This window comes from Cupriavidus taiwanensis (assembly GCF_900250115.1).
Classification (GTDB): Bacteria; Pseudomonadota; Gammaproteobacteria; order Burkholderiales; family Burkholderiaceae; genus Cupriavidus; species Cupriavidus taiwanensis_B.
Genome location: NZ_LT984803.1, coordinates 444668 through 499302 on the forward strand (window position 1 = coordinate 444668; position 54635 = coordinate 499302).

Genomic DNA, 54635 nt, shown 5'->3' on the forward strand with positions numbered 1-54635 from the left:
TACGCCGGGCCCCTCGATGACGTGCGCGCGCTGCCGGCCTACCAGTCGCTGGCGCATAGCGCGCGCCGCCACGGCGTCGAGCTGATGCTGGCGCCGATGAGCCTGACGGTGGCACTGAATGTCGGCGCGCGCGCGTTCGGGCTCAGCTATCTGGCCGAGTCGCCGCCGCCTTTCGAATAACTCCCACAGACGAGGACACCATGAGCATTCGCACCAGCATCGAGCAGGGCATCCTGACGCTCGAATTCGACCGCATCGACAAGAAAAACGCCATCACCGCGGCGATGTACCAGTCGCTGGCCGACGCGCTGCGCGCGGCCGGGACCGATCCCGCCGTGCGCGCCATCCTGCTGCGCGGCAAGCCCGAAGTCTTCACCGCCGGCAATGACCTCGAGGATTTCATGCAGCGCCCTCCCGGCGCGGGCGAAGGCGCCGAAGCGGCTCCGGTGTTCCAGTTCCTGTACCAGATCAGCCATGCCAGCAAGCCGGTGGTGGCGGCGGTCAGCGGCGCGGCGGTTGGCGTGGGCACCACCATGCTGTTGCATTGCGACCTGGTCTATGCGTCCGACACCGCCAGGCTGTCGCTGCCGTTCGTGCAGCTTGGGCTGTGCCCCGAGGCCGCCTCCAGCCTGCTGCTGCCACGGCTGGTCGGCTACCAGCGCGCGGCCGAGAAGCTGCTGCTGGGCGAGGCCTTCAACGCGCAGGAAGCACTCGAGATCGGGCTGGTGACGCGGGTGCTGCCGGTGGCCGAGCTGCATGACTTCGCCCTGGCGCAGGCGCGCAAGCTGGCGGCCTTGCCGGCGTCGTCGCTGCGCGAGACCAAGCGCCTGATGAAGGCCGGCGCGATGGCCGAAGTGGAGAAGCAGATGGCCGACGAGGGCGCGGTGTTCCGGCGCATGCTGGTGGCGCCGGAGGCGAAGGAGGCGTTCAGCGCGTTCTTTGAAAAGCGGAAGCCGGATTTCACGAAGTTTGAGTGAGAAACCGGAAAACTTCCTCTACCGCTTGATTGCTCCCCTCTCCCGCTTGCGGGAGAGGGGTTGGGGGAGAGGGCAGGCGCTCGGCAAGCACGCTCACGCCTCACTACGTAAAGACTCCCGCCCTCACCCCAACCCTCTCCCGCAAGCGGGAGAGGGAGCACACCGATCGATGAGCGATAGCCTCTGGGACCTCAAGCCGTCGGCAACACCCGCGGCTGCCGCGACTCATCCGTCGCCACGTACGTCAACGTCGCCTCGGTCACCTTGACGATCTCGTTGCTATGCCGCATCCGCTGCGCATAGACTTCCACCGCGACCGTGATCGAGGTACGCCCGGTCTTGACGATATCGGCGTAGAAGCTCACCAGGTCGCCGACAAATACCGGGTGCTTGAACAGGAAAGAATTGACCGCCACGGTCGCGACACGTCCCTGCGCGCGCTCGACCGCCGGGATCGACCCTGCAATATCCACTTGCGCCATGATCCAGCCGCCGAACACGTCGCCGTGCACGTTGGCGTCGGCGGGCATCGGCACCACGCGCAGCGCGGGATTCTTGCCGGCGGGCAGGGCGGGGACGGTATGGGGAGCGTTCATGACGGTATGCGGCTGGACTTCCGATGGGGGCGCCGGCCGCGACGAAAAACCCTTCGCCAGCCGCGCAACGCGATCTCTGCGACAATCGCGCATTGGCCCGGATTCTAACGTATGCGCCGCTATTCCACGACCGCCGAGCAGGCCCCCGACACTGCCTCGGTCAAGCTCTTTCCCGGCCAGCGCGCCCCCCGCAGCGACTGGCAGACCGTCCGCAACCTGTTGCCCTATGTCTGGCACTACAAGTGGCGCGTAATGCTGGCGCTGGCGTGCCTGGTGGCGGCCAAGGTGGCCAACCTGGGCGTGCCGGTGCTGATGAAGCGGCTGATCGACAGCATGAACATCACCGCCGGCGACCCGCGTGCGCTGCTGGCGGTGCCGGTCGGACTGATCGTCGCCTACGGCCTGCTGCGCCTGTCCGCGACGCTGTTCACCGAGTTGCGGGAAATCCTCTTTTCCAAGGTCACGCAGAGCGCCGTGCGCGAGATCGCGCTGCAGGTGTTCCGCCACCTGCATGCGCTGTCGCTGCGCTTCCACCTCGACCGCCAGACCGGCGGCATGAGCCGCGACATCGAGCGCGGCACGCGCGGCATCCAGTCGCTGATCTCGTATTCGCTGTACAGCATCCTGCCCACCCTGGTGGAAATGGCGCTGGTGATCGGCTTCTTCGTGCTGCACTACGACATCTGGTTCGCCGCCATCACCGGCTGCGCGCTGGTGGGCTATATCGTCTTCACCATCGTGGTGACGGAATGGCGCACGCACTTCCGCCGCCGCATGAACGAGCTCGATTCGCGCGCCAACCAGAAGGCGATCGATTCGCTGCTGAACTTCGAGACCGTCAAGTACTTCGGCAATGAAGCCTACGAGGCGCAGCGCTACGACGAGAACCTGCGCAAGTACCGCACCGCGGCGATCCGCTCGCAGAACTCGCTGTCGTTCCTCAACTTCGGCCAGCAGGCCATCATCGCCATCGGCCTGATCCTGATCCTGTGGCGCGCCACGGTGGGGGTGGTCGACGGCAAGCTCACGCTGGGCGACCTGGTGCTGGTCAACACGCTGATGATCCAGCTCTATATCCCGCTGAACTTCCTCGGCGTGATCTACCGCGAGATCAAGCAGGCCACCACCGACATGGACCGCATGTTCGTGCTGCTGGGCACGCACCAGGAGGTGGCCGACGCGCCGGGCGCGCCACCGCTGCGGGTCAGTGGCGCGCAGGTGCGCTTCCGCGACGTGCGCTTCAGCTACGAGGCCGACCGCCTGATCCTGGACGGCGTCGATTTCACCATTGCGGCGGGCAGCACCACCGCGGTGGTGGGGCACAGCGGCTCGGGCAAGTCGACGCTGGCGCGGCTGCTGTTCCGCTTCTACGACGTCGGCGGCGGCGCGATCGAGATCGACGGCCAGGACATCCGCGCCATCACCCAGGACAGCCTGCGCCGCGCCATCGGCATCGTGCCGCAGGACACCGTGCTGTTCAACGACAGCATCTACTACAACATCGCCTACGGCCGCCCGGACGCGACCCGCGACGAAGTCATCGCCGCGGCGCAGGCGGCGCAGATCGACGCCTTTATCCGCGAGCTGCCGCAGGGCTACGACACGCCCGTGGGCGAGCGCGGGCTCAAGCTGTCCGGCGGCGAGAAGCAGCGCGTGGCGATCGCGCGCACGCTGCTGAAGAATCCGCCGGTGCTGGTGTTCGACGAGGCGACTTCCGCGCTGGATTCGCGCACCGAGCAGGCGATCCAGGCCGAGCTGATGCGCCTGGCGCAGAACCGCACCACGCTGCTGATCGCGCACCGGCTCTCCACCGTGGTCCATGCCGACCAGATCCTGGTGATGGACCACGGCCGCATCGTCGAGCGCGGCACCCATGCGCAGCTGATGCGCGCGGGCGGGCGCTATGCCGAGATGTGGGACATCCAGGCGCGCGCCGCCGCCAGGGGCGGCGACGCGGTCGGCGCGGAGGCGCTGGCTCTCGACGTGGGCGACGCCACCCAGGACGCCTGAGCCCTTATCGGCCGCGCCGGCTTGCACCAGGGCGCGGCGCGGATTGTCGGCAATCGCTGCCGACGATGCCGCTGCGGCAATCGCCGCGCCCATTTCTGGTTCGACAATCGCGCGCGGGCACGCCCTGAAACGGGGCCGGAAAGGCTGGCACATCCCTTGCGGACGGATCCCTCCGAAATCACTATCCACGGAGAGATGCCATGCCCCAATCCCGCGCTGCGCAAGTGCCGCCCGGCGTTTTCACGGCTGCCGGCGAGAACGCCGCCAGCACCGCCAGCACCGCCAGCACCGCCAGCACCGCGGCACGTCCGGCCCCCGCTCCGGCGCGCCGCCGCCTGCTGAAGCTGGGCGCAATGCTCGGCACCGGGCTGGTGCTGTCGACACTATGCGCCGGCGTGGCCCACGCGCAGGCTGCGCCGACCAAGGTCAGGTTCCAGCTCGACTGGCGCTTCGAGGGGCCGGCGGCACTGTTCCTGCTCGGCGAGCAGAAGGGCTACTACATGGCCGAGAAGCTAGAAGTCTCGATCGATGCCGGCAATGGCTCGGGCAACGTGGTCAACCGGGTGGCCTCGGGCACCTATGACATGGGCTTCGCCGACATGTCGTCGGTGATGGAGTTCTACGGCAACAACCCCGACGCGAAGAACAAGCCGGTGGCGGTGATGATGGTCTACAACAACACGCCCGCGGCCATCCTGGCGCTGAAGAAGTCGGGCATCCGCGCGCCGAAGGACCTGGCCGGCAAGCGCCTGGGCGCGCCGGTGTTCGACGCCGGCCGCCGCGCCTTCCCGATCTTCGCCCGGGCCAACGGCCTGCAGGCATCGTCGTTCAACTGGCAGGCGATGGACCCGACGCTGCGCGAAACCATGCTGGTGCGCGGCGACCTCGATGCCATCACCGGGTTTTCGTTCACGTCGATCCTGAACCTGAACGCGCGCGGTGTGAGGGACGAGGACATCGTGGTGCTGCCGTACCCGCAGTTCGGCGTGAAGCTGTACGGCAACGCCGTGATCGCGTCGGAGGAATTCATCAAGAAGAACCCGGAGGCGGTGAAGGCGTTCCTGCGCGCCTTCATCAAGTCGGCGCGCGACGTGATCGCGCGTCCGGAGGAAGGCATCCGCGCGCTCAAGGCGCGCGACGGCATCATCGACGAGAAGCTGGAAACGCGCCGGCTGAAGCTGGCGCTGGACAGCGTGGTCAGGTCGCCCGACGCGAAGGCCGAGGGCTTTGGCCGCGTCAGCAAGCCGCGCCTGTCGCTGATGGCTTCGCAGGTGGCCGATGCCTTCGGCACCAAGGGCCGTATCAACGCCGATGCGCTGTGGACCGACGCGTACCTGCCGGGCGCGGCCGAACTGGACGTGCTGCGATGATGGCGCGCCTGGCTGAATCCATGCCGGCCGCCTCGACTAACGCGACTGCCGCGACTGCCGCGACCGCGCCGGTCGAGCCCTTTGTCGATTTCAACCGGGTCTGGCTGGCCTATGACGACACGCTCGCGCGCCAGGGCGAGTTCGCGGTGGAAGACCTGTCGCTGCAGGCCGCGCCGGGCGAGTTCATCGCCATCGTCGGCCCGTCCGGCTGCGGCAAGTCCACCTTCATGAAGCTGGCCACCGGCCTCAGGCCCGCCACGCGCGGCATGGTCAAGGTTGCCGGGCACAAGGTGAGCGGGCCGCTCAAGCAGGTCGGCATGGCGTTCCAGGCGCCGACGCTGCTGCCGTGGCGCACCACGCTCGACAACGTGATGCTGCCGCTGGAGATCGTCGAGCCCTACCGCTCGACCTTGCGGGCGCGCCGCGACGAGTACATTGATCGCGCCCGCCGGCTGCTGCATACCGTGGGCCTGGGCGGCTACGAGGACAAATACCCGTGGCAGCTCTCCGGCGGCATGCAGCAGCGCGCGTCGATCTGCCGCGCGCTGATCCACCAGCCGCGCATGCTGCTGCTCGACGAGCCCTTCGGCGCGCTCGACGCCTTCACCCGCGAAGAACTCTGGTGCGTGCTGCGCGACCTGTGGCAGGCGCAGCGCTTCAACGTGATCCTGGTCACGCACGACCTGCGCGAGGCCGTGTTCCTTGCCGACACGGTCTACGTGATGAGCCCGCGACCCGGCCGCATCGTGATGCGCAAGGAGATCGGCCTGCCGCGGCCGCGCGATCTGGAACTGACCTATACCGAGCCCTTCGCCGAGCTGGTGCACGCGCTGCGCGAGAAGATCGGCCATGTGCGCCAGCACTGAGCCACCACTGAGGCCAACTGAGAAGACCCGATGATGATGATGACTCTGACTTCGGCGCAGGAGCGCCGCGTGCAGCGCGTGGCGCCGTGGCTGCTGCTGGCCGCGGTGCTGCTGCTGTGGCAGGGCGCGTGCATGGCCTTCGACGTCTCCGACTTCATCCTGCCGACGCCGTCAGCCATCGTGGCCGCGCTGGCGGACTACGCGGACGTGATCGCCGGCCATGCCTGGCGCACCTTCTGGACCACCATGGTGGGTTTCGGCGTGGCCATCGGCGTGGGCGTGCTGCTCGGGCTGGCGATGGGCTCGTCGCGGCTGCTCTACGCCGCCAGCTACCCGCTGATGACCGCCTTCAACGCGCTGCCCAAGGCCGCCTTCGTGCCGATCCTGGTGGTGTGGTTCGGGCTCGGCGCCGGCCCGGCCATCCTGACCGCGTTCCTGATCTCGTTCTTCCCGATCATGGTCAATATCGCCACCGGGCTGGCCACGCTGGAGCCGGAACTGGAAGACGTGCTGCGCGTGCTCGGCGCCAAACGGCGCGACGTGCTGTTCAAGGTCGGCCTGCCGCGCGCGCTGCCGTACTTCTTTGCCTCGCTCAAGGTGGCGATCACGCTGGCCTTTGTCGGCACCACGGTGTCGGAGATGAATGCCGCCAACGAGGGCATCGGCTACCTGCTGGTGTCGGCCGGCTCCGCCATGAAGATGCCGCTGGCCTTCGCCGGGCTGGTGGTGATCGCGGTGATGGCGATGGCGATGTACGAGCTGTTCGCGGTGGTGGAGAAGCGCATGACCGGCTGGGCCCACCGGGGCTGAGGCGGGGCAGGTGGCGAAGCGCCGTGCGCCGATGGATAATCCGCGTCATGGAAATCAAATGGCTTGAAGACTTCGTCAGCCTGGCCGAGACGCACAGCTTCTCGCGCTCGGCCGAACTGCGCCACGTCACGCAGCCGGCGTTCTCGCGGCGGATCCAGTCGCTGGAGGCGTGGGTCGGCACCGAGCTGATCGACCGCTCGAGCTATCCCACCAGCCTGACCCCGGCCGGCAAGGTGTTCTACGAGCAGGCCCTGGCGATGCTGGCGCAGGTCAGCGAGACCCGCGCGCTGATGCGCGGCCAGCGCTCGGCCAATGCGCAGGTGCTGGAATTCGCGGTGCCGCACACGCTGTCGCTGACCTTCTTCCCGGAATGGCTCAAGGCGCTGGAGCGCAAGCTCGGCACGCTGCCGTGCCGGCTGCGCGCGCTCAATGTCCATGACGCGGTGCTGATGCTGGTCGAGGGCGGCTGCGACCTGGTGATGGTGTACCACCACGCGCGCCAGGCCATCCAGCTCGATCCGGCGCGGTACGACATGCTGGTGCTCGGTACCGAACGGCTCTCGCCCTACAGCGTGCCGGACCCCGCCGGCAAGCCCCAGTTCCGGCTGCCGGGCACCGACAAGAAGCCGGTGCCGTTCCTCAGCTATACGCCCAACGCCTTCCTCGGCCGCATGGTCGACCTGCTGCTGGCCGATACCGCGGAGGCGCTCAAGCTCGACAAATGCTACGAGACCGACATGGCCGAGGCGCTCAAGGTGATGGCGCTGTCGGGCCACGGCATGGCCTTCCTGCCCGAAAGCGCGGTGCGCGAAGACGTCGCGGCGGGGCGCCTGGTGCGGGCCGAGTCGGCGCGCGGCCTGCCGCTGTCGATCGACATGGAGATCCGGCTGTATCGGGAAAAGCCGGGCGAGAACGGCGGAGAACGGCGCGCCGGGGCGCGCCGCAAGCGCCAGCTGGTGGACCAGGTTTGGGGGACGCTGACCTCCACGTAGCGATGGCCTACGCAAACGTTATGCGCGTCTTGCATAACCCGATGAGCAAACGGCATTGGATTCCGAGCGGCCGCCAAGCCTAAGCTTGCGCCCATCTTCCACCCCGGAAACCATCCCGATGTCTTCTGCAGCACCGACCAACACTGCTGGCCAAAAGCACGCAATTCCGTCCTACCTCAACGCCGACAACCTCGGTCCCTGGGGCATCTACCTGCAGCAAGTCGACCGCGTCACGCCCTATCTGGGTTCGCTGGCGCGCTGGGTCGAGACCCTCAAGCGCCCCAAGCGCGCCCTCATCGTCGACGTGCCGATCGAGCTCGACAACGGCACCATCGCCCATTTCGAGGGCTACCGGGTGCAGCACAACCTGTCGCGTGGCCCGGGCAAGGGCGGCGTGCGCTTCCACCAGGACGTGACCCTGTCCGAAGTGATGGCGCTGTCGGCCTGGATGTCGGTGAAGAACGCGGCGGTCAACGTGCCGTACGGCGGTGCCAAGGGCGGCATCCGCGTCGACCCGCGCACGCTGTCGCAGGCCGAGCTGGAACGCCTGACGCGCCGCTACACCAGCGAAATCAACATCATCATCGGGCCGAGCAAGGACATCCCGGCACCGGACGTCAACACCAACGCACAGGTGATGGCGTGGATGATGGACACCTATTCGATGAACTCGGGCAGCACCTCGACCGGCGTCGTGACCGGCAAGCCGATCTCGCTGGGCGGCTCGCTGGGCCGCCACGAGGCCACCGGCCGCGGCGTGTTCGTGGTCGGCTCCGAGGCCGCGCGCAATATCGGCCTCGAGGTCAAGGGCGCGCGCGTGGCGGTGCAGGGCTTCGGCAACGTCGGCGCGGTCGCCGCCAAGCTGTTCCATGAGGCCGGCGCCAAGGTGGTGGCGGTGCAGGACCACCGCACCACGCTGTTCGACCCGGCCGGCCTGGACGTGCCGGCGATGATGGAATACGCCTCGCACAGCGGCACCATCGACGGCTTCCCCGGCGAAGTCCTGCGTACCGAGCAATTCTGGGAAGTCGATTGCGACATCCTGATCCCCGCCGCGCTGGAAGGCCAGATTACCGCGGAAAACGCGCCGAAGATCACGGCAAAGCTGGTGATCGAGGGCGCCAACGGCCCGACCACGCCGCAGGCCGACGACATCCTGCGCGAGCGCAATATCCTGGTCTGCCCCGACGTGATCGCCAACGCCGGCGGCGTGACCGTGTCCTACTTCGAATGGGTGCAGGACTTCTCCAGCTTCTTCTGGACCGAGGAAGAGATCAACCAGCGCCTGGTACGGATCATGCAAGAAGCCTTCCGGGCAATCTGGCAAGTGGCACAGGAAAACAAGGTGACGCTGCGCACGGCGGCGTTCATCGTGGCCTGTACGCGGATCCTGCAGGCGCGCGAGATGCGCGGCCTGTACCCCTGACCGGGGCAGGCAGGCCCGGGGCGAGGCACTGGCATGGTGCAGTGCAATAACCGTCCCGGATCCCGCGATCATGACCGTCAGACGCGGTCTCCGGCAAGCGCCGGAGACCGCGTTGTCGTATCCGGACGCGCTGCGCACGGATTGCCCCGAAGTGGGGTTCTAGGAGAAAACCCAGTTGTATTGCGGCGGATGCTGCGCAATACTGTTTCACCAGTGGGGGTTATATTCTTTGAATCCCGCTTTCTCTTCATGGTCAAGGAGATGTTATGAATTTCGCCAAGTTGGCTGCCCTGATGATTGCCGGGGGCGTAATGTGCGGGACGGCACAGGCAGCCGAACAACTGACGGGCACGCTGAAGAAGATCAAGGACACCGGCGTCATCACCCTGGGCGTGCGCGAGTCGTCGATTCCGTTCAACTACAACCTCGGCGGCGTGCGCCAGGTCGGCTATTCCTACGATATCAACATGAAGATCGTGGAAGCCATCAAGGACCAGTTGAAGCTGCCGAACCTGCAGGTCAAGGAAATCCCGATCACCTCGCAGAACCGCATCACGCTGCTGCAGAACGGCACCATCGACATCGAATGCGGCTCGACCACCAATAACCTGGAACGCCAGAAGCAGGTCGCCTTCACCAATTCCATCTTCATCATCGGCACGCGCATCATGGTGAAGAAGGATGCCGGCATCAAGGACTGGGCCGACCTGAAGGGCAAGAACGTCGTCACCACCGCCGGCACCACGTCGGAGCGCCTGCTGCGCAAGATGAACGACGACCAGAAGCTCGGCATGAACATCATCAGCACCAAGGACCACGGCCAGTCGTTCCTGACGCTTGAGTCGGGCCGCGCGGTGGCGTTCATGATGGACGACGCGCTGCTGTACGGCGAGCGCGCCAAGGCCAAGAATCCGGCCGACTGGATCGTGGTGGGCAAGCCCCAGTCGCGCGAATCCTACGGCTGCATGATCCGCAAGGACGACCCGCAATTCAAGAAGCTGTCCGACACCGTGATCTCCGGCATGATGAAGGATGGCTCGGTCAATACCCTGTACACCAAGTGGTTCATGCAACCGGTTCCGCCCAAGGGCCTGAACCTGGACTTCCCGCTGTCCGAAGACATGAAGACGCTGATCAAGGCGCCTAACGACAAGGCGCTGGACTGACCTGCCGTTGACAGCACTGCGAAACGGAAGGCTCGTCCTTCCGTTTCTTTTTGAGGACGCAACATGAACTACAACTGGCATTGGGGAGTTTTCCTCGAACAGGCCGCCCAGAACGAGACCTACCTGGACTGGATGATCTCCGGCCTGAAGGTCACGCTCGCGCTGGGGCTTTCGTCCTGGGTCATTGCGCTGGCCATCGGCTCGGTGCTCGGCGTGCTGCGCACGGTGCCGAACAAATGGCTGGCCGGCATTGCCGCCACCTATGTCGAGATTTTCCGCAACATCCCGCTGCTGGTGCAGCTGTTCATCTGGTATTTCGTCGCCCCCGAGCTGCTGCCCGGCGGCGAGGCGATCAAGCAGATGAACCCGTTCGCGCAGCAGTTCCTGGCCGCCATGCTGTGCCTGGGAACGTTTACCGCCGCGCGGGTCTGCGAGCAGGTGCGCTCGGGCATCAACTCGCTGGCGCGCGGGCAGAAGAACGCGGGCCTGGCAATGGGCTTCACGCTGCCGCAGACCTACCGCCACGTGCTGCTGCCGATGGCGTTCCGCGTGATCGTGCCGCCGCTGACTTCCGAATTCCTGAACATCTTCAAGAACTCGGCGGTGGCGTCGACAATCGGCCTGCTGGAACTGGCCGCGCAGGGGCGCCAGCTGGTGGACTACACCGCGCGTCCGTATGAATCGTTCATCGCGGTCACGCTGATGTACGCGCTGATCAACGTCACGGTGATGCTGCTGATGCGCTGGGTCGAGGCCCGCACGCGCGTGCCCGGCTTCATCGGCGGCAAGTAAGGGGGCGCCATGGCTTATTCCTTCGATTTCACCTCGATCAACCCGAGCACGCTGCACGTGCTGGGCGAGGGCATGATGGTCTCGCTCAAGATCACCGTCACCGCGGTGGTGGTCGGCATCGTCTGGGGCACCATCCTGGCGATGATGCGGCTGTCGTCGTTCAGGCTGCTGAACTGGTTCGCGCAGGGGTACGTGACCATCTTCCGCTCGATCCCGCTGGTGATGGTGCTGTTGTGGTTCTTCCTGATCATCCCGCAGGTGCTGCAGGGCATCTTCAACCTGTCGCCCGCGACCGACCTGCGCATGACCTCGGCGCTGGTGGCGTTCGCGCTGTTCGAGGCCGCGTACTACTCCGAGATCATCCGCGCGGGCATCCAGAGCGTGTCGCGCGGGCAGATGTTCGCGGCGCAGGCGCTGGGCATGACCTACGGGCAGTCGATGCGGCTGGTGATCCTGCCGCAGGCGTTCCGCAACATGGTGCCGCTGCTGCTGACGCAGGGCATCATCCTGTTCCAGGATACGTCGCTGGTATACGTGAGCGCGCTGGCCGACTTCTTCGGCCAGGCCTACGGCATCGGCGAGCGTGATGGCCGGATCGTCGAGATGCTGCTGTTCGCCGGCCTGGTGTACTTCATCATTTGTTTCTCCGCTTCGCTGCTGGTCAAGCGTTATCAGAAAAAGGTGGCTGTATGATCGAAATTAATAACGTTTCCAAGTGGTACGGCTCGTTCCAGGTGCTGACCGACTGCACCACCAAGGTTGCCAAGGGTGAAGTGGTGGTGGTGTGCGGCCCGTCGGGTTCGGGCAAGTCCACGCTGATCAAGACCGTCAATGCGCTCGAGCCGTTCCAGAAGGGCGACATCCTGGTCGACGGCACCTCGGTGGGCAACCCCAAGACCAACCTGCCCAAGCTGCGTTCGCGCGTCGGCATGGTGTTCCAGAACTTCGAGCTGTTCCCGCACCTGTCGATCACCGAGAACCTGACCATTGCGCAGATGAAGGTGCTGGGCCGCTCCAAGGACGAGGCCATGGCCAAGGGCCTGAAGTACCTGGAGCGCGTGGGCCTGAAGAGCCAGGCCGAGAAGTACCCCGGCCAGCTGTCGGGCGGCCAGCAGCAGCGCGTGGCGATCGCACGCGCGCTGTCGATGGATCCGATCTGCATGCTGTTCGATGAGCCCACTTCCGCGCTGGACCCGGAAATGGTCAATGAAGTGCTGGACGTGATGGTGCAGCTGGCGCAGGAAGGCATGACCATGATGTGCGTGACCCACGAAATGGGCTTCGCGCGCAAGGTGGCCAACCGGGTGATCTTCATGGACCAGGGCAAGATCGTCGAGGACGCCGACAAGGAAGAGTTCTTCGGCAATATCGACGCCCGCTCGGAGCGCGCGCGGCAGTTCCTGTCGAAGATCCTGCATCACTGAGCGGACTGCCGACCGCCAAGTAAAAAAGGGACGCCTGGGCGTCCCTTTTTTACTCGTGGCGGGAAGGGCTCAGGTACAGGCGGTATTGGCCGCGTTCTTGGCCTGGACCTCGGGCGGGATCGGCACGCTCAGCGTCATGGTCGGGCGCCCATGCTCGAACATGATCAGCTCGCCCGGGGCGAACTGGGTCCAGGTCTCGTTGTCGGTAAGCGGCGCGGTGGCGATCACGGCGACGCGGTCGTCCGGCGTGGTGACCTGCGCGAAGTCGATCGACAGGTCCGCATCGATCAGGTGCGCCGTCGAGAACGGCCACTCCCGCACGATGTAATAGAGGCGGGTAGAGCAGTGGGCAAACAGGGCCTGCCCGTTGCTCAGCAGGAAATTGAACACGCCGTGCAGCGTGATATCGCGGGTGATGTCGGCCAGCGCGTGGCCGAGTTCGTTCAACGGCGGCTGCGAGCCCGGGAAGCGCTTGCGCAGGCCCTGCATCAGCGTGCAGAAGGCCAGTTCGCTATCGGTATCGCCCACCGGCTGGTAGACGCCGGACAGGAACGGGGTGAAGCCGTGCAGGTCGCCGTTGTGGGCGAAGATCCAGTGCCGGCCCCACAGCTCGCGCATGAAGGGATGGCAGTTCTCCAGCAGCACGGTGCCCTGCGTGGCCTTGCGGATATGCGAGATGACGTTCTTGGACTTGATCGGATAGCGCTTGATCAGGTCCGCCACCGGCGAGGTGCCGGCGGACTGGTTGTCGATGAACAGGCGGCAGGCCTTGTCTTCGAAGAAGGCGACACCGAAGCCGTCGGCGTGGTGGTCGGTCACGCCGCCGCGCGCGGCAAAGCCGGTGAAGGAGAACGTCACGTCGGTCGGCGTGGCGCAGTTCATGCCTAGCAGCTGGCACATGTCGGGGCACCGGTCGGCAGGGGGCTGCCGCTTTGCAATAGAATGCAGGCATTATCCCGCGCGCCCGTGCCGCTGCCAAGCAACCGCGGACGCTCCCCCTGGTGCCAATGACGCCAGCCATGGCGCCACCATACCTGCTAGCAATCCCGAGAACGATGAGCCAATACAAGATTGCCGTGATTCCCGGAGACGGAATCGGCACGGAAGTCATGCCCGAGGGCATCCGCGTGATGGACGCCGCGGCGCGCCGCTTCGGCATCGACTTCCAGTGGGATCACTTCGATTTTTCCAGCTGCGACTACTACGCCCGCCACGGCAAGATGCTGCCGGACGACTGGTTCGACACGCTGGTGAAGTACGACGCCATCTACTTCGGCGCGGTCGGCTGGCCGGATACGGTGCCCGACCATGTCTCGCTGTGGGGTTCGCTGCTGCAGTTCCGCCGTTCGTTCGACCAGTACGTCAACCTGCGCCCGGTGCGGCTGATGCCCGGCATCCGCAGCCCTCTGGCCGGCCGCCAGCCCGGCGACATCGATTTCTACGTGGTGCGCGAGAACACCGAGGGCGAATACTCCAGCATCGGCGGGCGCATGTTTCCCGGCACCGAGCGCGAGATCGTGGTGCAGGAAACCGTGATGAGCCGAACCGGTGTCGACCGCATCCTGAAGTTCGCCTTTGAACTGGCCCGGAAGCGTCCGAAAAAGCACCTGTCCTCGGCGACCAAGTCCAACGGCATCTCGATCACGATGCCGTACTGGGACGAGCGGGTCGAGGCCATGGCCGCCAACTACCCCGGGATCAAGGTCGACAAGTACCACATCGACATCCTGACCGCGCATTTCGTACAGCATCCGGACTGGTTCGACGTGGTGGTGGCGAGCAACCTGTTCGGCGACATCCTGTCCGACCTGGGCCCGGCCTGCACCGGCACCATCGGCATCGCGCCGTCGGGCAATATCAATCCGGAGCGCACCTTCCCCAGCCTGTTCGAGCCGGTGCACGGCTCGGCCCCGGACATTGCCGGGCGCGGCGTGGCCAACCCGATCGGGCAGATCTGGTGCGGCGCCATGATGCTGGAGCATCTCGGCCATGACGAGGCCGGTGCCGCCGTGCTGCGAGCGATCGAGCAGGTGCTGGCCGCCGGGCCGGAGCACGCGCCACTGACGCGCGACATCGGCGGCAAGGCCGGGACCGCCGACCTGGGCCGCGCCATCGCGGAGGCGCTGTGAGCGCCGGGTTCGCGGGGGACGCCCGCGCACTGCTGCTCGAGACCTTCCACGCCGCGGTGGCGGCGGCCGACCCGCTGCAGATCGTCGCGCAGCACCTGCCGCCGCCGCACGCCGGCGGCCGCACGCTGGTGGTGGGCGCGGGCAAGGCCGCCGCGTCGATGGCCGCGGCGGTCGAGCGCGCCTACGCCGGCAAGGCCACGCTGGAAGGGCTGGTGGTCACGCGCTACGCGCACGGCATGCCGACCGACCATATCCGCGTGATCGAGGCCGGCCATCCGGTGCCCGACGAATCGGGCGAGCAGGCCGCGGCCGAGATCCTGGCCGCAGTGCAGTCACTGACGCCGCAGGACCGGCTGCTGGTGCTGGTCTCGGGAGGCGGTTCGAGCCTGCTGTCGCTGCCGGCCGAGGGCATTCCGATGGCCGACCTGAAGGCGACCACCAGGGAATTGCTGCGCTGTGGCGCGCCGATCACCGACATGAACATCGTGCGCAAGCACATCTCGCGCATCCAGGGCGGCCGGCTGGCGCAGGCAAGCCAGGCGCCGGTGACCACGCTGATCGTCTCGGACGTGGCCGGCGACGATCCCAGCGCGATCGCCTCGGGACCGACCGTGGCCGATCCCAGCACTTTCGCTGACGCGCTGCAGATCCTGCGCCGCTACGGCGCCCAGGTGCCGGCCAGCGTGCAGTCGCACCTGGAACGCGGCGCGCTTGGCGAGGTGGCGGAGACGCCCAAGCCGGGCGATCCGTTGTTCGATCGCGTCGACAACATCATGATCGCGACCGCCCATGGCAGCCTGGAAGCGGCCGCGGCGCTGTTCCGCGCCCGCGGCATCACGCCGGTGCTGCTGGGCGATACCGTGACCGGTGAGGCGCGTGAAGTGGCGCGCGTCTATGCGGCGCTGGTGCGTGAGATTCGCGCGTACAATGCGCCGTTCGCCGCGCCCGTGGCGCTGATCTCCGGGGGTGAGTGCACGGTCACTTTGCCGGCCGGCGGTGGCGCCAGCAAGGCGCGCGGCGGGCGCTGCTCGGAGTTCCTCCTGTCGCTGGCGGTCGAACTGGCAGGCATGCCCGGCGTGCACGCGATCGCGGCCGACACCGACGGCATCGATGGCTCGGAAGACAACGCCGGCGCGCTCGCCGACCCGACCACGCTGGCGCGCGCCGAGGCCGCCGGCTGGGCGGGCCAGCACCAGCTGGACGCGCACGATGCGTGGGGCCTGTTCGATGCCATCGGCGACCTCGTGGTTACCGGTCCGACGCGCACCAACGTCAACGACTATCGCGCCATCCTGATTCTCTGATTTCGACGAACGCCAGCCGCCAGCGGCCGGCCCCAAGCTAGCCATGACCCAGAAGCTCACCATCACCCGCCCGGACGACTGGCACCTGCACCTGCGCGACGGCGCGGCGCTGGCCGCCGTGCTGCCCGACACCGCCCGCCAGTTCGCCCGTGCCATCATCATGCCCAACCTGAAGCCGCCGGTGACCACGGTGGCGCAGGCCCAGGCCTATCGCGCCCGCATCCTGGCCGCGCTGCCGGCCGGCATGCAGTTCGAGCCGCTGATGACGCTGTACCTGACCGACAACACCAGCGCCGAGGAAATCGTCGCGGCCAAGGCCAGCGGCTTTGTGCACGGCGTCAAGCTGTACCCGGCGGGAGCCACCACCAACAGCGATGCCGGCGTGACCGACATCCGCCGTTGCTACCCGGCGCTGGAAGCGATGCAGCGCGAAGGCCTGCCGCTGCTGGTGCACGGCGAGGTCACCGACCCGGCCATCGATATCTTCGACCGCGAGGCCGTGTTCATCGAGAAGGTGATGACGCCGCTGCGCCGCGACATGCCCGAGCTGAAGGTGGTGTTCGAGCACATCACCACCAAGGACGCAGCGCAGTACGTGCGCGACGCGAGCGGCCCGGTCGGCGCCACCATCACCGCGCACCACCTGCTCTACAACCGCAACGCCATCTTCACCGGTGGCATCCGCCCGCACTACTACTGCCTGCCAGTGCTCAAGCGCGAAACCCACCGCGAGGCGCTGGTGGCGGCCGCCACCTCGGGCAGCGAGCGCTTCTTCCTGGGTACCGACAGCGCGCCGCACGCGCGCGGCCTGAAGGAGCACGCCTGCGGCTGCGCCGGCTGCTATACCGCGCTGCATGCGATGGAGCTGTATGCCGAAGCCTTCGACGCCGCGGGCGCGCTGGACAAGCTGGAAGCCTTCGCCAGCTTCAACGGCCCGGCCTTCTATGGCCTGCCACGCAACACTGGCACGCTTACGCTGGAGCGCGAAGACTGGCAACTGCCGGCCGAACTGCCGTATGGCGACACCACGCTGGTGCCGCTGCGCGGCGGCGAAACGCTGCGCTGGAAGGCGCGCTGACCACTGCGGCGTTGCAAGCCGGAGCAATTGCGGCGGGCGAATCCTTCACCGCCGTGCTGGCCGGGATCGACTGGTCCCGGCCATGGTTCCAACCCTTTGCCGCACGCGGCGCAGCGCTGGCCGCGGCAGTGCAGCGCGGTGCGGACCTGCGCGCATTGCTCGATGCCGAGTCTGGCGCGCTGGGCCTGCGCAACGCGCGCGGCTTGCCGCTGCATTTTGTCGCGCAGCAGGCCTTGCCCGAGGGCAAGGCCTATGAAGCGCATATCCATGCCACGGGCGAAGTCCCGACACGCGACAACCTCCACGATTTCTTCAACGCACTGGTCTGGCTGCATTTCCCGCAGGCCAAGCGCTTACTCAACCAGATCCAGGCCACGGTGATCGCGCGCGAAGGCGTGCAGACCACCCGCGGCGGCGTACGCGACGCGGCCACGCTGTTCGACGAGAACGCGGTGCTGTTCCTGAGCGAGGGCGACGAACATGCCGAAGCGCTGCGCGGGTTTGCCTGGCAGCGGCTTTTTGTCGCGCAGCGGCATGCGTGGGACACGGCGTGCAGAGTCGTGCCGTTCGGCCATGCACTGCTGGAAAAGCTGGTGCGGCCGTACAAGGCCGTGACCGCGCATGCCTGGACGCTGCCGCTGATGCCGGGTGGCGCGCATACGCTGGATAAGGCGGTGGCGCTGTCGCTGCAAGAGGCGGCTGCAGCCGGCACGCTGCGCGGCGGCCGTTGCTTTGCGCCGCTGCCGGTAATGGGCATACCGGCATGGTGTGACGATAATGCCTCGCCCGATTTCTATACCGACACCACGGTATTCCGGCCCGGGCGCATGCGCGATCTACCCCGGCAACCCGATTGAATCGGTGTTAGACTGCGGGCCGCAAAGCAGGCCAGGCAACCGCTGCCTGCACCGCAAGGTGCAGGGGGAGGAAAGTCCGGACTCCACAGGGCAGGGTGTTGGCTAACAGCCATCCACGGCAACGTGCGGAATAGGGCCACAGAGACGAGTCTTGCCGCCGGGTTCGCCCGGCGGGAAGGGTGAAACGCGGTAACCTCCACCTGGAGCAATCCCAAATAGGCAGGCGATGAAGCGGCCCGCTGAGTCTGCGGGTAGGGAGCTGGAGCCGGCTGGTAACAGCCGGCCTAGAGGAATGGTTGTCACGCGCCGCGCGCCGCAAGGCGGGCGGGGCGCACAGAATCCGGCTTATCGGCCTGCTTTGCTTCAGTCATCGGCACGACCCGGCGCCCGCGCGGCACACCGGGCGGGCTAAACTTCCATCAGCCTTCGACGATTTCCAGCGTGTGCGTGATCTCGGCCGTCTTGGCCAGCATGATCGACGCCGAGCAGTACTTCTCGTGCGACAGCTTGATCGCGCGCTCGACCGTGGCGGGGTTGAGATTCTTGCCGGTGACCACAAAATGGAAGTTGATGCGGGTGAACACCTTGGGGTCTTCGCCGGCGCGCTCGGCCTGCAGCTGCACGCTGCAGCCGGTGACGTCCTGGCGGCCGCGCTTGAGGATCAGCACCACGTCATAGGCGGTGCAGCCGCCCGTGCCGAGCAGCACCATTTCCATCGGCCGCGGGGCCAGGTTGTGGCCGCCGCCTTCGGGGGCGCCGTCCATGGCAACGATATGACCGCTGCCGGTCTGGGCGACGAAGCTCATGCCGTCGGCGCCCATCCATGTTACTTTGCATTCCATTTTGTTCGTTCCTATGCTTTGTGTTGTCGGTTTTCGATCACAAGCGCGTGATTTCGAATCTTGCATTTCCCAGTATATGGCAACGTCTAGTTTGGGGCATCGCTGCCGATAACCTTAGAAAACCTGAGGGTTTCCTCTAGTGTGTGGGCGGGGTGACACCGACGCTGGTTTGATAAGTTATTGATTTTTAAGGCGTAAATTTGATGCCGGAAGAGCCCGGTAGCGTTTCGTAATACGAAATCCCATTTCGCACTACAAATTTCCCTTGCATCCGGGCAAACCCTAGGTATAATTCGAATCATTGAACGACGGCGCAGACAGCGCGCCAGAGTGCGAAAGCGAAGCCTCCAGCCAAGCCCCCGCACCGCCCGCCGGTCCCGCCGTCGATCTCCAAGTGTCTCCTCCACCCTCCTCCTTTGGTGGATTCAAACCCAAGCTCAACCGCTTGGGTTTTTTTTCGCCTGAACCATTCGCGTCGGCCCCCAAGTGCGTCGGGCGGCCCATAACCGCGGCGATCGGCCTCGATCTTGACGAAAACTCAAGCCTTTGCTTGTGCGCTCACCACTACCGCCAGTATAATCGAGGGCTTTTCCGTCATGCCCGCGGAAGAAGAACAGCAGCACCAGGCCTCCCGCACGGGAGCCACAAGACTTGCAGGGGCGAGCACAAGCCTTCGCGAGTCGGATTACGGGCACGAACCAATAGTCAGGAAAAATCATGAAGACCTTTTCCGCCAAGCCTCATGAGGTAAAGCGCGACTGGTACGTGATTGACGCGACGGACAAAGTCCTCGGCCGTGTCGCCAGCGAAGTGGCACGCCGTCTGCGCGGCAAGCACAAGCCGGAATTCACTCCGCACGTCGACACGGGTGATTACATCATCATCGTCAATGCAGCCAAGCTGCGTGTCACGGGTACCAAGGAAACGGACAAGAAGTACTATCGCCATTCGGGCTACCCGGGCGGTATCTACGAAACGACGTTCGGCAAGATGCAGCAGCGTTTCCCGGGCCGTGCCCTGGAAAAGGCTGTCAAGGGCATGCTGCCGAAGGGTCCGCTGGGCTACGCGATGATCAAGAAGCTGAAGGTTTACGCCGAAGCCGAGCATCCGCACGAAGCGCAGCAGCCCAAGGCGCTGGAAATCTAAGGAGGCCAATCCATGATCGGTAACTGGAATTACGGTACTGGCCGCCGCAAGAGCGCTGTGGCTCGTGTCTTCATCAAGTCGGGCAAGGGCGACATCGTCGTCAACGGCAAGCCCATCAAAGAGTATTTCGCTCGCGAAACCTCGCTGATGATCGTGCGCCAGCCCCTGGAACTGACCGCCCACGGCGAAACGTTCGACATCAAGGTCAACGTGACCGGTGGTGGCGAAACGGGCCAGGCCGGCGCAGTGCGCCACGGCATCACCCGCGCCCTGATCGACTACGATGCGACCCTGAAGGCGGCCCTGTCGAAGGCTGGCTACGTCACGCGCGACGCACGTGAAGTCGAGCGTAAGAAGGTCGGCTTCCACAAGGCGCGTCGTCGCAAGCAGTTCTCGAAGCGCTGATGCGTTTTCGCGGATCCGGCCCCGCCGGATCTTGCGAGACCAGAAAAACCGCACGCTGGCCGTGCGGTTTTTTTTGCCCGCGGGCTACGGAACCGCCGTGAGGCTGCCCTCATCGCGGCAGGCCGCCATACTTTTGTGGGGTATCCGGCCCGCACGCGGCTACAATCACGCCCTGTCGCCGACGGCAACTCCGGCTTGCCGGCGCGGTTGCGCCATGGGCAGGCCAGCCTGGCACGAACGAGAGAGGAGTGAGAGTCATGCTGTTTTCCAAGAAGAAAGGCCTTTCGATCGACACGCTGATTGGCGCAGACACCGCCATCGACGGCGACCTGGTGTTTGCCGGCGGCCTGCGCCTGGATGGACGGGTGCGCGGCAATGTGACCGCGACGCCGGGCAAGCCCAGCATGCTGGTGGTCAGCGAGAAGGGCATGGTCGAGGGCGAGATCAGCGTCGGCCACCTGGTGCTGAACGGCACCGTCAAGGGCCCGGTGCACGCCGGCGACCTGCTGGAACTGCAGCCGCAGGCGCGGGTGCTGGGCGACGTACGCTATGCCGCGCTGGAGATGCATCAGGGCGCGCTGGTCGAGGGCCGCTTGATACCGCTGGTGCAGGGCGAGGTCAAGGCGCTGCCGAATCTGGTCGAGGCGGCGCCGGTGACTGAAGTGACCGAAGCGGCAGAAGCGACCGATAGCGACCCGGCCAGCGCAGGCGAAACTCCCGGCGCCGCCGCCAGTCCCACCGAAAAGGCCGCGTAGCGGCGACTTCGTTGCACGGAATCCCTTGAAAACACCAGGGTTCGGCACGATTTCCCAGTAGCGCTTAGAATACAGGCGTATCTAAACAGGAGAACACCCCATGAACGCAGTCGCAGAGGCACCCGTTACCGAGGACGTGCCGGCACCGTTCGTCTTTACCGACAGCGCCGCCGACAAGGTCAAGCAGTTGATCGAGGAAGAGGGCAATGCCGAGCTGAAACTGCGCGTGTTCGTGCAGGGCGGCGGCTGCTCCGGCTTCCAGTACGGCTTCACCTTCGACGAGGAAGTCAACGAAGACGACACCACCATGGTCAAGAACGGCGTCACCCTGCTGATCGACTCGATGAGCTACCAGTACCTGGTCGGCGCCGAGATCGACTACAAGGAGGACATCAACGGCGCGCAGTTCGTGATCAAGAACCCGAATGCCTCGACCACCTGCGGTTGCGGCTCGTCGTTCTCGGTCTGAGCGATCCCGGTCTTAACAAGAAGCGCACCCTCGGGTGCGTTTTTTGTTGCCCGCGCCGGCTTACGGCGCGGCGCGCCAGACCACCGGAAACCAGTCTTCGCGCAGGCGCTCGCCGGTCTGCTGGCCGATCCCGGGAAACGGCGGTGAAGTGCGGCCGGGCCGCTGCATGAAGCGCACGTCGTCACCGAGGAAACGGGCCGAGAACGCCCGCCGCCGCCCGCTGCCGGTGTTGCCGGCGGCACCGTGCACGGTGCGGAAGTCGAACACCACCGCATCGCCCGGCTCCAGTTCCGGGGCCAGCAAGGTGTGACTGCCGTCTTCCACCTCGGGCATCTCCATGAAGGCGTCGTCGCCGCCATAGAAGTTCTCGTTGCTGGCCCAGCGCTTGGGCCGCACCAGCCGCGGCCAGCGGTGCGAGCCGGCCACCACGCGCAGCGTGTTGGCCTGCGTGACCGGGTCCAGCGGTATCCAGTAGCTCGCGGTCTGGGTGCCGTCGACGCAGTAGTAGGGCAGGTCCTGGTGCCACGGCGTCGGCTTGGCGGTGCCGGGCTCCTTGACCAGGATGTGCTCGTGGAATACCTGCACCGCCTGCGACTGCATGATCCGTCCGGCGATGCCGGCCGCGGCCGACTCGCGGATAAAGGCCGCGAACGGGGCAATGCGCTGCCAGTTGCAATAGTCCTCGAAGAAGCGCCCGCCCTCGCCGGCGCGCACGTTCTCGATGGCAAAGGGGCCGGGCTCGGCCAGGTTCTGCGCGAAGCCTTCGCGCAAGCGCTCGACCCAGTCGGTAAAGGCGCCGCGCAAGACCAGCACGCCGTCGCGCTGGTAGGTGTCGATCTGTTCCCGGGTGATGTCCATGGCGGTAGGTGTGGGGGCGATGGACCCAGTATCGCCATGCGCCAGGGATAGGAAAAGCATATATTTCCTATGTTGCGATATAGGAAATCATGATCCCTTTCTCTTTTCGCCAGCTCGAGTACTTCGTCGCCGCCGCTGAACACGGCAGCATCAGCGCCGCGGCCCGGGCCCGGCATGTGTCGCAGCCGTCGGTATCGACCGCGATCGCCCAGCTTGAGGGCACGCTCGGCGAGCCGCTGTTCAGGCGGCAGGTCAGCCGCGGGCTGTCGCTGACGCCGGCCGGGCAGCGCCTGCTGGGCAAGGCCCGCGACGTGCTGGCCCTGGCCGCAGGGCTTGCCGGCGACGATGGCGCCGGTCGCGGCCTGAGCGGCCAGCTTTCGCTGACCTGCTTCCAGGACCTGGGCCCGTACTTCGTGCCGCGCCTGCTGGCGGGACTGCGCCAGCGCCATCCCGGCATCTCGGTGACGCTGTTCGAGGCCGACCTCGCCACCGTCCATCGCACCTTGCAGGCAGGCAAGGCGGAACTGGCGCTGACCTATGAACTGGGACTCGACGCTCGCACCGAGCGCCGCACGCTGGCGGAGCTGGCGCCCTATGCGCTGTTGCCGGCCACCCATCCGCTGGCCAGCGGCGCCGAGGTCAGCCTGGCCGACCTGGCCGCCGAGCGGCTGATCCTGGAAGACATCCCCCAGACCCGCGAGTACTTCCTGTCATTGTTCTGGGCCCACGGCTTGCGCCCGTCGCTGCACCAGTACACGCAGACCTTCGAGATGCAGCGCGGGCTGGTGGCGCACGGCTATGGTGTTGCGCTGTCATGCACGCGGCCCGCGGGCGATCACAGCTACGACGGCGTGCCGATCGCCTGCCGGCCGCTGCGCGAGCCGGTGACGCCGCAGCGCGTGGTGCTCGCGCACTCGCCGGCCATGCGGGCATCGCCGCTGGCGCAGGCGTTCATGGACTGGGTCGATGCCGGAGGGGGTGGCGCCGGAGTTCAGCGCGGGTAGATCGCGCCCAGCACGCGCGGACCGGCGGCGCCGGTCACGGTGGGGACGTTGCCGGGCAGGCGCAGCACGCATTGGCGCGCCAGCCAGGCGAAGGCGATGGCTTCGACCTGCGACACCGGTACGCCGTAGTCGTCGGAGGTTTCGATGGCGACGCCGGGCAGGGACTGCGCCAGACGCGTCATCACGAAGGCATTGCGGGCGCCGCCGCCGCAGACGATCAGCCGCCGCGCCGCGGGCGCGCTGGTGCGCACGTCGCGCGCGATGGCCTCGGCGGTCAGCGCGGCCAGGGTGGCCTGCACGTCGGCCGGCGCGAGCTGCGGGAACGCCGCCAGCCGCGCTTCCAGCCAGCCGGGATGGAACAGGTCGCGCCCGGTGCTCTTGGGCGGCGCCGCGCTGAAGTAGGGTTCGGCCAGGCACTGCGCCAGCAGCGCGGCGTCGACGCGCCCGCTCGCGGCCCAGTCGCCGTTGCTGTCGAAGGCCAGGCCGCGGTGGCGGCCGATCCAGTAGTCGAGCAGCGCATTGCCCGGCCCGCAGTCGAAGCCACTGACGGGCCCGCCCGCTGCCGGCAGGATGCTGATGTTGGAGATGCCGCCGATATTGCACGCCACGCGAGTCTCGGCGTCGCTGCCGAACAGCGCGTGGTGCAGCGCCGGCACCAGCGGCGCGCCCTGTCCGCCGGCGGCGAGGTCGCGGCTGCGGAAGTCCGCCACCACATCGATGCCGGCCAGCTCCGCCAGCCGCGCCGGATGCTGGCTCTGGCGGGTATAGCCGATGCCGTCGTAGAGGCCGGGCCGGTGGCGGATGGTCTGGCCGTGGGCGCCGATGGCGGCCACCGCGGCGGCATCGATGCGCGCCCCGCGCAGCAGCGCGGCGACGCAGTCGGCGTACACCTGCGCCAGCGCGTTGGCGGCCAGGGCCTCGCGGTGGATCTCGTCCTCGCCGGGCTGCTGCAGGGCGCCGAAGGCCGTGCGCAGGGTGTCGGGGAAGGGCTGGGTGGCGGCCGCCAGCACCGCCGGGCGCGCGCCGCTGAAATCGACCAGTACCGCGTCGGCACCGTCCATGCTGGTGCCGGACATGATGCCGATATAGCGTTCGCTGCCGGGCACGGGGATCACGGTGGACGCGGTCAGTTGGCGGCGGTCAGCACGTTGTAGGTGCGCAGCGCATTGATGCGGCTGAGCAGCCCGCTGGTGTAGGTCAGGAATTCCTGGCGCGACTTGCCGGTCAGCGCCGGCGATTCCATCAGCGTGATGGTCAGCGGGTTCTGCGGCACGTCGTTGAAGCGGAACTCGTAGTGCAGGTGCGGGCCGGTAGCCCAGCCAGTCGCGCCGACATAGCCGATCAGCTGGCCCTGGCGCACCGTCTGCCCCTGGCGCATGCCGGCAAAGCCGGACAGGTGCGCGTAGTAGGTGGAGTAGCCGTTGGGATGCGACAGGATGACGATGTTGCCGTAGCCGTTCTGCTGGCCCACGAACTCGACCACGCCATCGCCGGTGGCCAGCACCTTGGTGCCGGTAGGAGCGGCGAAGTCGACGCCCTTGTGCTGGGCCCAGTCATGATGCAGCGGATGCTCGCGGCCGCCGAAGCCCGAGGACACGCGCGAGAACTCCACCGGCGAGCGCAGGAACGGCCGCTTCATGCTGCGCCCGTCGAAGGTGTAATAGGCGCCGCCGTCCTTGCTGCCCTCGGGCGCGAACCACAGCGCCTGGTGCAGCTGGTTGCGGTTGATCAGCTCGAGCGCGACCACGCGGCCGTTGCGCACGAAGGTGCCATCGCGGAAACCCGCTTCATAGATGATGCGGAAGCGGTCGCCGGTGGCGATGTCGTGGTGGAAGTCGATCACGCCGGAGAAGATCGACAGCATCTGCTGCACCACTTCGTCGGGCACGTTGGCCGCGTCCATGGCCTTGAAGAAGCCGCCGGCGGAAATCGCGCCCGAGGCCATCTCGTAGTGCACGTCGTTGTCGACGCGTTGCACCTTGGCCTTGTAGGCGGCGGCGGCGTCGCCGCTGGCGGCGCGCACGCGCTCGATCACCAGCTCGCGCGAGGCCGCGGCGTCGCCGCCGAGGTTGGCCTGCAGCGACACCAGCGTGTTGCTCTCGTCGATTTCAGCCTGCACCGCCTGGCCCGGATCCAGGTTGAACAGGCCGCGCGCGGTGGGGTTCTTGACGATGAACGCCTGCGCGTCGGCATCGTCCACGCCCAGCCGCTTGAGCAGGCTGGCGATGGTGTCGCCGCGCTGCATGCGCTCTTCGCGCACGTACACGGCCTGGCTGTCGGTGAGCTGTTCGAGCTGCTCGCGCACGTCGGGCATGCGCAGCGCCTGCTGGGTGCGGGGCGCGCGCGGATCGTCGTAGGCGCTGCGCGGCGCGACACCCATGGCCGCGGCCATGCCGAGCGTGAAGATCGCACCGACCGAAGCCGTCAGTTGTTTGCGCCGCCGCGCATGCTGGGGGTTGGTCGGATCGACCAGCACCACCAGCTCACGCGCGAAAACTTCGCGGAGTCTGGACCACATCACGTAAAATTCAACCTTGGTCTGAGCCCGCTGCCGGGGACGATGTGTCTCGTCTGCCTTCCTCCCCCGAGGTGCGGCGCGTGCTGTTCAGTATTCAGTAATTTTGGCCGCCTGCCTTGCTGTGCAAAGTGACGGATGGCGCACCGGAAAGGCTTCCACAGGCCCCGGGAAACGCGGATTATACCAAAATCCGGCCCTCGCGGCTGTCGGCAGATTTCCTAAAATTTCAAGTATTTCAAAGACTTACGTGATGACTGAAGTTGCCTCGGCCGCACCGGCCAAATACCCCCTGACGCCCTCGGTGATGCAGGCCCTGGAAATCTCCAAGCGCGGCTGCGACGAGCTGCTGATCGAAGCGGAGTGGGCGCAGAAGCTGGCGCGCAGCGAGGCCACCGGCGTGCCGCTGCGCATCAAGCTGGGCCTGGACCCGACCGCGCCCGACATCCACATCGGCCATACCGTGGTGCTGAACAAGCTGCGCCAGCTGCAGGACCTCGGCCACCAGGTGATCTTCCTGATCGGCGACTTCACCTCGACCATCGGCGACCCGTCGGGCCGCAACAGCACGCGCCCGCCGCTCACGCGCGAGCAGATCGAGGCCAATGCCCAGACCTACTACCGCCAGGCCAGCCTGGTGCTCGACCCGGAACGCACCGAGATCCGCTACAACAGCGAATGGTGCGACCCGCTCGGCGCGCGCGGCATGATCCAGCTGGCGGCCAAGTACACCGTGGCGCGGATGATGGAGCGCGATGACTTCACCAAGCGCTTCCGTTCCGGGATTCCGATTTCCGTGCACGAGTTCCTCTACCCGCTGATGCAGGGCTACGACTCGGTGGCACTCAAGTCCGACCTCGAGCTGGGCGGCACCGACCAGAAGTTCAACCTGCTGGTGGGGCGCGAGCTGCAGAAGGAATACGGCCAGGAGCCGCAGTGCATCCTGACCATGCCGCTGCTGGTGGGCCTGGACGGGGTCGAGAAGATGTCGAAGTCCAAGGGCAACTACGTCGGCGTGACCGAGGCGCCCAGCGAGATGTTCGGCAAGCTGATGAGCATCTCGGACGACCTGATGTGGCAGTACTTCACGCTGCTGTCGTTCCGCCCGATGAGCGAGATCGACCTGATGAAGCAGGAGATCGCCGCCGGCCGCAACCCGCGCGACTGCAAGGTGCTGCTGGCGCAGGAGATCGTGGCGCGCTTCCACAGCCAGGCCGATGCCGAGAAGGCGCTGGAAGACTTCAACCACCGCGCCCGCGGCGGCGTGCCGGACGATATCCCGGCAGTGAGCCTGGCAGGTGCGCCGCTGGGGATCGCGCAGCTGCTCAAGCAGGCCAACCTGGTGCCGTCGACCTCGGAAGCCAACCGCAATATCGAGCAGGGCGGTGTCAAGATCGATGGCGCCACCGTGACCGACAAGGCCACCAAGGTGGCGGCGGGCACCTACGTCGTGCAGGTCGGCAAGCGCCGCTTCGCGCGCGTGACGCTGGCCTGAGGCGGCGATGATCGCGCTGATCCAGCGGGTGGCCCAGGCCCGCGTCACGGTCGCAGGCCGCACCACCGGCGAGATCGGCGCCGGCCTGCTGGCGCTGGTCTGCGCCGAGCGCGGCGACACCGAGGCGCAGGCCGAGCGGCTGCTGGCCAAGATGCTGTCGTACCGCGTGTTTTCGGATGCGGCCGGCAAGATGAACCTGCCGGTGCAGAACATGGACGGCAACGGCAATCCGGGCGGGCTGCTGGTAGTGTCGCAGTTCACGCTGGCGGCGGATACCAACAGCGGCACGCGCCCGAGCTTCACCCCCGCGGCCTCGCCCGAGGACGGCCGGCGCCTGTACGAGCACTTCGTCGCGCGTGCGCGCGCGGCGCATCCGCAGGTGCAGACCGGCGAGTTCGGCGCGATGATGCAGGTCAGCCTGGTCAACGACGGTCCGGTCACGTTCTGGCTGCGCGTGGCGCCCGCCTGAACCGATTCCAAGCTGCCGCGCCACCGGCGCGGCATCAAGACAGGAGAGACAAATGAAACTCTGGAGCAAGTCCTTCAACGACAACGCGCCGATCCCCGGCGAGTTCGCCTTCTGCGTGCCTGACGCCGCCGCCCACGTGGCCCTGTCGAACAACCGCAATCCCGACCTGCACTGGGAAGACGCGCCGGCCGAGACGCGCTCGTTCGTGCTGATCTGCCATGACCGCGACGTCCCCAGCAAGGGTGACGACGTCAACCAGGAAGGCCGCGAAGTGCCGGCCGCGCTGCCGCGGGTGGACTTCTTCCATTGGGTGCTGGTCGACATCCCGCCCGGCCTGACCTCGATTGCCGCGGGCTCGCACAGCGACGGCGTGATTGCGCGCGGCAAGCCGGGGCCGGAAGCCACCGGCGGCACCGCCACCGCGGGCGGCCTGCGCCACGGCATCAACGACTACACCGGCTGGTTTGCCGGCGATGCCGACATGAAGGGCGACTACTACGGCTATGACGGCCCGTGCCCGCCGTGGAACGACACGCTGCTGCACCACTACGTGTTCACGCTGTACGCGCTGGACATCGACCGGCTGCCGCTGGAAGGCACATTTACCGGCACCCAGGTGCGCGAGGCGATCCAGGGCCACGTGCTGGCGCAGGCCAGCCTGACCGGCACCTATACGCTGAACCCGAAGCTGGCAAAGTCACCGGCGGCCTGAGGCCGGGCCGGTGCCGCGTCCTGCGCGGTGCCGGGCCCGCACGGCCCCAAGCAAGCCCCCCGCAGCAACCCCGAAGGAAACGGCATGTCGCAAAGCCCCGGGCCGCATTCGCTGGCCTTTACCCACCTGATCGTGATCCGCCACGGCGAAACGGCCTGGAACCGGGAGCGCCGGCTGCAAGGCCAGCTCGATATTCCGCTGAACCAGACCGGCCATGCGCAGGCACGCGCGCTGGCAAATGCGCTGGCGGGCGAGCCGATCGATGCGGTGTATTCCAGCGACCTGTCACGCGCGATGGCCACGGCGGCGCCGCTGGCCGAGGCGCTGGGGCTGCAGGTGCGTGCCGATGCGCGGCTGCGCGAGCGCAGTTACGGCGCGTTGCAGGGCAAGACCTACGCCGAGGTGGCAGAGCACCTGCCGGAAGACTTTGCGCGCTGGCAGGCGCGCGTGCCCGATTACGCGCCGCCCGAGGGCGAGTCGCTGCTGGGCTTCCACGAACGCGCGGTCGACGCGGTGCTGGCGCTGTCGCGCCGGCACCCGGGCGAGCGCATCGCGCTGGTCGCGCACGGCGGCGTGCTCGACTGCCTCTACCGCGAGGCCACCGGCATGACGCTGGAAGCGCCACGCCAGCACGAGCTGCTCAATGCCAGCGTCAACCGGCTGCGCAGCGACAGTACCCACCTGACGCTGGCCCAGTGGGGCGACGTCAGCCACCTGCAGAACCTGGCGCTGGACGAGGTGGACCGGCGCGTGCCGTAGCCGCGGTGCTAGACCCGCACCCGGAACGGCGTGAAGTCGGTATGCCGGTCGAAGTAATCTTCGTTCTCGGCCCGCTTCAGGAAGCCCACCACCTTGTACGTCACCGGCGTCATCACCACTTCCCAGCCGGTCTTGAGCACGTACTGCGCCACCGCCACCTGGACCACCTGCTCGAGCGGCCAGATGCCGTAGAAGGCGATCACGTAGAACAGTGACGAGTCGACCAGCTCGCCGGCCAGCGTCGAGCCGATGGTGCGCGTCCACAGCCAGCGGCCGCCGGTCCACAGCTTCATCTTGGCCAGCACATAGCTGTTGGTAAAGCTGCCGCAGCAGAATGCCACCAGCGAGCCGAGCGCGATGCGCCAGGTATTGCCGAACACGTCCTGCAGGCTCTTCTGGTAGTCGGCCATGAACGGCGCGACCGGCATGTTCAACACCACCACGCTCATGAAGGTAGCGAAGGCCAGCGCGGCAAAACCTGCCCAGACTACGCGCCGGTCGCGCCCGTAGCCGTAGACCTCGGTCAGCACGTCGCCGAAGATGTATGAGATCGGGAAGAACAGCACGCCGGCGCCGAAGGTGACCGTGCCGATCAGCGGCAGCGTCATCTGCGCCGCCTTGGCCGCGCCGATCAGGTTCGAGCACAGCAGCACGGTGACGAACGCCACCATGACAAAGTCGTAGTAGCGGTAGACGCGGCCGGCCTGGGGCGGGCTGGCGGTGATGGCAGACATGGGGGCTCCCGGTCGCGTGCGCGCTGGCGCAGTGAGTTGGGCGCGATTATGCCAGCAGGCGGCGCGTTCGCGCACGCCGGCGGGAGCAGCGTGCTGCGGACACATGGTCTCCAGAAACAAAATTCCCGGCCTGGGCCGGGAACCGTGTCAGAGAGGACGGCCGCTGCCGGGGCGGCAGCGCCGTGGGCTCAGATATCCAGCTTGCTGATCTTGGCCCCGTTCACCGAGACGTCGAACATCAGGCCGGCGTTGGTCTGCACAAAGGCGATCACCGGCTGCTGGCTGGTCAGCGTGTCGAGCCTGCCGTCCGCGCCGATCTTCGCGACCGCCACGTTGGCATCCGCACCCGCTGTCCAGCCCTTGCTGGACACGAACTTGTTGTAAGCCTCGGGCGTCATGAACATGATGATGACGGCCTTGGATTGTCCGCCTGCGGTCAGCCCGACCGAGGCCTGCGTCGTGCTATAGTAGCCGACCGTCGAGCCCTTCGAGCGCAGCGCGCCTTCGCCGTATTCGGCGCCGACGATAAAGCCGCCGGCCAGTACGCGCGGGAACACCAGGATGCCCTGCGCGCGCTGGGCCAGCTCGCGCGAGCCGTTGGCCGAGGAGAACAGCCGGTTCAGCGCGCCGTCGACGCCGGCATCGATCTCTTGCTTCTTGGCGACCGGGTCTTTCGACGCGCCGGTGCCGGTGGTGGTGCAGCCCGCGGCCATCGCGGTCGCAACGAGCAGGCCCGACCCGGCAACCCGGGTAACAAAGTGGCGACGATTCATAGGTAACCTCCTGATGGGAAAAGTACCGCGCCTGATTCAGTGGCTCAGTGTGCTGCGGCTGCCGCTGGCGCCCTGACCGTAATGGCCACGACTTCACGGTAGACGATCTTGGCCATCTGGCCCTGCTTGATGCCGTTCAGGTCGATGGCGGGGTCCTGGACCTTGACCGTGCGCAGCGTCTCGCGCGGGCCGCGGAAGGTGAGCTGGCGCTTGGCGGGGTCGATCTTGGTGATCTGTGCCGTCACCGTGGTGGTGATCTCGCGCATGATGCCGGGCTTGCCGCCCTCGGCCGCGCGCGTGGTGCGGTCGACCGTTTCGGCCAGTGCCGTGGTCTTGCTGTCGACCGGCTCGAGCGCCGCGACCAGCGCGGCGCCTCGCGCCACGGTCAGGATGTCGCCCTTGCGGATCTGGCCGAAGTTGCGGGCCTCGTCGCCGCCCACCAGCTCGACCACATTGCCGCGCGGGCCCTGCACCAGCACCGCCTTGGTTTCGGGATCGATATCGACGATCTTGCCGCTGATGACGGCTTCTTCCGCCACGCCCACCGGCCCCGGCGGGCGCTGGGCGTTGGCGCTGCCGGCACTGAACGCGGCCAGGGCGAGAAGTGCGGCGAGCAGGCTGGAACACTGGCGGATCATGGCTTTCCTTGACAGGTTTGCAACGGAGCCGTGCCCCGGCGGACACAGCCGTCATGGCGGGGGGGCGCCGATGAAAGCCATTGTGGACAATCGGCCACCGGCCAGCAATCCACTTCGAAAAAATTTGGGGTGCGAATTTAAAACGTTTAAATGAGCGTGACGCGTGCACCATGGCGCACGTCGGGCCGGCGCACGTCGGGCCGGCGCAGGTCAGGCGTCGCCAAACAGTTCGCCGGCGTCGCCGGCCATCCCCTGCGGGCTGGCCAGGCCGAAATGCCGGTAGGCCGCCGCGGTGGCCACGCGCCCGCGCGGGGTGCGCTGAAGGTAGCCCTGCTGGATCAGGTAGGGCTCGAGCACGTCCTCGATGGTGTCGCGTTCTTCGCCGATGGCGGCGGCAAGGTTGTCGACCCCGACCGGGCCGCCGCCGAACTTGTGCAGCACCGCCTCGAGCAGCTTGCGGTCCATCAGGTCGAAGCCGACGCGGTCCACGTCGAGCATGGCCAGTGCCGCATCCGCGATCTGGCGCGTGATGGTGCCGTCGCCCTTGACCTCGGCATAGTCGCGCACCCGCCGCAGCAGCCGGTTGGCGATACGGGGCGTGCCGCGCGCGCGCCGGGCGATTTCCAGCGCGCCTTGCGGATCGATGCGGGCCTGCAGCAGCTGCGCCGAGCGGCTGACGATGCGGGCCAGTTCCTCGGCGGTGTAGAACTCCAGCCGCGCGACGATGCCGAAGCGGTCGCGCAGCGGGTTGGTCAGCATGCCGGCGCGCGTGGTCGCGCCCACCAGCGTGAACGGCTGCAGGTCCAGCTTGACCGAGCGCGCCGCCGGGCCCTCGCCGATCATGATGTCGATCTGGTAGTCCTCCAGCGCCGGGTACAGGATTTCCTCGACCACCGGCGAGAGCCGGTGGATCTCGTCGATGAAGAGGACGTCGTTGGCTTCGAGGTTGGTCAGCAGCGCGGCGAGGTCGCCGGGACGCTCGAGCACCGGGCCCGAGGTCTGGCGCAGGTTGACCCCCATCTCGCGCGCGATGATGTGGGCCAGCGTGGTCTTGCCCAGCCCGGGCGGGCCGAACAGCAGCACGTGGTCGAGCGCCTCGCGGCGCTTGCGCGCCGCGTGCATGAAGATGTCCAGCTGGCCGCGCACCTTTTCCTGGCCGACATACTCGTCCAGCAGCTTGGGCCGCAGTGCGCGCTCGAACGCCTCCTCCTGCGACGAGGCTGGGGTGGCGGCGATCACGCGGGAAGGGGCGGCAAGCTTGTCTGTTTCGATCATGGTGGTCAGGGGCCCGGACAGCGGCAACAATGCGCCATTCTACGCGCGATTGCCGGGCTCGACCCCGGCGGCTCAGCCCTTGGAGAGCGCCTTCAGCGCCAGCTTGATGCCCTCGGACACCCCGGTGCCGGCCGGCACCTGCTTGATCGCGGCGGCGGCTTCCTTCTCGGAATAGCCCAGCGCCAGCAGCGCGTTGAGCACGTCGACGGCACTGTCGGGCACCGCCGGCGCGCCGGGCGCATGGCCCAGTTCCGCGCCCAGCTTGCCCTTGAGCTCCAGCAGCAGGCGCTCGGCGGTCTTCTTGCCGATGCCGGGGATGCGCGTCAGGCGCCCGGCTTCCTGCAGCGTGATCGCCTGCGCCAGTTCGGGCACCGACATGCCCGACAGCACCGCCAGCGCCATGCGCGCGCCGATGCCGGTGATCTTGATCAATTCGCGAAAGGTGTTGCGCTCGGCCGCGCTGCCGAAGCCATACAGCAGGTGCGCATCCTCGCGCACGATCAGCTGCGTCAGCAGGGTCACCGGCTGGCCCACCGCGGGCAGGTTGTAGAAGGTGCTCATCGGCACGTCGACCTCGTAGCCGACGCCGTGGCAGTCGACCAGCAGGTGCGGGGGATTCTTCTCGATAAGGGTGCCGGCGATGCGTCCGATCATGGTGCGGGAAAAAACAGGAGGTCAGGAGAGAGGCGGCCGCCAGTGTAGCGCGGCGGCCGCCCGCCGGCTCAGCGCGCCGGCGTGTCGACGGCGCGCCGGCCCAGTGCCGGGTCGTCGGTGAAGAAGCCGTCGATGCCGGCCGCGACAAAGGCCTGCACCTCGCGCTCCATGCCGGCCGGGCTGCGCGTGGCCTCGTCGCCGCCAGTCTGCAGCGCCTTGGGCAGGAAGCTGTTCTCCGGGCGGAAGGTGTAAGGATGGACAAAGAGGCCGGCAGCGTGGGCCTGGTGTACCACAGCGGTCGGCGCGCCCAGGGCGCCCTGCGCATCGCGGGGCACCACGCTGCTCTTCTCCGGGCCGATGCCATCGGCGTAGGCCGCCACTTCGCGCAGGCCGGTGGTGCTCAGCATGTCGCCGAAGGTGCGGGCGTCGCCGGCCAGTTTCCAGTCGGCCGGGCTCTTGCGCGGGTTGCCGATCAGCTGGACCAGCCTGACGTTGGGCAAGCCGTTGCCCAGCGTGCGCCGCAGCGCGCGCAGGCTGCCGCCCTCGAAACACTGGATGAACACCGGCGCATTGCGCAGGTACGGCTGCGCCCGCACCGCCGCGGCAAGCTTGTCCTCGAGCGGCAGGCCGATGCCGCGGAAGTAGCTGGGATGCTTCAGTTCGGCATAGATGCCGATGGGTTTGCCGGTGCGCAGCGCGGCCTGCTCGGCCAGGCGCACGATCTCGTCGAACGACGGCACCTCGAACTGGTCGTTCAGGCGCGCATTGGCCGGGCGCAGGCGCGGAATGCGCTCGCGCGCGCGCAGCGTCTTCAACTCGGCCAGCGTGAAGTCTTCGGTGAACCAGCCGGTCAGGCGCTCGCCGTCGATCACCTTGGTGCGCTTGCGCTCGGCGAACTGCGGCAGTTCGGCCACGTTGGTGGTGCCGGTGATGTCGTTCTCGTGGCGTGCCACCAGCACGCCGTCGCGCGTCATGACAAGGTCGGGCTCGATCGCATCGGCGCCGTCCTCGATCGCCTTGGCATAGGCGGCCAGCGTATGTTCCGGACGCAGCGCGCTGGCACCGCGATGGGCGATCACCAGCGGCCTGGGCTGCGGCGCCGCCGCCGCGGGCGGAGCGCTGGCGGCGGGCGCCGGCGCCGGCGCAGCCGGCGGTGCCGCGCGCTTGGGGCGCGGCGCGGTGGCGCAGCCGGCGGCCAGCACCGCGCACGCCGCGGCGGCAATAGTCGGCACCAGCCAGCGGCGGCAGGCGGCAACAATACGGGCGAGGCTGACGCGCGGGCGCGGCGCGCGCAGTCGGGACTGGCTAGGCATGCAGCGTTCCTGTGATGGGACCAAGCCCCGATTGTAAAAGACGCGCCAACGCGGGCATGACGGCGCGCAGCGCGGCGCGGCTTTCGCCGCGCTCAGCCGACCAGGCGGCCGCGCCGCACGCGCATGCCCTTGCGCACCAGCTCAGGGGCAAGTCCGGCCAGCGTGCCGAGGGTATCGCCGCCGTTGGCATGGCAGATCGCCACGCCCAGCGCATCGGCCGCATCGCTGCCGGGCTGGCCGGGCAGCATCAGCAGGCGCGTCACCATTTCCTGCACCTGCGCCTTGTTGGCGCGGCCATAGCCGACCACCGCCACCTTGAGCTGGAGCGCGGTGTATTCGAACACCGGCAGGCCATAGCCGACCAGCCCGCAGATCGCCGCGCCGCGGGCCTGGCCCAGCAGCAGCGTCGATTGCGGATTGACGTTGACGAAGACCTTCTCGATCGCCGCGCAGTCGGGCGCATAGGTCCGCGACACTTCGCTGATGCCGTCGTACAACGTCTTCAGCCGCTCCGGCAGGGTCGAATTGCCATCGCTCTTGATCGTGCCCGAGGCCACGTAGGCAAGCTTGTTACCGTGCTTCTCGATCACGCCGAAGCCGGTGGTGCGCAGGCCGGGGTCGATGCCTAGGATTCGCATGGGGATGGGGTAGGGAGGACGCCGACTAGTGTATTGCTTTTTGCGCGCAGGGTTGCGGCGGCGTAGCCCTTGAGGCGGGGCCAAATCTGATCGGGCCTCGAACGACCTGTTGCGGGCCCCCTCTCCCGCTTGCGGGAGAGGGGAGCAGACCGGCGGAATGCCGGCCTGCTTAATGGCGGAAATGCCGCGTGCCCGTCAGCACCATCGCGATGCCGCGCTCGTCGGCGGCGGCGATCACTTCGTCATCGCGCACCGAGCCGCCCGGCTGGATCACGCAGGTCGCGCCGGCGTCGACCACCACGTCGAGGCCGTCGCGGAACGGGAAGAACGCGTCCGATGCCACCGCCGAGCCGGCCAGCGTCAGGCCGGCGTTCTGCGCCTTGATGCTGGCGATGCGCGCGGAATCGACGCGGCTCATCTGGCCGGCGCCCACGCCCAGCGTCATGCCGCCGCCGCAGAACACGATGGCGTTGGACTTGACGAACTTGGCCACGCGCCAGGCGAACATCAGGTCGTCCATTTCCTTGGGCGTCGGGTGGCGGCGCGTCACCACGCGCAGCTCGGACGGCTGCACGTTCTTGGCGTCCGGGCTCTGCACCAGCAGGCCGCCGCCGACGCGCTTGAAGTCATACTGGTTGATGCCCTTGCCCAGCGGGATCTCGAGCAGGCGCACGTTCTGCTTGGCCGCGAACACGGCACGCGCGGCGGCGCTGAAAGACGGCGCGATCAGCACCTCAACAAACTGCCTGGCCACCGCCTGCGCGGCGGCTTCGTCCAGCTCCACGTTGAAAGCGATGATGCCGCCGAAGGCCGAGGTGGAATCGGTCTTGAACGCCTTCTCATAGGCTTCCAGCGCGTTGGCACCCAGTGCCACGCCGCACGGGTTGGCGTGCTTGATGATGACGCAGGCCGCGCCATTGGCCGCATCGAACGACTTCACGCATTCCCACGCGGCATCGGCGTCGGCGATGTTGTTGTACGACAGCTCCTTGCCCTGCAGCTGCACGTAGTTGGCGAGCGCGCCGTCGACCGCCTTCAGGTCGCGGTAGAACGCCGCCGACTGGTGCGGGTTCTCGCCGTAGCGCATTTCCTGCACCTTGTCGAAGGCCAGGTTCAGCGTCTGCGGGTAGGCGCTGCGAGCCTGGTGCGACTTGTCGGCACCGAGGCTGGTCAGGTAGTTGGTGATGGCGCCGTCGTACTGCGCGGTGTGCGCGAACACCTTGGTGGCCAGGCGGAAGTTGGTGTCGTAGCCGACGCTGTTGCCGTTGGCACGCATTTCACCGAGCACCACGGCGTAATCGGCCGGGTCGACGATCACGGTCACGTCGCGGTGGTTCTTGGCCGCCGAGCGCAGCATGGTCGGGCCGCCGATGTCGATGTTCTCGATCGCGTCCGGCAGCGTGCAGTCATCCCTGGCCACGGTCTGCTGGAACGGGTACAGGTTCACCACCAGCAGGTCGATCGTGGGGATATTGTGCTCGGCCAGCGCGGCCATGTGCTCGGGCAGGTCGCGGCGCGCCAGGATGCCGCCGTGGACCTTGGGGTGCAGCGTCTTGACGCGGCCGTCGAGCATTTCCGGGAAGCCGGTGTAGTCGGCCACCTCCGTCACGGGCAGGCCGCTGTCGGCCAGCAGCTTGGCGGTGCCGCCGGTGGAAAGCAGCGTCACGCCGAGCGCGTTCAGTTCGCGCGCGAATTCGACGATGCCGGTCTTGTCGGAAACGGAGAGTAGGGCTTGCTTGATCATGGCAGTGGGAAACGCTTCAAATTCAAAGTAAACCGTGCTGCTGCAGCTTCTTGCGCAGCGTATTGCGATTGATGCCGAGGTAGGCGGCCGCCAGCGACTGGTTGCGCTCGGCGCGCACCATCACGGCTTCCAGCAGCGGCCGTTCGACCGCCTCGAGCACCATGTTGTACATGTTCGACGGCTCTTCGCCGTCCAGGTCGCGAAAGTACGTATCCAGGCTTTCCCGGATGCACTGGTCGATAGCGTTGCGGCTCATGCGGCAAGCAACTCCCCGTTTTTGTTGTTGTTCGCTTCGTCTTGCTCCTGCGCGGCGTCGTCGACATACACCAGCCGGTCAGAGATCTGCGCCTGCTCGTCGAAGAACGCGTTGACCGCCGCCAGCTGCTCGGCGGTGCTTTCCAGCGTGTTCATGCGGTGGCGGAACAGGTTGGCGCCGCGCAGCCCGCGCGTGTACCAGGCAATGTGCTTGCGCGCGGTGCGCACGCCGGTGAACTCGCCGTAGAAGGCGTAGTGGTCTTCCAGGTGCGCATTCATGATGGCACGGATCTCGGCCACTTCGGGCGACGGCAGCATCTCGCCGGTCTTCAGGAAGTGCTCGATCTCGCGGAACAGCCAGGGCCGGCCCTGCGCCGCGCGCCCGATCATGAGCGCGTCGGCGCCGGTCAGCGCCAGCACCTGCCTGGCCTTCTGCGGCGTGGTGATGTCGCCGTTGGCAACCACCGGGATCGAGAGCTCTGCCTTGACCGCGGCAATGGTCTCGTACTCGGCGTCGCCGTGGTACAGGTCGGCACGGGTGCGGCCGTGGATGGTCAGCATGCTGATGCCGGCGTCCTCGACCATGCGCGCGATGCGCAGCGCATTGCGGTTTTCGCGGTTCCAGCCGGTGCGGATCTTCAGCGTCACCGGCACGCGCTCGCCGACGGCGGCGACCACCGCCTCGACGATGCGCACCACCAGCGGCTCGTTCTGCAGCAGGGCCGAGCCGGCGGCGACGTTGCACACCTTCTTGGCCGGGCAGCCCATGTTGATGTCGATGATCTGCGCGCCGCGGTCTACGTTGTAGCGCGCCGCCTCGGCCATCATCGACGGCTCGGCTCCGGCGATCTGCACCGCGATCGGTTCGACCTCGCCGGCGTGGTTGGCGCGGCGCATGGTCTTCTCGCTCTTCCACAGCTGGGCGTTGGAGGCGACCATTTCCGACACCGCGTAGCCCGCGCCGAGCTGCTTGCACAGCTGGCGGAAGGGCCGGTCCGTCACGCCCGCCATCGGGGCGACAAACAGGTTGTTGCGGAGTTGGTGAGGTCCGATCTGCACGGCGGTGGTGGCGGTTGTGGCGGTGAAGCGGCGGTTCTGGTAACCCGTCCCGGCGACCTGGTTGCGCTGCACGCCATGCGCCGCGACGGACCGGGACAGCCTGCCCTGAGGCCGGCGGAAAGCAGAGACGAAACGGAAAAACATGCCCCTGCCGATACTGCTGCCGGCGGTGGATCGGGACATGTGCGAGGGCAGGATTCTACCGCCAATCGGTCGCCATTGCCCAAGATTTGAGCATCCATGGCGCAGGGCGCCGATGGCTGTGGCGCGATGCCGCGGCGCCAGTGGCGCAAGCGCCACTGGCAGTGGTGAAGCGGCGGTTCAGCGGCGCATGCCGAACATCATGTGGCGCGCCAGCGCGTGCCGCAGCGGTGGCAGGCATGCCAGCGCCGCCAGCGACGCGCCGCGGGCATGGGCCGCGAGCGGGTAGGCCACGCCGAACACGCGCGGCAGCAGGTCGGTCACGCCGATGGTGACGGCGCGGTCGAGTCGATGGCGGCCGGCAAAGGCCTGCAGCGCTTGCGGGCTGCAGGCGCCGCGCAGCGAGTCGGCCAGCGCAAAGGCATCGCGCAGGCCCAGGTTCAGCCCTTGTCCGGCCACCGGATGCAGCGTCTGAGCGGCATTGCCGACCGCCACCACGCGCCCGTTGACCGTGACCGGCGCGGCATTCAGGCCGAGCGGGAAGGCATGGCGCTTGCCCGCGAGCGTGAACTGGCCCATCCGCTCGCTGAAGGCGCGGCCCAGCTCCGCGGCAAACTGCGCTTCCGGCAGCGCGATGCGGCGCGCGGCCTGTTCCGGCGGGCAGCACCACACCAGCGCGTAGCCGGGCGTGCCGTGTTCCTCGTGCGGCAGCAGCGCCAGCGGGCCCTCCTCGGTAAATCGCTCCCAGGCCCAGCCGGGTTGCGGCCGCGAGCAGGTGACATGGGCGATCACCGCGGTCTGGCGATAGTCGCGCGTGCGCGCGCCGCGGCCCTGGTGCGCGGCCTGTTCATGGAACAGCCCACCCTCGGCCTGCACCGCCAGGCGCGCGGCGAACCGTGCCGCCTGGCCGTCGTGGCCCGTTCCCTCCAGATGCACCATGCCGGTATCCGCCACGTCCGCGCCACGCGGCACCGGATCCTGCTCGATCCGCTCGATGCGGGTTTCGAACACGCGCCGCAGCCGCCGGTCGCCGGCCGCCTGCGCCAGCGCCCGCTCGAGCACGGTGCACAGCTCGCCGTAGCGCACCACGTAGCCGAGCGCGGGCACGCCGTAGTCGTCATGGTGCAGGCGGACATGGCCGAAGCGGCCGCGCTGCGACACATGGATATGCTCGATCGGGCTGCCCGGCACCGGCCAGGCGCCGATCTGCTCCAGCAGCTGGCGGCTGCCGTGCGACAGCGCGATCGCGCGCGGGTCGCGCGCCGCGCGCGCCGGCGTGGCGGCGTCGACCAGCACGATGCGCCAGCCGGTGGTGCGCAACAGCTGGCAGGCCAGCGCCAGGCCGACCGGACCGCCGCCGACGATGGCGATATCGGCGGGGCCCGCGAAATCAGGCTGCGGGGCCGGCATCGTCACTGCCTCCTGCCTGCTCTGCATCGGTGCCGGACTGGGCCTGCGCACCGCGCTTCCAGCAGATCGCATCCGAGCGCGCCTTGCCGGCCGCGGCGTCGCGCAGCGCATTGTCGAGCTTTTGCTGGTTGAAGCCCGGCAGCGCGCGCAGTTGCGCCAGCAGCGCGGCATGGTTGGCGGCATCGAACGGCACCACGCAGCCCTGGCCCGAGTCCGGCGCGCCGATCAGGATCAGCCAGGCCCTGCCGGCCCACGGCGCGCGATCGGACACCCGCACCACCACGCGTTCGAGCACGCTCCAGGAGAGCTCCTCGCGCTGGCCGTCGGGGCGGTGCACCACCAGGCGGTCGTCGTACAGGTTGACGATGAACGGTTCGGACGGATCGGGCAGACGGTTGCTGCCGGCCTGGCCCGGCAGGATCCTGCGCAGCCAGCTGATCATCGCTGGCCTCCCGCGGTGGCGTGGTCGCGCATCAGCGCTTCGATTTCGTCGGCCAGCACCGGCACGCCGCGCGTGATCAGCTCGCAGTCGCCCTCGGTGACCACGGCGTCGTCCTCGATGCGGATGCCGATATGCCAGTAGCGCTCGGGCACGTCCTCGGCCGGGCGCACGTAGATGCCGGGCTCGATGGTCAGCACCATGCCGGGCTGCAGCGGCCGCCACGGTCGCTCGCCTGCGCCGCTGTGGCTGGCCACGCGGTATTCGCCCACGTCATGGACATCCATGCCGAGCCAGTGGCCGGTGCGGTGCATGTAGAAGCGGCGGTAGTTGCCGCTGGCCAGCACGTCGTCGAGCGTGCCTTCGCGGTTGCGGTCGAGCAGGCCGGTGTCGAGCATGCCCTGGGCCAGCACGCGCACGGCGGCGTCATGCGGCACGTTGTAAGGCACGCCGGCGCGGGTCTCGGCGATGGCGGCTTCTTGCGCGGCCACCACCAGGTCATACAGTTCGCGCTGCGCCGGCGAAAAGCGGCCCGAGACCGGGAAGGTGCGGGTGATGTCCGAGGCGTAGCCGTCCAGCTCACAGCCGGCGTCGATCAGGCACAGGTCACCGTCCTTGAGTTCGGCCGGGCCGGCGCGGTAGTGCAGCACGCAGGCATTCGGGCCGGCGGCGACGATCGAGTTGTAGGCCACGCTCTGCGCGCCGTGGCGGCGGAATTCATAGAGCAGCTCGGCCTCGAGGTGGTATTCGCGCAGGCCGGCGCGGGTGGCCTGCATCGCGCGCACATGGGCGCCCGCCGAAATCGCCGCGGCGCGGCGCATGGTGGCCAGTTCGCCGGCATCCTTGAACAGGCGCATTTCATCGAGCAGCGTGCGGATGTCGAGGGCGACCGACGGCGCGGCGACGCCGGCGCGGCCCTGCATGCGCACCGCGTCGAGCCAGCGCCGCATCTGCATGTCGGTGCGGATCGAATCGGCCAGCGGGTAGGCCAGCTGCGCGCGGTTGGCCAGCAGCGGCGGCAGCGTGGCGTCGATTTCTTCGACCGAATGCGCTTCGTCGAAGCCGAACGCGGCGCGCGCGCCTTCAGGGCCGAAGCGGAAGCCGTCCCAGATCTCGCGCTCTTCATGCTTGGGGCGGCAGAACAGTATGCTGCGGTCGGCCTCGGCCGGCTCGCCGGGCGCGCCGGCCACCAGCACCAGCACCGCTTCGGGCTCGGTGAAGCCGCTCAGGTAATAGAAATAGCTGTCGTGCCGGTACGGGTAGTCGCTGTCGCGATTGCGCATGGCTTCCGGCGCCGTGGGCAGGATCGCCACGCCGCCGCCGCCGGCGCGCAGGTGCTGCAGCACCCGGGCGCGGCGTTCGCGAAAGGCGGGGAGGGGGGCGGCGAGGGGGGCAAGATCAGGTGCGGACATGGTCAGGCCTGGATAAGAGGGATCAGGCCGATTCTACCGCCGCCGGCGGCGGCGCTGCGCCAGTGGCGCCAAAGTCGCGCGCCCTAGCGCCCCGGTGCGGCCGCCAGCATGCTGTCCAGCTCGGCCAGCTGCGCCGGCGTGCCCACGTTCTCCCAGCGCCCGTCGAAGCGCTCGCCGGTGGCGGTGCCGGCGGCGATGCCGGCATGGTAGATCGGCGTCATCGCCAGCCGCGTGCCCGGCACGATATCGGTAAACAGCCGGGTGTCGTACAGCCCGATATTGCCGAAGGTAAGGCGCGTGCCGCTGGCCGGCTCGGCATCGAGCGAGAGCCGGCCGTGCGCGTCGAGCGCGAAATCCCCGCGCGCATGGAACGGCGGGTTCGGCACCATCACCAGGTGCATGTGCGGCGCGGCCGCGCCCGCCAGCGTTTGCGCGCGCGGCAGCAGCGCGCGGAAATCGTAGTCGCAGAAGATGTCGCCGGACACGGCCAGGAAGATCTCGCCGCGGACCGGGTCGTGCGACAGCAGCGGCAGCGCCTTGGCGATGCCGCCGGCGGTTTCCAGCGCCTCGCCCTCGGCCGAGTAGGCGATGCGCACGCCGAAGCGGCTGCCGTCGCCCAGCGCCGCCTCGATCTGCGCGCCCAGCCAGGCGTGGTTGATGACGATGTCGCGCAGTCCGGCGCGCGCCAGCGCCTCGATCTTCCAGACGATCAGCGGCTTGCCGCCCACCGCCAGCAGCGGCTTGGGGCAGGTATCGGTCAGCGGACGCATGCGGTCGCCGCGGCCGGCGGCAAAGATCATCACCTTCATCGGAACAGGGCCTCCAGGGCAAGCAGCGTGGCCATGCCGCCGGCAATGGTCCAGCCCACGCTGCGGGTACGTGCGGCAATCAGGATGGCGACCACGCCGGCCAGCAGCCTGGCGTTGGTCGGGGTCAGGGCGAGCTCGCCCTGTTGCATCAGCAGGTCGGGCGCGATCAGCGCCGACAGCATCGCGGCCGGCACGAACTGCAGCGCGGTGCGAAACCACGACGGCAGCCGCACCCGGCCTTCGACGGCGATGAACGACAGGCGGATCAGGAAGGTGGCCAGGCCCGCGGCCAGGAACACCCACAGCAGCGTCAGCGCACTCATGCGGCCTCCTTGCCGGCGTCGCAGCTGGCGGCATCGGCGCGGCTGGCGGCGCGGGGCCCGGGGCGGTTGCCGCGTCCCAGCACCAGCATGCCCACGGCGATGCCGCCGAGCGCCGCCACCATCAGGCCGAGCTTGTGCGGCAGGCTGTAGCAGGCCACCGCCAGCACACTGGCCGCCAGCGCGGCGGCGACGTGCGAGCGGTGCCTGAGGCCCGGCACGATGATGCCGATAAAGGTCAGCGGCAGGAAAAAGTCCAGCGGCCAGTCGCGCGGCACCTGGGCGCCGACCAGCACGCCGGCCAGCGTCGACAGCTGCCAGCTGGCCCACAGCGCGAAGCCGCCGCCGAAGTAATACCAGTGGCGGTAGCGGGCGCGCGGGCCGGTGTCGCCGAGCCGGTGGGTCATCGCGGCAAAGGCCTCGTCGGTCAGCAGGTAGGCGATCAGCGCCTTCCAGCGCCGCGGCAGGTGCGCCAGCGTCGGCGCGATGGTGGCCGAGTACAGCGCGTGGCGCAGGTTGACCATGGCCACCGTCAGCGTGATCACTACCGCCGGGGTGCCGGCGCTCCACAACTGGGTCAGGATCATCTGCGAGGCGCCGCCGAACACGATCGCGCTCATGGCGCAGGCCAGCCACGCAGGCATGCCGGCGCCGACCGCGAGCACGCCGTAGATCAGCCCGAACGGCACCACGCCCAGCAGCATCGGCGCGAGCGCGCGCGCCCCCGCCAGCCATTCGCCGGCGGCGGTGATGGCGGGCGCGGCGCTGTCGTGCGGACCGGAGGCGTCGGCGCGCATGGCGTCAGAACGTATAGCCGGCCGGGCTGGACACGCCTTCGAGCGCGTCCAGCAGGCGGATCAGCTTGCGCAGTTCGGTATAGCGCCCGGCCACCTGGCGCGTGTACTTCATCACCAGCGGCAGGTTGGCCAGGTAGCCGTCCTTGCCATCGCGGTGGTACAGGCGGGCGAAGATGCCCAGCACCTTGAGGTGGCGCTGCAGCCCCATCCACTCGAAGTCGCGGTAGAACTCGCCGAAGTCGGGGTTGACCGGCAGCGCGGCCTTGCGCGCGCGTTCCCAGTAGCGGATCAGCCAGTCGAGCTGCTGCTCTTCATCCCATTCGATATAGGCATCGCGCCACAGCGACACCGCGTCGTAGGTGATCGGGCCGGTCACCGCGTCCTGGAAGTCGAGCACGCCCGGATTGGCGGCGCCTTCCCGCACCATCAGGTTGCGCGAGTGGAAGTCGCGGTGCACGTAGACCTGGGGCTGGGCGAGGTTGTTGGCGAGCAGCGCCTCCGTCACTTCGTGCCAGTCGGCCTGCTGGGCCTCGGACAGGGTCGCGCCCAGATGCCGGGCCACGTACCACTGCGGGAACAGGTCGAGCTCGCGCTGCAGCAGCGCGCGGTCGTAGGCGGGCAGTTCGCCGGGGCGCGTGGCGGCCTGGATGCGGACCAGCGCGGCGGCGGCGTCGGCGTACAGGCCGGGCGCCGAGGAATCGTCCAGCTTCGACAAATAGGTCTGGCTGCCAAGGTCGGCCAGCAGCAGGAAGCCCTGGTCCAGGTCCTGCGCCAGCACCGTCGGCACGGTCACGCCGGCGGCGCCGAACAGCCCGCAGACATGGATGAACGGGTGGCAGTCCTCGTGCGCGGGCGGGGCGTCCATCACGATCGCGGTGGCATGGTCGGGATGCCGGGTGCGGACGCGGAAATAGCGCCGGAAGCTGGCATCGGCCGAAGCCGGGACGCAGGAATCGGGATCGGCGGACCATGCCGGTCCGAGTCCGGCCACCCAGGCCTTGAGCTGGTCCAGGCGCGGGTCGTGGGGAAGAGCTGCCATACAGGTACTTGTCGGAGGTACGCGTGAGGATGGGGCGCAGGGCCAGAACGAAAGTGAAAGCCCTCGATGACCGGAAATGAAACCGGAAGTAAGCGGCAAGAGCGCCTCGGGTTGCCCCGTATAATACCCGACCAGACCGGGGCGCCGGTGGCCTCCGGGAGGGGCCGCGTTGCCCCGCAGCCTGCCCCGGCGGGGGCTGGCGGCCTGCAGGCGAGCCGCTGCCCGTGCCGAGACTGACCACCCGTGCGAATGACCGAATCACAACGATCACCGAACAACAGGGCCTTGCCTTCGCCTGCTTTCTCCCGCGCCGCGGCCCGCGCCAGGCGCGGCGGCGGCCTGCACGCGGGCGCGCTGCGCCCGCTGGTGCTGGCCATGGCCGGCCTGTCGGCCGGCGCCCACGCACAGATGACCGGCTCGGCGATCCCCGACCTCGACCAGGTCGAGCCGGTGTTCGAAGCCGCGCCGCCGGCGCCGCCACTGCCGGTGGAGTCCGGCGAACTGGTGCCGCGCCTGGCCGAGCCGGCCGCAAAGGGCGAGTCCAATCCCGACGCCCCCACCTTTATCGAAGCCGACCGCATGACCGGCTACAGCGAGCGCGGCGTCGAACTGGAAGGCCATGCCGAACTGCGCCGGGACGGCGGCGTGGTCAAGGGTGACAAGCTGAGCTACGACCAGGACACCGACGAAGCCTTCGCCCAGGGCAACGTGCGCATGTCGCGCGGCGGCACGCTGGCGGTGGGCCCGGAAGCGCGGCTCAGGGTCGAGGCCAACGAAGGCTACATGCTGTCACCGGACTACTATTTCCAGCAGACCGGCGGCACCGGCAAGGCCGAGCGCATCGACTTCCTCGACCAGAACCGCAGCTCGGCCCGGCAGGCGTCGTACACCACCTGCTCGCCCGACAACGCCGACTGGTATTTCAGCGCCAACCGGATCGACCTCGACAGCGACCGCCAGGTGGGCGTGGCCTACGGCGGCGTGCTGAATTTCTTCGGCGTGCCGGTCGCGGCGGCACCGGCGTTCAGCTTCCCGCTGAACGACGACCGCCGCAGCGGCTTCCTGCCGCCGCTGATGGGCTACAGCTCGAAATCGGGTTTCGACCTGACCGCGCCGTACTACGTCAATATCGCGCCCAACCGCGACCTGACCATCTACCCGCGCCTGATGACCGAGCGCGGCCTGCAGCTCGGCGGCGAATACCGCTACCTGAGCGAAACGTACTCCGGGCGCGTGCGTGCCGAGTTCCTGCCGGACGACAAGAAGACCAACTCGAACCGCTGGGCCTATTCGCTGCAGCACACGCAGCGGCTGGCGCCGGGGCTGGCCGCGTACCTGAACCTGAACCGGGTATCTGATGACCGCTACCCGGACGACTTCAACCGCAGCGTGTCGCAATCCACGCTGCGCCAGTACACGCAGGAAGGCGGCGTCACCTACAACTGGCAGGACTTTACCCTGCTGGCGCGGGTGCAGAAGTTCCAGACGCTGCGCCCCAGCGAGCCATCGTACGAGCGCGTGCCGCAGCTCAACGGCAAGTACATCCGCTATGACCTGGGCGGTTTCGACGTGCAGATGGAAGCCGACTACACCCGCTTCCGCATTCCGCTGACGTCGACCGGCTTCCAGCAGCCGCAGGGCGAGCGCATGTATTTCCAGCCGAGCATCAGCTACCCCATCGTGCGCGCCGGCTGGTACGTGACGCCCAAGGTGTCGTTCAATGCCGCGCAGTATCAGATGGAAGCGGCCACCAACACGCCGACCGCGCAGAACAACCTGTCGCGCGCGATCCCGACCGTCAGCCTGGATTCGGGCATGACCTTCGAGCGCGACGCGCCGTCGATCAGCCGCCTGTTCGGCGTCAACTACGTGCAGACGCTGGAGCCGCGCCTGTTCTACGTGTACACGCCGTTCCGCGACCAGAGCCAGTTCCCGCTGTTCGACACGGTGCAGTCCGACTTCGGCTACGGGCAGATCTTCAGCGAGAACCCGTTCACCGGCTACGACCGCATCGCCGACAACAACAAGCTGACCGGTGGCGTGACCACGCGCCTGATCGAGTCCGATACCGGCATCGAGCGTTTCCGCGGCACCATTGCCCAGCGCTATGACTTCACCGGGCAGCGCGTACAGCTCAACGGCACGCTGGCCGACCCCAAGGCCGGCTCGTCGGACCTGCTCGCTGCCACCACCATCCAGCTGTTCCGCGGCTACTACCTGGATGCGGGCGTGCAGTACAACCCCGATTCGGACCGCATCAGCTACGGCAACGTGGCGTTTACCTACCGCCCCGAGTCGCGCAAGGTGTTCAACGCCGGCTACCGCTACCGCCGGCCCACCTCGGTGACCGACAATACCGCGATCGACCAGTTCGAGCTGTCGAGCCAGTGGCCGATCACGCGCCGTGCCTACGGCATCGCGCGCTTCGCCTTCGACCTGACCGCCAGCCAGATGGTCGATGCGCTGGCCGGCGTCGAGTACGCGGCGGACTGCTGGGTCGGCCGCGTGGTCTACCAGCGTTTCCGCAACACCACCCAGGGCTACACCGGGCGGGTCTTCCTGCAGGTGGAGTTCCGTGGCCTTTCCAAGATCGGGTCCAACCCGTTGAACATCCTGCGGCTGAACGTGCCGGGCTACGAGCCGGTCTCGGCCAAGCCGGTGCCGACGACCCAGTTCGATCACTATGAATGACGGATTACGATGAAACGTCAAGAATTCGCCGTGTTTTCCTTTTTGCTGACGTCCTGGCACCGCCTGCTGCTGCCGGCCGTGCTGGCCGCGATGGCGGTGCCCGCCGCCGCGCAACTGAAGGCGCCCGGGACGCCGCGCGCCGGCGGCATCTTCGTGCCGCAGGCGTCGGACGTCACCGCGCCGTCCAGCCAGCCCAAGCTGGGCGTGCCGCCGGCGGGCGGGCAGAAGCGCTCGCAGCTGATCGACGAAGTCGTGGCGGTGGTCAACAACAGCGTGATCACGCGGCGCGAACTGCTTGACCGCGCCGACGAGATCGAGAGCCAGCTGCGTGCCGGCGGCCGTCCGGTGCCCGCGCGCGCCGACCTGCTGGGCGAGGTGCTCGAGCGCCTGGTGATGGAGCGCGTGCAGACCCAGGCCGCGCAGGACGCCGGCATCCGCGTCACCGACCAGGAAGTCGACCGCGCCATCGAATCGGTGGCGCAGCAGAACCAGATGAACGCGGCCGAGCTGCGTCGCCGGGTCGAGGGCAGCGGCATGACCTGGACCAAGTACCGCGACGAGCTGCGCAAGCAGGTGCAGGTGATCCGCCTGCGCGAGCGCGAAGTCGACTCCAAGGTGCAGGTCTACGACGGCGAGATCGACAACTACCTGGCGGCGCGCGGCGGCCAGGGCGCCGCCGGCGGCCCGACCGAATACAACATGGCGCAGATCCTCGTGCGCGTGCCCGAGAATGCCTCGGAGGCGCAGAAGCAGGCGCTGCGCGCCAAGGCCGAGGAACTCCTCAAACAGGCCCAGGGCGGCGCCGACTTCGCGCAGCTGGCGCAGGCCAGCTCCGAAGGCCCGGAAGCGGCCCAGGGCGGTGCCATGGGCTTCCGCGAAATCGGCCGCCTGCCGGCGCTGTTCGCCAATGCCGTGGTCGACCTGCAGCCGGGCGCGGTGGCGCCGCAGGTGGTCGAGAGCGCCGCCGGCTTCCATGTGATCAAGCTGGTGGCCAAGCGCGCGGCGCCGGCCTCGGGCCCGGCCGCGGCCGGCAAGATCACCCAGACCCAGGTGCGCCACATCCTGATCCGCACCGGCCCCAACATGCCCGAGGCCGAGGCGCGCCGCCAGCTCGGCACGCTGCGCGACCGCATCACCCATGGCGGCGACTTTGCCGATGCGGCCAGGCGCTTCTCGCAGGACGGCTCGGCGCAGAACGGCGGCGATCTCGGCTGGGTGTCGCCGGGCGAGTTGGTGCCCGAGTTCGAGCAGGCCATGAGCCGGCTGCGCCCGAACGAGATTTCCGAGCCGGTGGTCACGCAGTTCGGCGTGCACTTGATCCAGGTGCTGAACCGCCGCGAGACCGAGCTGTCGCCGGAGAAGCAGCGCGACTTCGCCCGTGCCGAAGTGCGCGAACAGAAGCTGCGCGCCGCCTATGATGACTGGGTGCGCCAGCTGCGCTCGCAGGCGTACGTGGAGTACCGGGTCAACCGGCAGCGCTGACGCGCCGGTGCCCTTCAGCCCTTCACCCCTTCAGCGCCAAGCCGACATGCCCGACCCGCTAGCCCTGGCCATTTCCACCGGAGAACCCGCCGGCATCGGCCCCGATATCACCATCGGGGCGCTGCTGCAGCTGGCGGGCGCCAACCATGGCGCCGAGGGGGTCTACCGCTTCCATGTGCTGGGCGATGCCCGCCTGCTGGCCGAACGGGCCGAGGCGCTCGGCGTCACCCACGCCTGGGAGCGGCGCCTTGCCGACGGCGACGTGGTGATCGAGGACATCCCGCTGGCGGTGGCGTGCGAGGCCGGCCGGCTCGACGCGCGCAACGGCCGCTATGTGCTGAAGCTGCTCGATGCCGCCATCGACGGCTGCCGCGCGCAGGGCGGCGCCGCGCCCCGCTATGCCGCGATGGTGACGGCGCCGGTGCAGAAAAGCACCATCAACGATGCCGGCGTGCCTTTCACCGGCCATACCGAATATCTTGCCGCCAGCGCCGGCGTGCCGCGCGTGGTGATGATGCTGGCCGGCCCCCAGCCGGCGCACGACGACGCCATGCTGCGCGTGGCGCTGGCCACCACCCACCTGCCGCTGCGCGCGGTGCCCGAGGCGCTGTCGGTGCCGCTGCTGCTGCAGACGCTGGCCATCATCGATGCCGACCTGCGCCGCTGCTTCGGCATCGCGCGGCCGCGCATCCTGGTCACGGGCCTGAACCCGCACGCCGGCGAAAGCGGCCACATGGGCCGCGAAGAGATCGACATCATCGCGCCCGCGCTGGCGCAGGCCAAGGATGCCGGCATCGACGCGCGCGGGCCATTCCCGGCCGACACGCTGTTCCAGCCGCGCCACCTGCGCGATGCCGACTGCGTGCTGGCGATGTACCATGACCAGGGGCTGGCGCCGCTCAAGTACGGCACCTTCGGCCACGGCGTGAACATCACGCTGGGACTGCCCTTCATCCGCACGTCGGTGGACCATGGCACCGCGCTCGAGCTCGCCGGCACCGGCCAGGCCGAGCACGGCAGCATGATCGAGGCCATCCGCACCGCGGTTATCATGTCTGGCCACGCCAACGGCCGCCGACCCGGCGCCGCCGCCACGGGCCATACCCCTTCCGGCACGCAGCCGCCATGCTGACGCCGGACTCATACATCATGCGTTCTAACGTGCACCAGGGCCATGTGGCCCGCAAACGATTCGGGCAGAACTTCCTGGTCGACGACACCATCATCCACGGCATCGTCAATGCCATCAGCCCGCAGGCTGGCGACGTGCTGGTGGAGATCGGCCCCGGGCTGGGCGCGCTGACCGACCCGCTGCTCGAGCGGATCCCGCAGATGCAGGTGGTCGAACTGGACCGCGACCTGGTCGAGCGGCTGCGCCGCCGCTATGGCGACCGCCTGCAGGTCCACGCCGGCGACGCGCTCGACTTCGACTTCGGCAAGCTGGCCGTGCCGGGCCGCGCGCTGCGCATCGTCGGCAACCTGCCTTACAACATTTCGAGCCCGCTGCTGTTCCACCTGATGGAGTTCGCCGACCACGTCCACGACCAGCACTTCATGCTGCAGAAGGAGGTGGTCGAGCGCATGGTGGCCGAGCCCGGCAGCAAGGCCTTCGGCCGGTTGTCGATCATGCTGCAGGTGCGCTATTACATGGAGCACGTGCTGGACGTGCCGCCGGGCGCCTTCAATCCGCCGCCCAAGGTGGACTCGGCCGTGGTGCGCATGATTCCCTGGCCGCGCCACGGCGATGGCAGGCTGCGTTCGCCGCATGCCGATTGCGACATCACCGTGCTCGGCGACGTGGTCACGGCGGCGTTCTCGCAGCGGCGCAAGGTGCTGCGCAACACCCTGTCGTTCCTGCGCGACCAGGTCGATTTCGATGCCATGGGCTTCGACCTGGGCCGGCGCGCCGAGGAAGTGCCGGTCGGCGAGTATGTCGAGCTGGCCCGGCGCCTGGGTGACAAGGCCCCGGGCCAGGCCGCCTGAGACCACTTGAACGCAAGCCGAATTCCCGCCTACCCAAGCATCCCGATTCTCCCGCGACCATTTCCGTGCAAGACCGTCCCATGACAGCCCAAACCAGCCAAACCACCCGGCGTCCCGTGATCCTGACCGGCGATCGTCCCACCGGCCCGCTGCACCTCGGCCACTTCGTCGGCTCGCTCAAGAGCCGCGTCGCGCTGCAGGATTCGCACGAGCAGTACCTGCTGCTGGCCGATACCCAGGCCATGACCGACAACGCGCACGATCCCGACAAGGTGCGCCGCAACGTGCTGGAGGTGGCGCTGGACTACCTGGCGGTCGGCATCGACCCGGCCAAGACCACCATCACGGTGCAGTCGCACCTGCCCGCGCTGGCCGAGCTGACGCTGATGTATCTGAACTTCGTCACGGTGGCGCGGCTGGAGCGCAACCCGACCATCAAGGAAGAGATCCAGGCGCGCGGCTTCGGCCGTGACATCCCGGCCGGCTTCCTGTGCTACCCGGCCTCGCAGGCCGCCGACATCACCGGCTTCAAGGCCGAGGTGGTGCCGGTGGGCGAGGACCAGGCGCCGCTGATCGAGCAGACCAACGAGATCGTGCGCCGCATCAACCACCAGGTCGGCCGCGACGTGCTGCCCGAGTGCAAGGCGATGATTCCGCAGTTCGGCCGCCTGCCCGGCGTCGACGGCAAGGCCAAGATGAGCAAGTCGATGGGCAATGCGATCGCGCTGGGGGCCGCGCCCGAGCAGATCAAGGCCGCGGTGCACAGCATGTACACCGATCCCAACCACCTGCGCGTGTCGGATCCCGGCCAGGTCGAGGGCAACGTGGTGTTCACTTACCTGGATGCGTTCGATCCGAACACAGAGGAAGTCCAGGCGCTCAAGGAACATTACCAGCGCGGCGGGCTTGGCGACATGGTGCTCAAGCGCCGCATCGAAGGCGTGCTGCAGGACATGCTGGCGCCGATCCGCGAGCGCCGCGAAGCGCTGGCCAAGGATCCGGACTATGTCTTCGACATCCTGCGCCAGGGCACCGCGAAGGCGCGCGCGCTGACCCAGCAGACGCTGGAAGAAGTGCGCGACGCGCTCGGCATGTTCTCGTTCGAGTCACGCCGGTAAATTCGGGACGCCGGCCAGGCGGCACTGGTTCGGGTGCTCCCAAGCCGCCCGAACTCGCCTGATCAAGGTGTTCCCCTCTCCCCTCAGGGGGAGAGGGCCGGGTGAGGGGTGGGCTGGCAAGGCACCACACAAAGCAAGGCCAGCGGGTTTTAACGCAACCCGGTCAGCCCCTCACGCCCTGCGATTCACCAGCACGATCCCCGCCAGCACCAGCACGGCGGCCACCGCAAAGCGCGGGCCCACGGCGTCGTGCATCAGCACCACGCCGAAGGCGACCCCGAACAGCGGCGTCAGGAAGGAAAACACCGACAGCCGCGACGCCAGGTAGCGCTGCAGCAGCCAGAACCAGGTCAGGTAGCTGGCAAAGGCGATCAGCACTGACTGATAGAACAGGCTGGCCAGCACCACGCCGTCGAGCTGCACGGTTGCGGTCTGGCCGCCGGCCAGCGCCATGCCGAGCAGCATCACCGCGGACACGGCCAGCTGGTACAGCAGGGTCTTGCTGGCCGGCGCGCCGGCCAGCGGGCTGGCGCGCACCACCACGGTGGTGGCCGCCCACAGCGCGCCGGCGAGGATGCCGAGCGCATCGCCCAGCAGCGTGCTGCCATGCGCCGACGGCGCGGCGATGCCATCGGCAAACGCCAGCGCCATGCCGGCGAACGCCAGTACCACGCCCAGCCATTGCCCGGGTCGCAGCCGTTCGCCCGGTACCACCGCATGCAGCCCCAGCGCGGTGAAGATCGGCGCGGTGTACAGGAACACCGCCATGCGCGAGGCCGTGGTGTGCCCCAGGCCGACGAAGATGCAGAAGAACTCCGCCCCGAACAGCAGCCCGGCCAGCAGGCCGGCGTTGAGCGTGCCGTCGCGCCGCCACAGCGGGGTGCCGCGCCACGCCGCGAAGCCGAACACCAGCAGCGCCGCCACCGCCGAGCGCACCCCGGCCTGCAGCACCGCGCCCATCAGCGGCGCGGTCACCTTGATCACCACCTGCTGCAGTCCCCAGGCGGCGCACAGCACCACCATCAGGCCGATGGCGGTGCCGTCGAGCGGCTGGCGCGCGAGGCCTTGCGTGCTCACGGCGCCGGCCTTCAGGGACGGCTGGCGTCGCGGGTGGAATGGCGCTCGATCAGTTCGATCTTGTAGCCGTCAGGGTCTTCGACGAAGGCGATCACGGTGGTGCCGCCCTTGACCGGGCCGGCTTCGCGCGTGACCTTGCCGCCGGCGGCGCGGATGCGCTCGCAGGCGGCCGCGGCATCGTCGGTTTCCAGCGCGATGTGGCCGTAGGCGGTGCCGAGGTCGTAGCTGTCGACGCCGTAGTTGTAGGTCAGCTCCAGCACCGCGGTTTCGCTCTCGGGGCCATAGCCGACGAAGGCGAGGCGGTACTTGTACTCGGGGTTGTCGCTCTGGCGCAGCAGCTGCATGCCGAGCACGCGCGTGTAGAAATCGATGGAGCGCTGCATGTCGCCGACGCGCAGCATGGTGTGGAGGAGTCGCATGGGAGGGCCTTCAACTGTTATCGGTATAAGAAGGCGCCATTTTAGTGCCTTTGGCCGAAAGCCACCGGGATCAGTCCCAGTACCGGCAGCGGCCCTCAGAACGTCGGCAGCAGCTCGGGCGGGTGCGCGCGCAATTGCGCGCGAGCGTCACGGAACTCGGGAAAGATCGACTCGACGGTTTCCCAGAAGCGCGGGCCGTGGTTCATTTCCTTCAGGTGCGCCAGTTCATGCGCGGCGACATAGTCGATCATCGACAGCGGGAAATGCATCAGGCGCCAGTTCAGCCGGATCTTGCCGTCGGCGGTGCAGCTGCCCCAGCGCGTCGCGGCCGAAGTCAGCGCGAAGCCGGTGTGGCGCACGCCGAGCCTGGCGGCATAGAGGTCCAGCCGCTCGGCCAGCAGGCGGCGCGCCTGCTGCTGCAGCCAGCCCTGCACGCGGTCCTTGATCTGCTGCTCCTCGGCGTGCGCCGGCAGCGCCAGGTGCAGCACGCGGCGGTCGGCATCGAACAGCAGCGCGCCGATCGGCGACTCCAGCGCCAGCGTCAGCGGCTGGCCGAGGAAGGGCAGGGCCGCGCCCTCGCGCCATTGGACCGTCGGCAGCACGCGGCGCGCTTCGCGGTGGCGCCACTCGCCCAGCTTGTTGAAGATCCAGCGCTGCTTTTCCAGGATGGCCGCCTCGATATCGGCCAGCGTGACCCAGCGCGGCGCCGTGATCGACAGGCCGCGGTCATCGATGGTGAAGCCGATGGTGCGGCGCGCCGAGCGCTTGACGGTGTAGTGCAGCGGCCGCTCGCCGATCTGCAGCAGGCGCGCGTTGGGCTGCGGCACCGGCCACGCCGGCACCTGCTGCGGATGCGGCGGCTCCGGTGCCAGCGGCGCCGCCGGTTGCGGCGCGTGGGCGGGTTCCGCCAGCGGCAGTTCCAGCTGCGCGCCGTCGGCCTCCGCGGCGGGTCGCAGCAGCTTCATGCGGCCGACTCGCTGCGCTGCGCGGCCCGGTAGCTGTCGGGGTCGATGCGGCGCATGTCCTGTTCGATCCATGCCGCCACTTCCTGGTTGAGCTGGTCGGCGGTCTTGTTGGCCGAGGCGATCGGCGGGCCGACCGAGATCGTCACCATGCCCGGATATTTCATAAAGGAGTTGCGCGGCCAGACCCGGCCCGAGTTGACCGCCATCGGCAGCACCCAGGCCCC

57 protein-coding genes and 1 other RNA gene (2 of these 58 running past the window's edge) are annotated in these 54635 nt (G+C 68.1%); 31 read left to right on the forward strand and 27 right to left on the reverse strand.

Annotated features, from left to right (window positions below):
- Together CBM2586_RS02130 and CBM2586_RS02135 are read left to right on the forward strand one after the other, a co-directional pair.
- Nucleotides 1-180, forward strand: the final stretch of a protein-coding gene (locus tag CBM2586_RS02130) for a DegV family protein (protein ID WP_115663035.1). The gene continues 777 nt to the left of window position 1, outside the view; the window shows 180 of its 957 coding nt (coding positions 778-957); its start codon lies off the left edge, out of view; its stop codon occupies nucleotides 178-180.
- 20 nt (nucleotides 181-200) lie between these two features.
- Nucleotides 201-977, forward strand: a complete 777-nt coding sequence (locus CBM2586_RS02135) for an enoyl-CoA hydratase (protein WP_115686719.1) — start codon at nucleotides 201-203, stop codon at nucleotides 975-977.
- 191 nt (nucleotides 978-1168) lie between these two features.
- On the opposite strand, the gene CBM2586_RS02140 is transcribed toward CBM2586_RS02135, so the two are convergent.
- Nucleotides 1169-1573 carry an acyl-CoA thioesterase gene (locus tag CBM2586_RS02140; protein ID WP_025583457.1) on the reverse strand — a complete coding sequence of 135 codons (405 nt, stop codon included), beginning with the start codon at nucleotides 1571-1573 and terminating at the stop codon, nucleotides 1169-1171.
- A gap of 111 nt (nucleotides 1574-1684) precedes the next feature.
- On the opposite strand from CBM2586_RS02140, the gene CBM2586_RS02145 reads away from it, so the two are divergent.
- From CBM2586_RS02145 to CBM2586_RS02190, 10 genes are all read left to right on the forward strand, one after another.
- On the forward strand, nucleotides 1685-3583 hold the full coding sequence (locus tag CBM2586_RS02145; protein ID WP_115663033.1) for an ABCB family ABC transporter ATP-binding protein/permease: 1899 nt from the start codon (nucleotides 1685-1687) through the stop codon (nucleotides 3581-3583).
- 200 nt (nucleotides 3584-3783) lie between these two features.
- Nucleotides 3784-4953 carry an ABC transporter substrate-binding protein gene (locus CBM2586_RS02150; protein ID WP_172583277.1) on the forward strand — a complete coding sequence of 390 codons (1170 nt, stop codon included), beginning with the start codon at nucleotides 3784-3786 and terminating at the stop codon, nucleotides 4951-4953.
- A gap of 20 nt (nucleotides 4954-4973) precedes the next feature.
- Nucleotides 4974-5819 carry an ABC transporter ATP-binding protein gene (locus tag CBM2586_RS02155; RefSeq protein WP_240987883.1) on the forward strand — a complete coding sequence of 282 codons (846 nt, stop codon included), beginning with the start codon at nucleotides 4974-4976 and terminating at the stop codon, nucleotides 5817-5819.
- 36 nt (nucleotides 5820-5855) lie between these two features.
- Entirely contained in the window at nucleotides 5856-6629 is a 774-nt protein-coding gene (locus CBM2586_RS02160; RefSeq protein ID WP_172583319.1) for an ABC transporter permease, read from the forward strand.
- A 47-nt stretch (nucleotides 6630-6676) separates the two neighbouring features.
- Nucleotides 6677-7621: a LysR family transcriptional regulator gene (locus tag CBM2586_RS02165; RefSeq protein ID WP_115663031.1), complete on the forward strand. Its 945-nt coding sequence runs from the start codon at nucleotides 6677-6679 to the stop codon at nucleotides 7619-7621.
- A gap of 118 nt (nucleotides 7622-7739) precedes the next feature.
- Complete coding sequence (locus tag CBM2586_RS02170; RefSeq protein ID WP_115663030.1) at nucleotides 7740-9047, forward strand: Glu/Leu/Phe/Val family dehydrogenase; 1308 nt, start codon at nucleotides 7740-7742, stop codon at nucleotides 9045-9047.
- Nucleotides 9048-9313: 266 nt separating this feature from the next.
- Nucleotides 9314-10213: a glutamate/aspartate ABC transporter substrate-binding protein gene (locus CBM2586_RS02175; RefSeq protein ID WP_115663029.1), complete on the forward strand. Its 900-nt coding sequence runs from the start codon at nucleotides 9314-9316 to the stop codon at nucleotides 10211-10213.
- A gap of 63 nt (nucleotides 10214-10276) precedes the next feature.
- A complete protein-coding gene (locus CBM2586_RS02180; RefSeq protein ID WP_115663028.1) occupies nucleotides 10277-11005 on the forward strand; it encodes an amino acid ABC transporter permease in 729 nt (242 codons plus the stop codon).
- Between the two features lie 9 nt (nucleotides 11006-11014).
- On the forward strand, nucleotides 11015-11698 hold the full coding sequence (gene gltK / locus CBM2586_RS02185; protein WP_115663027.1) for a glutamate/aspartate ABC transporter permease GltK: 684 nt from the start codon (nucleotides 11015-11017) through the stop codon (nucleotides 11696-11698).
- Entirely contained in the window at nucleotides 11695-12429 is a 735-nt protein-coding gene (locus CBM2586_RS02190; protein ID WP_115663026.1) for an amino acid ABC transporter ATP-binding protein, read from the forward strand. Before gltK ends, CBM2586_RS02190 begins: the two co-directional genes overlap by 4 nt.
- Nucleotides 12430-12498: 69 nt before the next feature.
- On the opposite strand, the gene CBM2586_RS02195 is transcribed toward CBM2586_RS02190, so the two are convergent.
- Nucleotides 12499-13329, reverse strand: coding sequence for a class II glutamine amidotransferase (locus CBM2586_RS02195; protein ID WP_115663025.1), 831 nt, complete (start codon nucleotides 13327-13329; stop codon nucleotides 12499-12501).
- Between the two features lie 155 nt (nucleotides 13330-13484).
- Here CBM2586_RS02195 and CBM2586_RS02200 point away from each other — a divergent pair, with 155 nt between their 5' ends.
- The 5 genes from CBM2586_RS02200 to rnpB all read left to right on the forward strand — a co-directional run bounded on the left by CBM2586_RS02200 (nucleotide 13485) and on the right by rnpB (nucleotide 18161).
- The gene (locus CBM2586_RS02200) at nucleotides 13485-14558 is read left to right on the forward strand and encodes a tartrate dehydrogenase (protein WP_115686721.1); all 1074 of its coding nucleotides are present in this window, start codon (nucleotides 13485-13487) and stop codon (nucleotides 14556-14558) included.
- Entirely contained in the window at nucleotides 14555-15862 is a 1308-nt protein-coding gene (locus CBM2586_RS02205) for a glycerate kinase type-2 family protein (RefSeq protein WP_115663023.1), read from the forward strand. Before CBM2586_RS02200 ends, CBM2586_RS02205 begins: the two co-directional genes overlap by 4 nt.
- A gap of 43 nt (nucleotides 15863-15905) precedes the next feature.
- The gene (gene pyrC / locus CBM2586_RS02210) at nucleotides 15906-16940 is read left to right on the forward strand and encodes a dihydroorotase (protein ID WP_115686722.1); all 1035 of its coding nucleotides are present in this window, start codon (nucleotides 15906-15908) and stop codon (nucleotides 16938-16940) included.
- Between the two features lie 11 nt (nucleotides 16941-16951).
- Nucleotides 16952-17797: a DUF3025 domain-containing protein gene (locus CBM2586_RS02215; RefSeq protein WP_240987884.1), complete on the forward strand. Its 846-nt coding sequence runs from the start codon at nucleotides 16952-16954 to the stop codon at nucleotides 17795-17797.
- Between the two features lie 23 nt (nucleotides 17798-17820).
- Nucleotides 17821-18161, forward strand: an RNA gene (gene rnpB / locus CBM2586_RS02220) — RNase P RNA component class A.
- A gap of 55 nt (nucleotides 18162-18216) precedes the next feature.
- On the opposite strand, the gene CBM2586_RS02225 is transcribed toward rnpB, so the two are convergent.
- Nucleotides 18217-18639, reverse strand: coding sequence for an OsmC family protein (locus CBM2586_RS02225; protein ID WP_018008793.1), 423 nt, complete (start codon nucleotides 18637-18639; stop codon nucleotides 18217-18219).
- Between the two features lie 717 nt (nucleotides 18640-19356).
- Between CBM2586_RS02225 and rplM the strand changes: the two genes are divergently transcribed.
- From rplM to erpA, 4 genes are all read left to right on the forward strand, one after another.
- Nucleotides 19357-19785 (forward strand): 50S ribosomal protein L13, encoded by a 429-nt coding sequence (rplM, locus tag CBM2586_RS02230; protein ID WP_010813907.1) that lies wholly within the window; start codon nucleotides 19357-19359, stop codon nucleotides 19783-19785.
- 12 nt (nucleotides 19786-19797) lie between these two features.
- Nucleotides 19798-20190 (forward strand): 30S ribosomal protein S9, encoded by a 393-nt coding sequence (gene rpsI, locus CBM2586_RS02235; protein ID WP_115663021.1) that lies wholly within the window; start codon nucleotides 19798-19800, stop codon nucleotides 20188-20190.
- Between the two features lie 257 nt (nucleotides 20191-20447).
- Complete coding sequence (locus CBM2586_RS02240) at nucleotides 20448-20945, forward strand: bactofilin family protein (protein ID WP_115663020.1); 498 nt, start codon at nucleotides 20448-20450, stop codon at nucleotides 20943-20945.
- A 100-nt stretch (nucleotides 20946-21045) separates the two neighbouring features.
- Nucleotides 21046-21414, forward strand: coding sequence for an iron-sulfur cluster insertion protein ErpA (erpA, locus tag CBM2586_RS02245; RefSeq protein ID WP_010813904.1), 369 nt, complete (start codon nucleotides 21046-21048; stop codon nucleotides 21412-21414).
- A gap of 60 nt (nucleotides 21415-21474) precedes the next feature.
- Here the strand turns inward: erpA and CBM2586_RS02250 are convergent, their stop codons facing one another.
- Complete coding sequence (locus CBM2586_RS02250; protein WP_115663019.1) at nucleotides 21475-22272, reverse strand: phytanoyl-CoA dioxygenase family protein; 798 nt, start codon at nucleotides 22270-22272, stop codon at nucleotides 21475-21477.
- A gap of 89 nt (nucleotides 22273-22361) precedes the next feature.
- On the opposite strand from CBM2586_RS02250, the gene CBM2586_RS02255 reads away from it, so the two are divergent.
- A complete protein-coding gene (locus CBM2586_RS02255; RefSeq protein WP_115686723.1) occupies nucleotides 22362-23276 on the forward strand; it encodes a LysR family transcriptional regulator in 915 nt (304 codons plus the stop codon).
- Here the strand turns inward: CBM2586_RS02255 and CBM2586_RS02260 are convergent.
- A complete protein-coding gene (locus CBM2586_RS02260) occupies nucleotides 23264-24352 on the reverse strand; it encodes an anhydro-N-acetylmuramic acid kinase (protein WP_231942552.1) in 1089 nt (362 codons plus the stop codon). The two genes, CBM2586_RS02255 and CBM2586_RS02260, sit on opposite strands and share 13 nt — an antisense overlap.
- Before the next feature lie 50 nt (nucleotides 24353-24402).
- Nucleotides 24403-25794: a M23 family metallopeptidase gene (locus CBM2586_RS02265; RefSeq protein WP_115663016.1), complete on the reverse strand. Its 1392-nt coding sequence runs from the start codon at nucleotides 25792-25794 to the stop codon at nucleotides 24403-24405.
- Nucleotides 25795-26044: 250 nt separating this feature from the next.
- On the opposite strand from CBM2586_RS02265, the gene tyrS reads away from it, so the two are divergent.
- The 4 genes from tyrS (at nucleotide 26045) to CBM2586_RS02285 (ending at nucleotide 29226) form a co-directional block, all read left to right on the forward strand.
- On the forward strand, nucleotides 26045-27286 hold the full coding sequence (gene tyrS, locus CBM2586_RS02270) for a tyrosine--tRNA ligase (RefSeq protein WP_115663015.1): 1242 nt from the start codon (nucleotides 26045-26047) through the stop codon (nucleotides 27284-27286).
- Between the two features lie 7 nt (nucleotides 27287-27293).
- Nucleotides 27294-27755, forward strand: coding sequence for a D-aminoacyl-tRNA deacylase (dtd, locus tag CBM2586_RS02275; RefSeq protein WP_092307711.1), 462 nt, complete (start codon nucleotides 27294-27296; stop codon nucleotides 27753-27755).
- Between the two features lie 52 nt (nucleotides 27756-27807).
- Nucleotides 27808-28467 (forward strand): YbhB/YbcL family Raf kinase inhibitor-like protein, encoded by a 660-nt coding sequence (locus CBM2586_RS02280; RefSeq protein WP_115686724.1) that lies wholly within the window; start codon nucleotides 27808-27810, stop codon nucleotides 28465-28467.
- 84 nt (nucleotides 28468-28551) lie between these two features.
- Nucleotides 28552-29226, forward strand: a complete 675-nt coding sequence (locus CBM2586_RS02285) for a histidine phosphatase family protein (protein WP_115663013.1) — start codon at nucleotides 28552-28554, stop codon at nucleotides 29224-29226.
- An 8-nt stretch (nucleotides 29227-29234) separates the two neighbouring features.
- On the opposite strand, the gene CBM2586_RS02290 is transcribed toward CBM2586_RS02285, so the two are convergent.
- From CBM2586_RS02290 to CBM2586_RS02370, 17 genes are all read right to left on the reverse strand, one after another.
- On the reverse strand, nucleotides 29235-29960 hold the full coding sequence (locus tag CBM2586_RS02290; protein ID WP_115663012.1) for a queuosine precursor transporter: 726 nt from the start codon (nucleotides 29958-29960) through the stop codon (nucleotides 29235-29237).
- 188 nt (nucleotides 29961-30148) lie between these two features.
- Entirely contained in the window at nucleotides 30149-30733 is a 585-nt protein-coding gene (locus CBM2586_RS02295) for a BPSL1445 family SYLF domain-containing lipoprotein (protein ID WP_115663011.1), read from the reverse strand.
- A gap of 44 nt (nucleotides 30734-30777) precedes the next feature.
- Nucleotides 30778-31371, reverse strand: coding sequence for a hypothetical protein (locus tag CBM2586_RS02300; RefSeq protein WP_115663010.1), 594 nt, complete (start codon nucleotides 31369-31371; stop codon nucleotides 30778-30780).
- Nucleotides 31372-31581: 210 nt separating this feature from the next.
- Nucleotides 31582-32646: a Holliday junction branch migration DNA helicase RuvB gene (gene ruvB, locus CBM2586_RS02305; protein WP_115663831.1), complete on the reverse strand. Its 1065-nt coding sequence runs from the start codon at nucleotides 32644-32646 to the stop codon at nucleotides 31582-31584.
- Nucleotides 32647-32718: 72 nt separating this feature from the next.
- A complete protein-coding gene (gene ruvA, locus CBM2586_RS02310; protein ID WP_018008807.1) occupies nucleotides 32719-33300 on the reverse strand; it encodes a Holliday junction branch migration protein RuvA in 582 nt (193 codons plus the stop codon).
- A 68-nt stretch (nucleotides 33301-33368) separates the two neighbouring features.
- Complete coding sequence (locus CBM2586_RS02315; protein ID WP_115686725.1) at nucleotides 33369-34613, reverse strand: glycerophosphodiester phosphodiesterase; 1245 nt, start codon at nucleotides 34611-34613, stop codon at nucleotides 33369-33371.
- A gap of 92 nt (nucleotides 34614-34705) precedes the next feature.
- Complete coding sequence (gene ruvC, locus CBM2586_RS02320; protein WP_115663009.1) at nucleotides 34706-35251, reverse strand: crossover junction endodeoxyribonuclease RuvC; 546 nt, start codon at nucleotides 35249-35251, stop codon at nucleotides 34706-34708.
- A 169-nt stretch (nucleotides 35252-35420) separates the two neighbouring features.
- Nucleotides 35421-36995, reverse strand: a complete 1575-nt coding sequence (purH, locus tag CBM2586_RS02325; protein ID WP_115663008.1) for a bifunctional phosphoribosylaminoimidazolecarboxamide formyltransferase/IMP cyclohydrolase — start codon at nucleotides 36993-36995, stop codon at nucleotides 35421-35423.
- A 22-nt stretch (nucleotides 36996-37017) separates the two neighbouring features.
- On the reverse strand, nucleotides 37018-37251 hold the full coding sequence (locus CBM2586_RS02330) for a Fis family transcriptional regulator (RefSeq protein WP_010813887.1): 234 nt from the start codon (nucleotides 37249-37251) through the stop codon (nucleotides 37018-37020).
- Complete coding sequence (gene dusB / locus CBM2586_RS02335) at nucleotides 37248-38309, reverse strand: tRNA dihydrouridine synthase DusB (RefSeq protein WP_115663829.1); 1062 nt, start codon at nucleotides 38307-38309, stop codon at nucleotides 37248-37250. The genes CBM2586_RS02330 and dusB overlap by 4 nt, the downstream gene beginning before the upstream one ends.
- Nucleotides 38310-38630: 321 nt before the next feature.
- Nucleotides 38631-39860, reverse strand: a complete 1230-nt coding sequence (locus tag CBM2586_RS02340) for a UbiH/UbiF/VisC/COQ6 family ubiquinone biosynthesis hydroxylase (protein ID WP_115686726.1) — start codon at nucleotides 39858-39860, stop codon at nucleotides 38631-38633.
- Nucleotides 39841-40302, reverse strand: coding sequence for a hypothetical protein (locus CBM2586_RS02345; protein WP_115686727.1), 462 nt, complete (start codon nucleotides 40300-40302; stop codon nucleotides 39841-39843). Before CBM2586_RS02345 ends, CBM2586_RS02340 begins: the two co-directional genes overlap by 20 nt.
- Entirely contained in the window at nucleotides 40299-41711 is a 1413-nt protein-coding gene (locus CBM2586_RS02350) for an aminopeptidase P N-terminal domain-containing protein (RefSeq protein ID WP_115663005.1), read from the reverse strand. The genes CBM2586_RS02345 and CBM2586_RS02350 overlap by 4 nt, the downstream gene beginning before the upstream one ends.
- 83 nt (nucleotides 41712-41794) lie before the next feature.
- A complete protein-coding gene (gene murU, locus CBM2586_RS02355; RefSeq protein ID WP_115663004.1) occupies nucleotides 41795-42520 on the reverse strand; it encodes an N-acetylmuramate alpha-1-phosphate uridylyltransferase MurU in 726 nt (241 codons plus the stop codon).
- Nucleotides 42517-42843 carry an AzlD domain-containing protein gene (locus CBM2586_RS02360; RefSeq protein ID WP_115663003.1) on the reverse strand — a complete coding sequence of 109 codons (327 nt, stop codon included), beginning with the start codon at nucleotides 42841-42843 and terminating at the stop codon, nucleotides 42517-42519. The genes murU and CBM2586_RS02360 overlap by 4 nt, the downstream gene beginning before the upstream one ends.
- On the reverse strand, nucleotides 42840-43637 hold the full coding sequence (locus CBM2586_RS02365; RefSeq protein WP_115663002.1) for an AzlC family ABC transporter permease: 798 nt from the start codon (nucleotides 43635-43637) through the stop codon (nucleotides 42840-42842). Before CBM2586_RS02365 ends, CBM2586_RS02360 begins: the two co-directional genes overlap by 4 nt.
- A 4-nt stretch (nucleotides 43638-43641) precedes the next feature.
- Nucleotides 43642-44676, reverse strand: coding sequence for an aminoglycoside phosphotransferase family protein (locus tag CBM2586_RS02370; RefSeq protein WP_115686728.1), 1035 nt, complete (start codon nucleotides 44674-44676; stop codon nucleotides 43642-43644).
- A 249-nt stretch (nucleotides 44677-44925) separates the two neighbouring features.
- Here CBM2586_RS02370 and CBM2586_RS02375 point away from each other — a divergent pair, with 249 nt between their 5' ends.
- From CBM2586_RS02375 to trpS, 5 genes are all read left to right on the forward strand, one after another.
- Nucleotides 44926-47367 carry an LPS-assembly protein LptD gene (locus tag CBM2586_RS02375; protein ID WP_115663000.1) on the forward strand — a complete coding sequence of 814 codons (2442 nt, stop codon included), beginning with the start codon at nucleotides 44926-44928 and terminating at the stop codon, nucleotides 47365-47367.
- 9 nt (nucleotides 47368-47376) lie between these two features.
- A complete protein-coding gene (locus tag CBM2586_RS02380; RefSeq protein ID WP_115662999.1) occupies nucleotides 47377-48849 on the forward strand; it encodes a peptidylprolyl isomerase in 1473 nt (490 codons plus the stop codon).
- A 46-nt stretch (nucleotides 48850-48895) separates the two neighbouring features.
- Nucleotides 48896-49981, forward strand: coding sequence for a 4-hydroxythreonine-4-phosphate dehydrogenase PdxA (pdxA, locus tag CBM2586_RS02385; protein ID WP_115686729.1), 1086 nt, complete (start codon nucleotides 48896-48898; stop codon nucleotides 49979-49981).
- Nucleotides 49982-49998: 17 nt separating this feature from the next.
- A complete protein-coding gene (gene rsmA, locus CBM2586_RS02390; protein ID WP_115663828.1) occupies nucleotides 49999-50832 on the forward strand; it encodes a 16S rRNA (adenine(1518)-N(6)/adenine(1519)-N(6))-dimethyltransferase RsmA in 834 nt (277 codons plus the stop codon).
- A gap of 80 nt (nucleotides 50833-50912) precedes the next feature.
- A complete protein-coding gene (gene trpS / locus CBM2586_RS02395; RefSeq protein WP_115662997.1) occupies nucleotides 50913-51950 on the forward strand; it encodes a tryptophan--tRNA ligase in 1038 nt (345 codons plus the stop codon).
- Nucleotides 51951-52121: 171 nt separating this feature from the next.
- On the opposite strand, the gene CBM2586_RS02400 is transcribed toward trpS, so the two are convergent.
- The 4 genes from CBM2586_RS02400 to CBM2586_RS02415 all read right to left on the reverse strand — a co-directional run.
- Nucleotides 52122-52973: a DMT family transporter gene (locus CBM2586_RS02400; protein WP_373424211.1), complete on the reverse strand. Its 852-nt coding sequence runs from the start codon at nucleotides 52971-52973 to the stop codon at nucleotides 52122-52124.
- 65 nt (nucleotides 52974-53038) lie between these two features.
- Nucleotides 53039-53446, reverse strand: coding sequence for a lactoylglutathione lyase (gene gloA, locus CBM2586_RS02405; RefSeq protein WP_018008824.1), 408 nt, complete (start codon nucleotides 53444-53446; stop codon nucleotides 53039-53041).
- A 95-nt stretch (nucleotides 53447-53541) separates the two neighbouring features.
- Complete coding sequence (locus tag CBM2586_RS02410; RefSeq protein ID WP_115662995.1) at nucleotides 53542-54411, reverse strand: M48 family metallopeptidase; 870 nt, start codon at nucleotides 54409-54411, stop codon at nucleotides 53542-53544.
- Nucleotides 54408-54635, reverse strand: the end of a protein-coding gene (locus CBM2586_RS02415) for a lysophospholipid acyltransferase family protein (RefSeq protein WP_115662994.1). Its footprint extends 537 nt past the window's final position; only the last 228 of its 765 coding nucleotides appear in the window; the start codon falls outside the window, past its right edge — the gene reads right to left on this strand; its stop codon occupies nucleotides 54408-54410. The genes CBM2586_RS02410 and CBM2586_RS02415 overlap by 4 nt, the downstream gene beginning before the upstream one ends.

Excerpts from the sequence above, each read along its gene's own strand:
- CBM2586_RS02155 (WP_240987883.1), top strand. The coding sequence starts at position 4,974 with ATGCCGGCCGCCTCGACTAACGCGACTGCCGCGACTGCCGCGACCGCG.
- CBM2586_RS02165 (WP_115663031.1), top strand. The coding sequence starts at position 6,677 with ATGGAAATCAAATGGCTTGAAGACTTCGTCAGCCTGGCCGAGACGCAC.
- ruvC (WP_115663009.1), bottom strand. The coding sequence starts at position 35,251 with ATGCGAATCCTAGGCATCGACCCCGGCCTGCGCACCACCGGCTTCGGC.
- CBM2586_RS02190 (WP_115663026.1), top strand. The coding sequence starts at position 11,695 with ATGATCGAAATTAATAACGTTTCCAAGTGGTACGGCTCGTTCCAGGTG.
- erpA (WP_010813904.1), top strand. The coding sequence starts at position 21,046 with ATGAACGCAGTCGCAGAGGCACCCGTTACCGAGGACGTGCCGGCACCG.
- CBM2586_RS02250 (WP_115663019.1), bottom strand. The coding sequence starts at position 22,272 with ATGGACATCACCCGGGAACAGATCGACACCTACCAGCGCGACGGCGTG.
- murU (WP_115663004.1), bottom strand. The coding sequence starts at position 42,520 with ATGAAGGTGATGATCTTTGCCGCCGGCCGCGGCGACCGCATGCGTCCG.
- gltK (WP_115663027.1), top strand. The coding sequence starts at position 11,015 with ATGGCTTATTCCTTCGATTTCACCTCGATCAACCCGAGCACGCTGCAC.
- CBM2586_RS02240 (WP_115663020.1), top strand. The coding sequence starts at position 20,448 with ATGCTGTTTTCCAAGAAGAAAGGCCTTTCGATCGACACGCTGATTGGC.
- CBM2586_RS02170 (WP_115663030.1), top strand. The coding sequence starts at position 7,740 with ATGTCTTCTGCAGCACCGACCAACACTGCTGGCCAAAAGCACGCAATT.
- CBM2586_RS02265 (WP_115663016.1), bottom strand. The coding sequence starts at position 25,794 with ATGTGGTCCAGACTCCGCGAAGTTTTCGCGCGTGAGCTGGTGGTGCTG.
- CBM2586_RS02410 (WP_115662995.1), bottom strand. The coding sequence starts at position 54,411 with ATGAAGCTGCTGCGACCCGCCGCGGAGGCCGACGGCGCGCAGCTGGAA.
- CBM2586_RS02350 (WP_115663005.1), bottom strand. The coding sequence starts at position 41,711 with ATGTCCGCACCTGATCTTGCCCCCCTCGCCGCCCCCCTCCCCGCCTTT.
- CBM2586_RS02330 (WP_010813887.1), bottom strand. The coding sequence starts at position 37,251 with ATGAGCCGCAACGCTATCGACCAGTGCATCCGGGAAAGCCTGGATACG.
- CBM2586_RS02150 (WP_172583277.1), top strand. The coding sequence starts at position 3,784 with ATGCCCCAATCCCGCGCTGCGCAAGTGCCGCCCGGCGTTTTCACGGCT.
- gloA (WP_018008824.1), bottom strand. The coding sequence starts at position 53,446 with ATGCGACTCCTCCACACCATGCTGCGCGTCGGCGACATGCAGCGCTCC.
- CBM2586_RS02180 (WP_115663028.1), top strand. The coding sequence starts at position 10,277 with ATGAACTACAACTGGCATTGGGGAGTTTTCCTCGAACAGGCCGCCCAG.
- CBM2586_RS02160 (WP_172583319.1), top strand. The coding sequence starts at position 5,856 with ATGATGACTCTGACTTCGGCGCAGGAGCGCCGCGTGCAGCGCGTGGCG.
- CBM2586_RS02315 (WP_115686725.1), bottom strand. The coding sequence starts at position 34,613 with ATGCCTAGCCAGTCCCGACTGCGCGCGCCGCGCCCGCGCGTCAGCCTC.
- rplM (WP_010813907.1), top strand. The coding sequence starts at position 19,357 with ATGAAGACCTTTTCCGCCAAGCCTCATGAGGTAAAGCGCGACTGGTAC.
- trpS (WP_115662997.1), top strand. The coding sequence starts at position 50,913 with ATGACAGCCCAAACCAGCCAAACCACCCGGCGTCCCGTGATCCTGACC.
- CBM2586_RS02225 (WP_018008793.1), bottom strand. The coding sequence starts at position 18,639 with ATGGAATGCAAAGTAACATGGATGGGCGCCGACGGCATGAGCTTCGTC.
- tyrS (WP_115663015.1), top strand. The coding sequence starts at position 26,045 with ATGACTGAAGTTGCCTCGGCCGCACCGGCCAAATACCCCCTGACGCCC.
- ruvA (WP_018008807.1), bottom strand. The coding sequence starts at position 33,300 with ATGATCGGACGCATCGCCGGCACCCTTATCGAGAAGAATCCCCCGCAC.
- CBM2586_RS02135 (WP_115686719.1), top strand. The coding sequence starts at position 201 with ATGAGCATTCGCACCAGCATCGAGCAGGGCATCCTGACGCTCGAATTC.
- CBM2586_RS02175 (WP_115663029.1), top strand. The coding sequence starts at position 9,314 with ATGAATTTCGCCAAGTTGGCTGCCCTGATGATTGCCGGGGGCGTAATG.
- CBM2586_RS02285 (WP_115663013.1), top strand. The coding sequence starts at position 28,552 with ATGTCGCAAAGCCCCGGGCCGCATTCGCTGGCCTTTACCCACCTGATC.
- CBM2586_RS02145 (WP_115663033.1), top strand. The coding sequence starts at position 1,685 with ATGCGCCGCTATTCCACGACCGCCGAGCAGGCCCCCGACACTGCCTCG.
- CBM2586_RS02375 (WP_115663000.1), top strand. The coding sequence starts at position 44,926 with ATGACCGAATCACAACGATCACCGAACAACAGGGCCTTGCCTTCGCCT.
- CBM2586_RS02280 (WP_115686724.1), top strand. The coding sequence starts at position 27,808 with ATGAAACTCTGGAGCAAGTCCTTCAACGACAACGCGCCGATCCCCGGC.
- CBM2586_RS02380 (WP_115662999.1), top strand. The coding sequence starts at position 47,377 with ATGAAACGTCAAGAATTCGCCGTGTTTTCCTTTTTGCTGACGTCCTGG.
- CBM2586_RS02300 (WP_115663010.1), bottom strand. The coding sequence starts at position 31,371 with ATGATCCGCCAGTGTTCCAGCCTGCTCGCCGCACTTCTCGCCCTGGCC.
- rpsI (WP_115663021.1), top strand. The coding sequence starts at position 19,798 with ATGATCGGTAACTGGAATTACGGTACTGGCCGCCGCAAGAGCGCTGTG.
- CBM2586_RS02345 (WP_115686727.1), bottom strand. The coding sequence starts at position 40,302 with ATGATCAGCTGGCTGCGCAGGATCCTGCCGGGCCAGGCCGGCAGCAAC.
- pdxA (WP_115686729.1), top strand. The coding sequence starts at position 48,896 with ATGCCCGACCCGCTAGCCCTGGCCATTTCCACCGGAGAACCCGCCGGC.
- CBM2586_RS02400 (WP_373424211.1), bottom strand. The coding sequence starts at position 52,973 with ATGGTGGTGCTGTGCGCCGCCTGGGGACTGCAGCAGGTGGTGATCAAG.
- CBM2586_RS02140 (WP_025583457.1), bottom strand. The coding sequence starts at position 1,573 with ATGAACGCTCCCCATACCGTCCCCGCCCTGCCCGCCGGCAAGAATCCC.
- CBM2586_RS02255 (WP_115686723.1), top strand. The coding sequence starts at position 22,362 with ATGATCCCTTTCTCTTTTCGCCAGCTCGAGTACTTCGTCGCCGCCGCT.
- CBM2586_RS02260 (WP_231942552.1), bottom strand. The coding sequence starts at position 24,352 with ATGTCCGGCACCAGCATGGACGGTGCCGACGCGGTACTGGTCGATTTC.
- CBM2586_RS02200 (WP_115686721.1), top strand. The coding sequence starts at position 13,485 with ATGAGCCAATACAAGATTGCCGTGATTCCCGGAGACGGAATCGGCACG.
- CBM2586_RS02295 (WP_115663011.1), bottom strand. The coding sequence starts at position 30,733 with ATGAATCGTCGCCACTTTGTTACCCGGGTTGCCGGGTCGGGCCTGCTC.
- dtd (WP_092307711.1), top strand. The coding sequence starts at position 27,294 with ATGATCGCGCTGATCCAGCGGGTGGCCCAGGCCCGCGTCACGGTCGCA.
- purH (WP_115663008.1), bottom strand. The coding sequence starts at position 36,995 with ATGATCAAGCAAGCCCTACTCTCCGTTTCCGACAAGACCGGCATCGTC.
- CBM2586_RS02340 (WP_115686726.1), bottom strand. The coding sequence starts at position 39,860 with ATGCCGGCCCCGCAGCCTGATTTCGCGGGCCCCGCCGATATCGCCATC.
- rsmA (WP_115663828.1), top strand. The coding sequence starts at position 49,999 with ATGCGTTCTAACGTGCACCAGGGCCATGTGGCCCGCAAACGATTCGGG.
- CBM2586_RS02370 (WP_115686728.1), bottom strand. The coding sequence starts at position 44,676 with ATGGCAGCTCTTCCCCACGACCCGCGCCTGGACCAGCTCAAGGCCTGG.
- pyrC (WP_115686722.1), top strand. The coding sequence starts at position 15,906 with ATGACCCAGAAGCTCACCATCACCCGCCCGGACGACTGGCACCTGCAC.
- ruvB (WP_115663831.1), bottom strand. The coding sequence starts at position 32,646 with ATGATCGAAACAGACAAGCTTGCCGCCCCTTCCCGCGTGATCGCCGCC.
- CBM2586_RS02195 (WP_115663025.1), bottom strand. The coding sequence starts at position 13,329 with ATGTGCCAGCTGCTAGGCATGAACTGCGCCACGCCGACCGACGTGACG.
- CBM2586_RS02290 (WP_115663012.1), bottom strand. The coding sequence starts at position 29,960 with ATGTCTGCCATCACCGCCAGCCCGCCCCAGGCCGGCCGCGTCTACCGC.
- CBM2586_RS02365 (WP_115663002.1), bottom strand. The coding sequence starts at position 43,637 with ATGCGCGCCGACGCCTCCGGTCCGCACGACAGCGCCGCGCCCGCCATC.
- CBM2586_RS02360 (WP_115663003.1), bottom strand. The coding sequence starts at position 42,843 with ATGAGTGCGCTGACGCTGCTGTGGGTGTTCCTGGCCGCGGGCCTGGCC.